This is a genomic window from Paludibacterium sp., assembly GCF_019232825.1.
Lineage (GTDB): Bacteria > Pseudomonadota > Gammaproteobacteria > Burkholderiales > Chromobacteriaceae > Paludibacterium.
Genome location: NZ_JAFAND010000139.1, coordinates 1 through 55,933 on the forward strand (window position 1 = coordinate 1; position 55,933 = coordinate 55,933).

Consider the following 55,933-nt stretch of genomic DNA (forward strand, 5'->3'; position numbering starts at 1 on the left):
CAACTCAAGCGGCTATCGAAAATCAGCCGGCGCACGTCGGGGTTGGGGTGGGCTTGCCGCGGTTCGCATAAGACCGAAATCAGCGTCAGTAACTGCTGCTGACGCAGACGGCGGTTTGTCGGGGTGGAAGGAAGTGCATTAACATCGTGAATAGCCATGACTTACTCCTGTATAGTGAGTTGCGGTTAGCGGGCTCGGCGGTGGTCTGAACACCCCGGGCCCGCGCCTTTGGCAATGATCCGCCCAAAGCCCCACCAGATTAGTTTGCCCGCCGGGAAACGGCAATTGGGCAGCTTGTCCGTAAATTCTGAAAGTTAAAACGGCGCGAGGACGTGCGTTGCTTCGCGAACGCACGCTACATTCGACTCCCGACTCCCGACTCCCGACTCCCGACTCCCCACACCCTCGCTAAAAGGCCAGCAGATGCGCGGCGCCTGGCAATGATAAATTCATTTTAAATATCGAAATGAATTTACTTTGCATAAAGAGGGGCGCATGAACGCAGCCGTCTCCCCGGCGCGCGCCGAGCCCATCGTGGCGTTGCATGATGCGGGGCGTTTTTTCCAGCTGGGTGAAACCCGCATCGAGGCATTGCGGCACGTGACGCTGTCGGTGCTGCCCGGCGATTTTTTGGCGATCTGGGGTCCGTCCGGCTCCGGCAAGTCGACGCTACTCAACCTGCTCGGGCTGATCGACGCGCCCAGCTACGGCCGGGTGCTGTTTCGCGGCCGCCCGGTCGACCGCTTGGACGACAACGCGCTATCCGACTACCGCAGCAGTGAAATTGGCTTCGTGTTTCAAAACTTCAATCTGATCCCCGTGCTCACGGCGCTGGAGAACGTGATGCTGCCGCTCTACAACCAGGGCGTGGGCAAGGCCGAGGCGCGCGGCCGCGCAGAGCAATGGTTGCGCAAGGTGGGGCTGGACGGCTTCGTCGACCATCCGCCGGAAAAACTCAGCGGCGGCCAGCGTCAGCGCGTGGCCATCGCGCGGGCGATGGTGACCGAGCCATCGCTGATCATCGCCGACGAGCCGACCGCCAATCTCGACTCGCAGACCAGTTGCGAGGTGATCGATCTGATGCACACGCTCAATCAGAAAACCCGCGTGACCTTTGTGCTCTCCACCCACGATCCGCGCCTGCTGGCGCGCGTCAGCCGCCATCTGGAATTGCGCGATGGCCAGATTCATCAGGACACCGTCGGCGCGGGGCTGCCGTCATGAACCCCATCGTGCTGGCTTGGCGCAACTTGTTGCGCAATCGCCGCCGCAGCCTGGTGACGCTGTTGTCGATCGCCTTCGGCATCGCCGCGCTGGCGCTGTTCGCCGGTTATACCCAGACCATCTACGTCGGCTTGGCCAACCTGTCGATCCACGGCGAAATGATCGGCCATCTGACGGTCGAAAAGCGCGGCTGGCGCACCGCGGGCAAGTTGGACCCGGGGCGGTATCTGCTGAGTCCGGCGGAGATTGCGCGGGTCGACGCCATCGTGAAAAAGCGTCTGCCGCAGGGGCATGTGCTGCCGCGCATGGCGCTCGACGGCATGATCGCCAATGGCCGCAACGGCACCATCTTCATCGCCGAAGGCATCGACCCGCGCGATCTGCGCCTGGTGCTGGGGCCGCTCTCCGGCGTGTACCGCAATTTGTCGGTCGACAAGCCCGACGGCGTGGCGGTGGGCGAGGCGCTGGCCGGGGTGCTGGGCCTGCAGCGCGGCAGCGATGCGTCGCTGCTGGTCAGCACCATTCATGGCCAGGCCAACGCCGCCGATGTCGAGGTGAACGACGTGATCAATACCGGCAATACCGCTACCAACGACAAGTTCCTGCTGGTGCCGCTGGCGTTGAGCCGCATGCTGAAGGATATCGGCCAACAAGCTGAGTGGCTGACGGTGTTGGTCAATACGCCGGCAACGGCCGGTGGCCGGCTTGACCGCGGCTTGCTGGCCATGCTGACCACGCCGCCCCCGGACGCGCGCCGCACCGCGGCCATGCGCGATCGGTTGGCGGCGGATTTCAAGGCCGCCGGCTTGGATCTGGAAGTGCGCACCTGGCAAGACATGTCGTTGTACTACAAGCAGGTCAAGAACATTTACGACCTGATCTTCACGCTGTTGTTGGCCATCGTGCTGGCAATCGTGGTGCTCTCCATCGCCAATTCGATGAGCATGAGCGTGCTGGAGCGCACGCGCGAGATCGGTACGCTGCGGGCAATGGGCTACCGGCGCGGCCGGGTGGTGCGGCTGTTCGTCATCGAGGCCTGCCTGGCGGTGTGGCTGGGCTGCCTGCTCGGGCTCTTGCTGTTTTGGCTGGCGAGCCAAGCGGTCAACGCCGCCGGCATCCAGTACGTGCCGCCGGGCAACAGCGTGCATGTGCCGCTGTTCATCGATTTCGACCCGCTGCGGACGGTGCTCGCCATGCTGCTGTTGGGCACGCTGAGTGTGGCGGCGGCATGGCTGCCGGCGCGCAAGGCGGCGCGGCAGATGATCACGGTGTCGCTGGCGCATAGCTGAGCATTCATGGGAAAGGCGGTGAGGGCGTGAGAGGGGTGACGATGCTGTTGGCCGGCCTGTTGCTGGCGGGCGCGGGGAGCGTGTTGGCGGCGCCGGACGCGCAGACGCTGTTGCGGCGTTCCGATCTGGCGCGCGGCGGCGATCTGCCCGGCTTGGCCTGGGAGGTGCGGCTCGTCAACACCGGCAGCGGCAGCGACGGCGAGCCGCCGATGCGGGTGGCGGTCAGCGCCACGCGCGTTGCGAGCCTGGCCGAGGTGATCGAGCCGCAAAGCAACCGCGGTTCGAAAATGCTGCAAGTGGACCGCAATATGTGGCTGATGAAACCCGGCCTGAAAAAGCCGGTGGCGATCTCACCGCGGTTGCGGCTGACCGGCGAGGCGGCGATCGGCGATATCGCCGCCACCAATTACGCCAAAGACTATCGCGCCACCTTGCTGCGCGAAGAGGCGGTCGACGGCGAGCCTTGCTACGTGCTGGACCTGAAGAGCGCCAACAAGCAGAGCACCTACGACAAGATCGTCTATTGGGTGTCGGCTGCGCGCTTGGTGGGCGTGCGCGCCCAGTTTTTCAGCCTGTCGGGCAAGCTGCTCAAATCGGCGACCTTCCAGTACGACAACACCGTCCAGGCGGGCGACCAGCGCATCGCCTTCGTCAGCGCCATGCAGATCGACGATGCCTTGACCGACGCCCGCACCACGCTGAAATACAGCAAGCTGCGCGTCAAGGCGTTTGCCGATGCCGAATTCCAGCCGGACAACCTTTAAGCGCCTTGCCGGGACGCTGACGCTGTGGCTGGCGCTGACGGCTACGGCGCGCGCCGACGACGATGACGGCTGGACGCACGATGCCGTGCTGGAATCCTGGCTGTATGCCGGCGTTTACCGGCTGACCCAGCCGTTGCCGCTGCCGCGCTGGCAGGATAACGCCGAAGGCCGGCTGGATCTGTCCGCGCGCCATGACGGGCTGCGCCTCATGCTGGCGCCGCGATTCACCGGGCAGCGCGCTTGCCCGCCCGCGGGCGCGGACTGTCAGAACACCGATCGGCTCCGCCTCAACCAAGGTTTCGCCAGCTGGGCCAGCGGCAGCGATCAATGGGTGGTGGGGCGGGAGCTGCTGAGTTGGGGGCCGGCCCAGTTCCGTTCGCCCAGCAATCCGTTCTATTTCGACAGCGGCCGGACCGACCCGCTGGCGGATACGCCCGGCATCGACCTGGCGCGCTGGACGGTCAGCGACGGCGGCTGGCGCTGGAGTTCGGTTTACGTCGGCGATACCCGCACCGTCGCCGCGCCGCGTCAGCGCGATACCTGGCTTTTCAAGGCGGACCGTCAGACCGACGACGGGCTCTACAGTCTGATCGCCAGCCAGGCGAGCGCGCAGCATCAAGGGCCGTTTTGGGGCGGATTCGCCCAGTGGAGCCTGAACGACGCCTGGCTATTCTACGGCGAGGCGTCGCTGCAACGCGGCGGCGCCGATGACGTGGGGCGCTGGCTGACCGGCGCGAGCTATACCGCCGAGGGCGGGCATATTCTGTCGGCGGAGTACCTGTTCAACGGCGCCGGCCTCAGCACGACGGGCGATATCTCGCCGTTGCTGCAGGCCGCGCCGCCCTCGCTGCTCAACCGCCATTACCTGTGGGCGAGCGTACAGAGCAATCCGCAGGCGCTGGCGCGTTATTGGCGGCTGGAATGGCGCCGTAACCTGGACGACCGCAGCACCGGGTGGGTGCTGTACGGCGAGAAACGGCTGCAAGCGCGGCTGTCGGGCTTCGCCATGCTGACGCTGGGCGAGGGCGGCGCGGGCAGCGAGTTCGGCGGCTTGTACCGCTCGGGCGTGACGCTGGGCCTGAAGCTCTACCTCTTGTGATCCGTGGGGCGCACGGCCGCGCGCTCACCGCCAAAGCGCGCCGCCAGAAAGTCCAGCATGGCGGCGAGTTTGGCCTGATGCTGGCGGCCGGCGGGGAAGAGCGCGGTGAGCGGCAGGGTGTCGTTGGCGCGCCAGGGCTGCAGGATCTCGATCAAGCGGCCGTCGTCGAGCGCCGGCTGCAGTAGAAAAGCGGATTGGCGGACGATGCCGCCGCCGGCCAATGCCAGGCTCAGCAGCGACTCGGCGCTGTCGACGGCCACGCGCGCGCTGACGCCGATCCATTGCGGCTGGCCGTCGATCATGAACGGCCATTGATCGGCGTTTTCGCTCTCGGCCACGGACAGGCATTGATGGCGCGCCAGGTCGGCCGGGTGGGCGGGCGTGCCGTGCCGGCGCAAATAGGCGGGGGCGGCGCAGACCTTGCGCGGCATGATGGCGAGCGGCCGCGCCACTAGCCGGTCGGCCGCGCCGAGCGGTCCGAGCCGCAGCGCCAGGTCGTAACCCGCGCCGGCGACGTCGACCAGCCGGTCGGTCACCGACACGTCCAACCGCACTTCGGGATATTGCGCCAAGAAATCCGGCAGAACGGGCAAGAGCAGCTGATTGCCGAACGCCGTGCCCACGGTGATGCGCAAGGTGCCGTGCGGCGCGTTGCGTCCGGCGCGCAGATCGGCCTCGGCCTCGGCCAAGTCGTCGATGATGCGCCGCGCGTGGGCGATGAAGCGTTCGCCGTCCGCCGTGGCGACGACGCGCCGGGTGCTGCGTTCGAATAACCGTGTGCCGAGCCGTTTTTCCAGCCGGTCGACGGTCTTGGACAGCGCCGACGGCGTGAGTCCCAGCGTGTCGGCGGCGCGGGTAAAGCTGCCGCTCTGTCGCAGTTGCAGCACGGCAAGCAATTCGGCGGTTTGGGTGGTGACCATATTGCTGATTTTATTTCATGAATCGATTTCCGTTAACATGGATTAATGCGCTCTGCAGATTTAATACACTGAGCGCTTTCCCAAGGAGATCGACGATGCTGACGCTGCTGCAGACCTTATGGCGCTATAAAGCCTGGGCCAACGACAATCTATTCGCCGCGCTGGCGGCGAACGAGGCGCGGCTCGCGCCCGCCGATTTCGTCACGGCGGTGCGTCTTCTCAATCACGTCTGGCTGGTGGAGCAAATTTTTCAGGCCAACTTGCTGGGGCACAGCCACGATTATCGCGCGCTCAACACGCCGGACACGCCGCGGCTCGACGATCTCTTGCAGGCGCAGCGCGCCAGCGAACACTGGTTTGCCGATTATCTGGCCGGCCTCGCGCCGGCGGCGTTGGATGAACGGCTGGACTTCGTCTTTACCGACGGCAAGCCGGGCGCGATGACGCGCGGCGAGATGCTGGCGCATCTGGCGACCCACAGCAGCAACCACCGCGGCATGGTCGGGCGCATTTTGGCTGCAGCCGGCGTGACGCCGCCCAAGGACACGTTGACTGTGTTTCTGCATCGCGCGCAACCGGATCGCGCGCAACCGGAGACGACATGATGGACGCTTTATTTGCCAATCCGCCGGCGCCGCCTTATTACGCGGTGATTTTCACCAGCCTGCGCCAGTCGGGTGACGAGGGCTACGAGGCGATGTCGCAGCGCATGAGCGCGCTCGCCGAGGCGTCGCCGGGATTTCTCGGCGTGGAGAGCGTGCGCGATGCGCAGGGCTGTGGCATCACGGTGTCGTATTGGGCGCGGCTGGAGGATATTCAGCGCTGGAAGGCCGACGCCGAGCATCTGCTCGCGCAGCGGCAAGGACGCGAAAAATGGTACGCGGCCTATCGCACGCGCATATGCCGGGTCGAGCGGGCCTACGGGTTCGATGCCGAGTGATCGTCATAAAAAAAAGCCGCTCCCTGCCGGGGCGGCCTTTTTGCGTCAAGTGCCATCAACCCGCCTTGGCGCTGGCCTGGGCGGCGTGTTTGGCTTGCAGTTTCTGCGCTTGGCGGTCGCCGTGGCGCGCTTCGGCCGCGGTTTGCGCCGCGGTTTCGGTCGCTTCCTTCAGCGCCGATTGTCCGGCGCTGCTGATGGTGACCTTGTCGACCACCGGTTGATTGGTGGTGGCCGCGGCGGTGCTTTGGCTGGCGGCTTGCGTCGTTTCGCCGGCCTTCTCGGTCTGGCCGGCCTGTGCGGTCTGGACGGTTTGCTGCAGCACGGAGGTGCTGTTCACCTGCGGCGTGATGGGGCTAATGGACATGGAAATCTCCTTGAGTGAGTGCAATCGGCTGCTGTCAAACAGAGCGTATAAGCCCGCTCAACGACGTTTATCGGCAAAACCGCAGAAAACTTTAGAAAAATTGTTTGTATCGTAAGCCTTTGAACTCACTATAGATTTCTTATCTGAAGCCAAGGTTAAGACGAGCGTGAATTGAGCGCGTCGGCATGGCGGGTGGCGAAAATATGATTTTTCTCATCTTTTTGTCACTTTGTTACAGACGGCAACCGGGTATTCGTTATGATATTGTCCTTCCGCATTCTCTTGCCGGCGTGATGAAGCCATGTCAGAACAACAAAACACACAACCGCGGACGTCTCCGTGGCATGCGCTGCGCGCACGCTGCGTTTATTGGTCGCAACTCTTAGGCCTGGGCGGCCAAGGGCTGCGGCTGGTGCTCATGCTGGTGTTCGCCGGCTGGGTGCTCAGCGGCATCTACCGCGTCGAGCCCGATCAACAAGGCGTGGTGATCCGTTTCGGCCGCTGGGTGGAGACCACCACGCCCGGTCTGCATTACCACTGGCCCTGGCCGGTCGAGTCGGTGACCGTGCCGAGCGTTACTCAGATCAACCAGATCCAGTTGGCCAACTGGTACGAGGGGATGCCCAACGACAACGCCGATCCGCGTCAGAAGCAAATGCTGACCGGCGACGAGAACATCGTCGAGACCGATTGCACGGTGTATTGGCGCATCAAGGACGCCGGGCAGTTTCTGTTCCGGGTCAAGGATCCTGAAACCGCCTTGCGCGTGGCCGCCGAGAGCGCGCTACGCGACGTGATTTCCCGTACGCCCATCCAGGCCGCCATGGCCAACCGCCGCCAGCAGGTCGCCGACGCCACGCTCGCCCTGCTGCAGCAATGGCTGGACCAGGAGCAGGCCGGTATCTGGGTGACCCAGGTGCAATTGCAGCGCGTCGATCCGCCCTCGGCGGTGATCGACGCGTTCAACGACGTGCAGCGCGCCCGCGCCGATCAAGAGCGCGCCCGCAACGAGGCGCAAGCCTATAGCAACGACGTGCTGCCCAAGGCGCGCGGCGAAGCCGACCGGATCTTGCAGGAAGCCAACGCTTACAAGAGCCAGGTGGTCAACCTGGCCCAGGGCGAGGCGCAGCGTTTCGACGCGGTCTATCAAAGCTATCTGAAGGCGCGCGACGTGACCGCGTGGCGCCTCTATCTGGAAAGTGTGGACGAAGTGCTGAAGAAGGCCGGCAAAGTGGTGATCGACGCCAGCGGCAAGAATGGCACCGGCGTGGTGCCCTACCTGCAGTTGCAGGACAAGGAAAAAGGCAAGGCAGCCGCGAAGGAGGGCCACTGATGCGACAGCATGTACGAGGCGTTGGCTTGCTTGTCGCCGTGGCCGCCATCTGGTTGGCGGCATCCGCCGTCTATACGCTGCCCGAGGGACAGAAGGCGCTGGTCATCCGCATGGGCGCGCCGATCGACGTCGACGAACAGCCGGGCTTGAAGCTGAAATGGCCGCTGATCGACAGCGTGCAGTATTTCGACGCGCGGCTGCAAACGTTGGCGCCGGCGCCGGAAGAATTGATCCTGGGCGACGAGAAGCGGCTGGAGGTGGAAACCTACACCCGTTATCGCATCGTCGATCCGCTGCGGTTTTATCAAACCGTCCATACCGAGGAGCAGGCGCGGGCGCAACTGACCCAGCTGGTGAGCACCACGCTGCGGCGTGAATTGGGCAAGGCCATGATCCGTTCGCTGCTGTCGGACGACCGCGCGCGCATCTTGGAGCAAGTGGCGAGCGAAGTGGCCGTGCGTGCGCGGCCGCTGGGCATCGACGTACGCGAGGTGCGGCTGCACCGCGCCGATCTGCCGCTGGAGACCAGCCAGGCGATCTACGACCGCATGGTGTCCGAGCGGCAGCAAGAAGCGAAGGAGCTGCGCGCGCAGGGCGCGGAATGGGCGCAGCAGATCCAGGCCAAGGCCGACAGCGAAAAAACCGTGATCCTGTCCGAGGCGCAGCGGCAAAGCGCCATCATCCACGGCGAAGCCGACGCCGAGGCCAACGCGATTTTGGGCAAGGCGTTCGGACGCGATCCGAAGTTCTACAAATTCTATCGCTCGATGCAGACCTACAAGCAAAGCTTGGCGGACACCAACGCCACGGTCATCCTGGCGCCGGACAGCGCCTTCATGCACGACTTCAAGGACGGCCCGCCGGGAGTGAAGCCTTGATGGCCGCAAGCCCGGCCCTGGCGCGCCTGCGGCGCGCGGCGACGGTGTTCGGCCCCGGGCTCGTGGTGATGCTGGCCGACACCGACGCCGGCAGCGTGATCACCGCGGCGCAAAGTGGCGCCCAGTGGGGGTATCGCCTGCTGTTGCTGCAGTTTCTGATCATTCCGCTGCTCTATGTGGTGCAGGAACTGACCGTGCGCTTGGCACTGTGCACGGGCAAGGGCTACGGCGAGCTGGTGCGCCAGCGTTTCGGCCGTTGGATGGCGCTGGTTGCCATGGCCACGTTGATCATCAGCTGTTTCGGCGCGCTGGTGACCGAAATCAGCGGCCTCACCGGCGCGGGACAGCTGTTCGGCATTGCCCCGTGGAAAACCATTGTGGCCGTCTGCGCGCTGATTCTGTTCATGGTGTGCACCGGCAGCTATCAGTCGGTCGAGCGCGGCGCGCTGGCGATCGGCGCGTTTGAGCTCGCCTTCCTGGTGGTTGCCTGGCATGCCCATCCCGATTGGTCGCAAGTGCGGCGCCAATTGACGGAGATGCCGTTCGGCAATCGCGATTATCTGTACCTGCTGGCCGCCAACCTGGGGACCAGCATCATGCCGTGGACGGTGTTCTACCAACAGTCGGCGCTGATCGACAAAGGCCTGGGGCAGGATCAGCTCAAGGCGGCGCGCCTGGATACGTTGATCGGCGCCGCGCTATGCCAGGTGGTGACCGCGTCCGTGCTCATCGCCGCCGCCGCCGCGTTCGGCAGCCGCGGCGGCGGCATGCTGCTCGACAGCGTGCCGCAGATCGCGGAAGCCTTTACCGCCGTGCTGGGCCGGCAGACTGGGGTGGTGCTGTTCGCCATGGCGTTGTCGGGCGGCGCGCTGGTCGCCACCATCGTCGTCTGTCTCGCCACCGCCTGGGCGGTGGGCGAAGTGACCGGCAAGCGCCATTCGCTGGCGCTGCATCCGTTCGAGGCGCCTTGGTTCTATGGCGCGTTTGCGTTGATGCTGATCGTCGGCGGGCTCCTGGTCGGCTCGGGCGTCAATCTGGTGCGACTGATGCTGGCCACCGGCGTGGTCAATGCCCTGCTGTTGCCGGTGGTGCTGGGGTTCCTGTTTTGGCTTGCGTGGCGCGAGCTGCCGGCGGCGCATCGGCTGCGCGGCGCCGGCGCCGTGACGGTCGGATTGCTGTTCGCCGCCACCGCCTGCCTGGGGTTGTATACCGGTATTCAGGGCGCGCTGGGATGAGGGCCGTCCGCTTGATGCAAGGAGTCCGCGCGCATGCCGCCTGACAGCGTCGCCAGCCATTTCGGCTTGACTGTGCAAATCGTTCTGCTCGACCTGCTGCTTAGCGGAGACAACGCGCTGATCATCGCGCTGGCGTGTCGCGCATTGCCCGACCGCCTGCGCCGGCGCGCGGTGGTGCTCGGCACCGGGCTCGCCGTGGGGCTGCGGTTTGTCTTGACCGCGCTCGCGGGGTTTCTGCTGCAAGTGCCGCTGTTGAAGATGGCCGGCGGCCTGCTGTTGCTGGTGATCGCCGTCAAGCTGCTGCTGGGCGACGAGGCCTCGCCGGAGGAGGGCGGACCGTCGGCGCGCGCCGCCGCCCAAGCCCTGGGCGGCGCGGTGATGATGATCGTCGGCGCCGACCTGATGCTGAGCCTGGATAATGTGATCGCGCTGGCCGCCGTGGCGCAGGGACAATGGGGGTATTTGCTGGCCGGGCTAGCGCTGAGCGTTCCGTTATTGATGTACGGCAGTCTGTTCATCGGCCGCCAGCTGCGCCATTACCCGATTCTGGTGCCGGCCGGCAGCGTGTTGTTGGGGTGGCTCGCCGGGCAGTTGATCGTCTCCGATCCGATTGTTGCCGACTGGGTCGCCGCGCAAGTGCCGGCTTTGTCGGTGGTGGCGCCGCTGTTGTGTGCGATCTACGCGCCGCTGCAGGCGCGCATCGTGTGTCGCCAGCGCGTGTTGCTGACCGCGCCGCCCGCGCTCGGTTGGTTCGACGGCATGGGCCTGCGCCTGGCCGGCGCCGCCCGGTTGACCGAAACGTCGGCCGAGGCGCTGCCCTTGGGCGAGGCGCCGCCCGCGCCGGCTGCCGAGCCGATCGTGACGGCGGCGCCGATGGTCGTGCCCGCCGTCGTTCATGAGGCGCCGGTCGAGCGCCGTGCGCCGCGGAGCGCCAAACCGCGCCAGGACAATCGTCTGCCGCGTCATTGGCGGTGGCTGATCGGCGTCGTGGCGGTGGTCGGTCTCGTGGCGGTGGGCTGGATCGTGCTGCATCTGCTCAGTCAAGGCGTGCTGCCCGCGCCGGAACATCCGCCGCAATGACGGCGGCGAGCGCACCCTACGAGATGACGTAGGGTGCGCTCGTTAGCGCCGGGTTAGAACTTGGCGCCGCTGGCGCGCAGATAGGTCTTGAGTTCGTCGAACGAGACGCTGCCGCGATGGTGCGTGTCGATGGCGTCGAAGTGGTTGACCATATAGCCGAATCCGGCCCGTTGCGCTTGGGCTTTGCTGACGCGGCCGCTGTGGTCGCTGTCCGCCTCGTTGAATTTCTTCTGCAGTTTTCCCAATGCTTGCGCCTGCAGCGTGGCGCCGGTCGTCATCGGCGCCACGCCCTTGGCGCGCGCCCGCGCTTTGACCCGCGGCGGCACATAAGGATCGCCCAGTTCGGCCAGGCCCGCGCGCGAGGCGGGCATCGGCGCGGCGTGCGCGCTTTGCATCCAGGCCATGCCTACCAACGTGGCGATCAGTAGGGCGATCAGCAAGGTGTACGGTGTGTAAGGTTTCATAGTGGTTCCCGTGGGGTGAGCGTCACATCGTGCGTTCATAAAATTTGACCAGGTCATGCTTCATCGGTTTGCGCGACGGGTCGTAGAGATAAATCATGTGCCCGCCCGGGTAGTGGGTGATCTGGACGTTGGCGACGGTACCGAGCCGTCCCAGATCCTGCTCGGTGACGTAAAACGGCGTGGCCAGGTCGTGGTAGCCGTTGAGCGACAGCACCTTGAGCTTGGGGTTCAGGAACAGCGCCGAGGCCAGATCGGGAATCGTGTCCGGCATGGGCAGGCCGTCGTGGGTCCATACCCAGTCGTTGATGGTGTCGTTGTTGACCACGTTATAGGCCGACACCGCGGTGTACTTCAGGGTGTGGGGCAGATAGTCGTTCATGCGGTCGGCGAACGGCTGCGAAATCAGCGTATCGGACGGATCGCCGTCGGCGGCGAGCGGGCTGCCATTGGCGGCAATGACGCGGGCGTCGTAGCGGCCGAGCAGGTAACCGGGGACCAGATTGGAACGGAAGGTGGTTTCGTCCAGATTGAACGTGGTCTGCCACTGTGCCGCCGGATAGCCGGTATTCATGTAGAGCTGCGTCAGCAAGCTGGCCGGCGGCGGCGTCTGCGACGTTTGATAGGCCCTGAGCGCCGGTTCGAACTGGCCCGCCACCAGCGCGCGCGCATGGTCGAGGAATGGCGGCAGCGTCGCCGGCGGCGGCGTGACCATCTTGAAGAACGCCCCGGTGGCCGCGTACGACGGGATGAAGCCGCCGAACGAGCCGTTGTTCATATCGCCGTTCGCGTTGTAGTTGAGGATGGACGACTGCAGCATGACGCCGGTCAGCGGAATGCCGCCCATCTCCAGCAAGTTGGCCAGCACGTCGGTGCGCGGCGTGCCATAGGATTCGCCGAACAGATACTTGGGCGAGGTGGCGCGCCGGTTGACCTGCACATAACGGGTGATGAAGTCGCGGAACACGCCCGCGTCGGCATCCACGCCCCAGAAGGTCTGGTTGGTGTTGGGGCTGATCGCTTCGGAGAAACCGGTGCCCACCGCGTCGATGAACACCAGGTCGCTGGTGTCGAGCAGGCTTTGCTTGTTGTTGACGAACGGGAACGGCTGCTTCTCGGTCGTGGCCGGGTCGCCGGTGACGATGCGCTTGGGGGCGAAGGAGCCCAGGTGCAGCCAGATGGACGACGACCCCGGACCGCCATTGTAGAAGAACGTCACCGGGCGTTTTTCGGGCTGGTAGCCATCGGCGGTGTAGGCGACGTAGAACACGGTCGCTTCCGGCTGGCCGGTCTGCGGATTGGCGGCGGTCAAGTGGCCGGTGGTGGCGGTGTAGGCGATGGGAAAGCCGTGTATCCATACCTTGCCATGGGTGATGGCCGCGCCTTCGCTGACTTGCGCGGCGGGAAGGCTGTCGCCGGCGCCAAAGCCGTAGACGGTATTGTCCTGATAGGGTTGGTCGGCCTTGGCATGCGCCATCGGCGCGGCCGGCTGCGCCAGGGCGGGGGAAAGGCAAAGCGCCAGCGCGAGTAGGCGCGCCCCGCCTGTCAGGCTGCGCAAAAGTGTTCGTTTCATCGGCATGCTGCCCTCGTCAATGAGTAGATCGGCGCTGGCGTCTGCCAGCGGCAAACGGCGCTTGAAAATGCCTTGTGCGTTGTTTGCGTGACAAATATATGCACTTGTTCTTGTTTGGCCGGCCTGGCCCAAAGGCGGAAGAACGCACGGCCGCTGAGCGCCAGCGACAGGCGCGATGGCCGGTAAATCAATCCGCCGCGCCAGAGCGTCGGCGTCGCAGGACGGGGGGCTGGACTGGCCATACTGCCGGGGTATCGCCATGGCGGATGTGGGAACTTTGCGGATTGCCGCGGCCTTCATTATCGGAATTGACTCTGATTTGGGGCTTAGCTATGACAAAGTAAAACAACGCACAATTTGCGCGCCGAACGCTCGTTCGCGACGCGCCGGCTGGGGATGCCATGACGACAATCAAGCGACGCATGCAGATGTTTGCCGGCATCATCCTGCTGGCGCTGGGCGGCAGTCTTTGGGTGATGCTGTGGGGGCTCGGCATGCTGTCCCAGCTGGCGGACACGGTGTATCACAAGCAGGTGGTCATCCAAGGCGTGACGGAGATCAAGGGCAGCGCGCTGTCGACCATCGAGCTCGATCCGACCAGCAGCGACACCAAAAAAATCTTCTCCGACGCCGAGCAGAATATCGATCGCTGGTCCGCCCGTGTGCAGGATTTGCTCGATACGCCTGAGCGTTCGCAGGTCTTTACCCATCTGACGGCGCAATGGAAGGATTACGATGCCCACTCGCAGGCATTGATTGCGTTGGCGGCGCACGACGCCAAAAGCGCCAACGAGCAAGTGACGGTGCTGTACCATTCCGGCTTCGTGCCGTTTCAGGCGCAGCTTGAGCAATTCATCTCCCAAGTGGCCCAAGACACCGAAACGGTGCGTTCGGCGGCGCTCGCGGCACAGCAGCGGGTGTATCTGTTCATGGGCTTGGCGCTGTTGGCGGCCACGGCGGTGATCATCGCCGGGCTATCGATGCTGGCAAAACAGCTGTTGCAGTCGTTGGGCGCGATGCGCCACACCATGCGCGAAGTGAGCCTGCGGCGGGATTTCACTTTGCGCGCGCCGTTGTCCGGCCAGGATGAAATCGGCCAGACCGCCGCGGCCTTCAACGAGTTACTGGATCATTTGCAAAAAGACCTGCGTGATTGCACCGCCAGCGCGCTGTCGGTGGTCGAGTATTCAGGCCAGGTGAATGTGGCGGCGGACAATATCCTGCACGCCGTCTCCGAACAGCGCAGCAGTTCGAAGGATGTGGCCGGACGGGTGGAGGAGGTCGCGAACAGCACCAGCTTGATCGCCGACCAGACGTTGCAAGTGCAGGCGCAATCCTATGAGAACAGCGCGCTGGCGCAGTCGGGGTCGACGACGATTTCACATACCATCGAGGATATTCGCCAGATTTCCAATGTGGTGGCCAATACCTCCGACGCCATCGTCAACTTGAGCACGCAAAGCGCGCGCATCACCGGCGTGGTGCAGGTGATCCGCGAAGTGGCGGACCAAACCAACCTGCTGGCGCTCAACGCCGCCATCGAAGCCGCCCGCGCGGGCGAGGCGGGGCGCGGTTTCGCGGTGGTGGCCGACGAGGTGCGCAAGCTCGCCGAGCGCACGGCGGCCTCGACACGCGAAATCGGCGAAAACCTCGACGCGATGGAAGCGGCCTCGCAACAGGCGGTCAAGCAGATGCACGAAGCGGAGCAACGGGTGGCCGGCGGCGTGGAGCGCGCCGATCAAGCCGACCAGTCGATCAAGGCGATCGGCCAGGCCTCCAGCAGCGCGGCGGATTCGGTTTCCAGCATCGCGTCGGCGCTCGATCACCAGCGCAGCGCCACACAAGGCATTGCCACGCAAATTGCCAATATCGCCGATATGGCCGGCCGGGTGAGCGATAGCGCCGCCCTGACGGCGCAGACGGTACAGGACCTGCAACGGGTATCGGCGGAGCAGTTGACGATCCTGAAGCAGTTCCGTCTTGGTTAGCGGCGTTGGCGCAATGCCGCGCGTTGCGCGGCGATTGCTCCCTACGACTCTTTGTCCATGCAGCAAGAAAATGCCCCGCCTGTGCGCGGGGTGTTTTCTTGTCCGGCGTCAAAGATTGCCTGCATGGATGAGTGGCTTGGCGCGCGGCGGTGTGCTGAAATGGTGCATACACATTTACCATGGCTCATGGTAAACCGCCCATGACGATATCTAGCTGCGGGAAACGACCAACATGACGGCCACACCTCTGCTGTACCTGCAATCCGGCGGCCCGACCGCCGTGCTTAACGCTTCGGCACAGGGCGCGATCGAGGCCGCCCGACGCCTGGACCTGCCGCTGTACGCCGCGCGTGACGGGCTGGCGGGCCTGGTCAAAGGCGAGCTGGTCGATACCACGCGCGCCACCGATGCCGAGGTCGCCCGTTTGTCCACCTTGCCCGGGGCCAGTTTCGGCGTCAGCCGGCACATGCTGCCGACGTGGGAAGAGGCGCCGCAAGAGTGGCTGGCGGTGCGCGACGTGCTGGCGCGCCACAATATTCATCACCTATTGATCAACGGCGGCAACGGCAGCATCGGCTGCGCCGCGCGCCTGACCGAGTTCGAGCAGCATACCGGCTATCCGCTGCGGGTGATCGGCATCCCCAAGACCATCGACAACGACTTGATGGGAACCGATTTCAGCCCGGGCTTTCCGTCGGCCGCCCGTTTTCTCGCCACGCAAATGCGCGAGGTGGCGGTGGACATGGCCAGCATGGCGCAGCGCCGTATTTTCATCATGGAAACCATGGGGCGGCACACCGGCTGGCTGGCGGCGGGCACCGCCGCCGCCGCGCAATACGTCGGCGACGCGCCGCAGGTGGTGCTGGTGCCGGAAATGGCTTTCGATGCCGATCTCTTCCTGAAGAAGGTCAGCCAGAGCCTGGATGAACGCGGTCACTGCGCCATCGCCGTGGCGGAAGGACTGGAAGGGCCCGACGGCAAGCCGCTGGCGGAGTCCCACCACGATGCAGTCTACGGGCATGAGCAGTTGGGCGGCGTCGGCACCTGGCTTGCCGGACTGATCAAACGCGAGCTGGATATGAAGAGCCACGTGGCGCAGGTTGACTGTCCGCAGCGCGCGGCGCGCCACTTGGCCTCCGCGGTGGATCTGCGCATGGCGCATCAGGCGGGCAGCACCGCGGTGGAATGGATCGTCAACACCCACCAGGGGGTCATGACCGCTTTTTCGCGCCGGCCGACCGTCACGCCGTCGTGGGAAGTGGTGCCGGTGCCCTTGGCGGATATCGGCGATCGCGAACGGCGCATGCCGCCGGAGTTCGTCGATGCCGACAATTTGTGGGTGACGCCGGCGTTCATGGATTATATGCGGCCGTTGCTGAGCGGTCCGGCGGTGGTGCCTTGGGATGAACACGGTCTGCCGGATTGCCGGCCGATCGAGTGGGCCAATCTGTAACGTCTTTCCCTCTGCATGACGTGGCCAGCGCCTTTGAGGACGCGGGCCGCGTCATTTAGTATTTCACCGGACAGCGATTGTTCTCGCGGTAGTCCACTACCTTGATCTTGCCTGAAATGATGTCGGTGCGCGCCTGATTGATACGGCGCTCCAGGGCTGGGTCGAATACCGCGCGATTATGTTTGTCGATGGCGAGTCCAAGGACGTTTTCTTCTAGACCGACGGTGGTGATGCCGGCATGCCACGGCGCGCCACGCAGTGCGGCAGTCCATTCGCTATAGACGATGTTACCGGCCATTTTCATTGCCGAGGTCAAGACCGTTCCCGGGAATAGGCCATTCATATTGCTATCCACGCCGATAGCCAATTTCTTCGAATCCTTCGCTTGCCTCAAAATGCCGAGGGTGGTCAGGTGTGCCGCGCCAAAAACCACGTCCGCGCCACGATCAAATTGCGTGCGCGTAATTTCTGCACCGCGCGCGGGGTCTAAGAATCCTGCCGATGTATTCGCTACCATATTTTGAATTATTTTTATCTTGCTGTTTATATGGCGAGCGCCTTGCGCATAACCGCATCCGAAAGCCATTATCGGCGGAACGGCGGTACCGCCAATATAGCCAATGGTGTTGGTTTTACTCTTAAGCGCCGCTGCCATTCCTGCTAGAAACGCGACTTCCTGTTCACGGAACATGATGCTTTTTAAGTTGGGCGCGCTGCCATTGGCGGCCGCGTCAACCAGCACGAATTTGGCTTGAGGAAACTCTTTTGCCGCTTGTGCGATGGTCGGCGCATAGGTATACGCCACCGCGACAATGAAGTTGGCCCCTCTGCGTGCCACGGCGCGCAATGCTTGCAATGGCTGTGCGTCATTGGCGGATCTGGCCTCAAGATAGGCGATGCCGTGTTCCTTCTTGAACTGGTCCGCCATCATGAAGACCTGCTCATTGAAGGCTTGATCGTGCTTCTCGCCTTGATACACGACCGCGGGTAAAAAATCCGCCGCGTAAGACGATGTTGCCATCGCGGCTATTCCATATATGGCTAAGTACAATCGCTTTGTTTTCATTGTGGCACCACCCTTAAATAATAAATAACGGCATTGGCCTACGCTGTGTATTTAATGAAATTCATATTTTTAATATTGAATGCATTGAAAACCGCATGGCCTTGACGAGGTAAATACTCAAAATTATCGTGCTGATTATTAATTAACATAGTGCTGAGATATTTTGAAATGGAGGTGGTATGTCAACCGCAGGTAATTTTTTTGGATATGTTGTTGTAATTGGTGATGCAAACCTAGATATATCAGCCACCGCCTCGGTCTCTATGAAAATGCCAGGACCTCATATTTGCCAGGAAGTTGTATTTAAACCGGGAGGGAGCTTGCGCAATATTGCCGAAAATCTCGCTCTGTTAGGTTGCAAGACTTTTTTGCTGAGCGCGTTGGGTGACGATGCGGATGGCGAAGGCTTGGCGGCGGCCACGCGGAAGGCGGGCGTTGATTTGAGCGCGACCCGGATCTGCGCTGGGCATGCCACGGGCCGCGCCGTGATCGTGAACGATTGTGACGGTGAAAACTATTGTGTCGTGGGTAATGTGGCGATCATGGATCAGATCACGCCACAGTGGCTGACGGGGCACGCCTCGCTATTAAGCGGCGCCGCGGCGATTGTCACCAGTCCGGCAATTCGCAAGGAGACGCTCGCGTGGCTGGTGTCCAAGTATGACCAGTGTCCGATCCTCATGGACACGATCGGTCTTCATTTCATCAAGAACCTTACTCCTTGGCTCGGGCATATCCATACACTCAAGCTGGACCGGCATGTCGCTGGCCAGTTGTCCGGCATCGCGGTTGCCTCCCGCGAAACGGCGCCGGAAGTGGCGCGGTGGTTCCATCGCGTCGGGGTAAAACAGCTGGTGTTGAGCCTAGGTGGCTTTGGTTTTTACTACAGCAATGAGGAAGTGGCCGGATGGATGGATGCGCCTTCGGTCAAGGTGGTGAATGTCACCGGTGCGGGCGATGCGCTGCTGGCGGGGTTTGCCTATGGCTGGGTACAGGGAATGCCTTTTGCCGATACGGCCCGGTTTGCCCGCGCATGCGCTGCGCTGACGCTGATGACGCCGATGAACGTTCACCCGGCGTTATCCCCGCAGGCGGTCGAGGAACTGCGGGTGTAGCGGCATGACGCGGCCCGCGCCCCTGAGGACGCTGGCCGCGATGGTTTTCACTGCAGTGTCTTCGTCCTTGTCAATCCCAGCTGGGCGCGAAATCGGGCGACGCCAGCCGTTCGCCACGGTCTAGCCCGGCGATGGCAATCATGTCGGCTTCGTCCAAGTGTAACGATGGCGCCGCCAGGTTGGCGAGCAGGTGGTCGCGCTTGGTGGAGGATGGAATGACGAGGTGTCCCTGCTGCAGCAGCCAAGCCAGTGCGATTTGCGCCGGGTTGGCCTGATAGCGTGCCGCGATGGCCTGCAACGTTGCGTCCTGCATCACCTTTCCGTAGGCAAGCGGCATGTAGGCCGTCAGCTTGATGCCCTGTTCGCGCATGAAACCGGCGAGCGCGCGGTTTTGCAAAAACGGATGCAACTCGACCTGATTGGTGGCGATTTCCTCCCTACCGGCCACGGCAATCGCCTCGCGCAAATGGCGGATGGTGAAGTTGGACACGCCGATCTGTCGCGTCAGCCCCTGCTTTTTCGCCTCCAGCAGCAGTGGCAGATAATCGGCCACCGCCGGACCATTCGCGGGGGCCGGCCAATGGATCAGGGTCAGGTCGACCTGGTCGGTTCTCAGCTTGCGTAAGCTGTCCTTCAAGCTAATGATCAATTTGTCCGCCGACAGATTGTCGAGCCAGATTTTCGTGGTGAGAAACAGCGCGTCGCGCGCGATAGCGCTATCGGCGATCGCCTGGCCGACTTCGGCTTCGTTGCCGTAGATCTGTGCGGTGTCGATGTGACGATAGCCGAGATCGAGGCCGTGGCGTACGGCATCGATCACTTGTTGTCCTTGCAGGCGGAAGGTTCCGAGACCGAAAGCGGGAAGGGTCATGATGAGCACTCCTGTTGGGTTGTGGAGAGGAAGGATCGAGGGTCGCGTTGGTGTTTATCCAGGCGGCCGGCCAGCGTGGTCAGGGCGAGGGCGCCAAGCACGACCAAACCGCCGATCCAGGGCGTATGCATGAGGCCGTAGCGGTCGACGACCCCACCGCCGATCCAGGCGCCGGCGGCGATGCCGAGGTTGAAGGCGGCGATGTTGAGGCCGGAGGCGACATCGATGGCGCGAGGCGTATAACGCTCGGCTTGCTGTACTACGTAGAGCTGCAGGCCGGGCACGTTGCCGAAAGCGAAAACGCCCAAGGCCAGCACGGTCGCGAGTGCAAGACTTGGCGAGGACGCGGTGAGGGTGAGCGCGAACAGCACCACGGCCAGTCCGAGAAAGACGATCTTCAGCGCGCCGATCGGGCCGAGGCGGTCGGCAAGGCGGCCGCCCCAGACGTTGCCGGCCGCGACCGCGACGCCGTAGGCCAGTAGCACCAAGCTGACGGCGTCGGCGCCGAAACCGCTGATCTGGCGCAAGATGGGGGCCAGGAATGTAAAGGCGATGAAGGTGCCGCCGTAGCCGATCGCGGTCATGGCGTAAACCAGCAGCAGGCGGGGCTGACGCAAGACTTGCAGTTGCTGGCCGAGCTTAGCCGGCTGCGGCTGGGCGATATTGCTGGGCACCAGAAGCCAGCTGGCGGCGAAGGCGATGAGGCCGAGCGCCGAGACCGCCAGGAAGGTCTCGCGCCAGCCGATATGTTGGCCGATGAAGGTGCCGAGCGGCACGCCGGTGACCAACGCCACGGTCAAGCCCGAGAACATGGCGGCAATGGCGCTGGCGGCCTTGTCGCGCGGCACCAGGCTGGTGGCGATGGTGGCGCCGACGGAGAAGAACACGCCGTGGGCCAGGCCCGTCAGCACGCGCGCCAGCACCAGCGTGTCATAACCCGGCGCGCGCCAGGCGAGCAGATTGCCGGCGGTAAACAGCAGCATCAGGCCCAACAGCAGTGTCTTACGCGGCAGACGGCCGGTGAGCGCCGTCAATACCGGCGCCCCGAACGCGACGCCGAGCGCATATAAGCTGACGAGCAGGCCGGCGGACGGCAGACTGACATGGAGGTCGGCCGCCAAGGTCGGAATCAGGCCAACGATGACGAATTCGGTGGTGCCGATGGCGAAGGCGCTGATGGTGAGCGCCCATAAAGCGAGTGGCATGAGAGGACTCCTGCGATAGGTAAGCGATGCAGTGTCTCGGTTTTATTGTTGCCAAAAAAGCCGTATGTGAGCAGAAGATATTTGATTAAAATACAAATATGAACATCACGCTCGATGAACTGCAAGCTTTCACTGTCGTGGTCGATACCGGCTCGCTGACCGCCGCCGCCGATCAATTGGGTCAAACCGTCTCCGGCGTCAGCCGCGCCTTGGCGCGGCTGGAGGGCAAGCTGAGCACCACGCTGCTGCAGCGGACGACGCGGCGCATGGAGTTGACCGAGGAAGGGCGCTTTTTCCTGATGCAGGCGCGCCGCATCCTGGAATCGGTGGACGACGTGGAAGAGCAGATGGCGATTCGGCGCGAGCGCCCGGCCGGCCGGTTGCGCGTCAATGCCGCTTCGCCGTTCATGCTGCACGTGCTGGTGCCGCTGATCGGCGGCTTCTGCGCCGCCTACCCGGACATTGAACTCGAGCTGCATACCAGCGACCGTCTGATCGATTTGCTGGAGGAGCGAACCGATGTGGCCATCCGTATCGGCGCGCTGACGGACTCCACGCTGCACGCCCGGCCATTGGCGCGCAATCGGCTGCGGGTTTTGGCCAGCCCCGCCTATCTGCGGCGTCATGGTACGCCGGCCAGCACCGCCGATCTGAGTGTGCACCGGCTGCTGGGCTTTACTCAGCCCGCATCGCTCAATCTCTGGCCGCTGCGCCACGCTGGGGGCGAGCAATACCCTATTCGGGCGGCATTGTCCGCATCGAGCGGCGAAACGCTGCGCCATCTGGCATTGGCCGGGGAAGGCATTGTTTGTCTATCGGATTTTTTGACGCGCGCCGACCGGGAACGCGGCGAATTGGTGGAGGTGCTGACGGATCAGACGGTGACGGTTTGGCAGCCGGTTCATGCCGTTTACTATCGCAATACCGCGCTGGCGCCGCGGATTGCCTGTTTTCTCGACTACGTCGGCGAACGGCTCGCAGCCGGATCGACCGCATAGTGGGCGAGAAACAGGTCAACCGCCGAATCGACCACTTGCCGTTGCATGGCTGCGTCCAGCGGCGGCTGGCCCAGGGTGATCTGCGGCCAGAAAGCGAAGGCCTTGATCAGCGACTGCAGCTGACAGGCGGCAAAGGCGGGGTCGCCGGCTTTGAGCCGGCCGTCCGCTTGGGCGGCGCGGATCCAGGCGGTGATGTTTTCCTCCCGTTCCCCCATGCGCGTCACCATCTCGCGCGCCCTATCCGGCGCGTGCACGGTTTCGGCAATGGCCACCCGAGCCAGGTCCATGAAGGGCGCGTCGTTCAACATCGCCATCTTGGCCTGCATCAGCAGGCGCAACTGAGACGGTAGCGGCGCGTCGCTGCGGTATTGAGCCTCTTGGCTATTTTGGCTGTTGTGCCATAGCTGCAACAGAATTTCGGTGAAGAGCGCGTCCTTGCTGGCGAAGTGGTTGTATACCGTGCGCTTGGAGACTTCGGCGCGGGCGGCGATCCTGTCCATGCTGGTGGCGTCGAAGCCGTTTTGGCGGAATTCGGCGGTGGCGGCTTGGAGGATGGCGGCGCGCTTGCGGTCCGTCAGGCGTTGCGTGGGCGTCATGGCGTGTCGTGGCTGAGTGAATGATTTATTTTACACGCACAAGTTTACTTTTCTCAAAGCAGAAACTACACTGTGCAGTGTAAGTTTATCGATGAGCCGTGCCATGACAAACACCGCCTCTCCCTCCGCCCGCATCCAATCCGACGAATCGCGGGCCGCGCAGTCTCGCCGTCTCTCCGGCCCGCCGGACGGCGGCTGGTGGAAGATGCTCGGCATCATGTGGCGATTCCTGTTCAACAAACCCGCCGATACCGTCCCGGGCGGGCCGATTCCGCTGGCCAAGCTGACCCGGGCGCAGCTCGATGACGCCGCGGACGGCACGTTGTGGCGGCTGGGACATTCGACGGTGCTGATGAAGCTCCAAGGCGCGTTCTGGCTCACCGATCCCGTGTTCGCCGAGCGCGCTTCGCCATTCTCCTGGCTTGGGCCGAAGCGTTTTCACCCGGCGCCGATCGCTTTGGACGATTTGCCGCCGCTCAAGGCGGTGATTCTGTCGCATGACCATTACGATCATTTGGACCGGGCAGCGGTGACCCGTCTGGCTGGCAAGACCGGCCGATTTCTGACGCCGCTCGGCGTGGGCGAACGGCTGGTTCGTTGGGGCATCGACGCGGCCACGGTGCAGGAGCTCGACTGGTGGCAGCAAGCGACTATCGATGGCGTGCGCTTCGCCGCCACGCCGGCGCAGCATTTCTCCGGTCGAGGGCTACGCGACGGCAACCGGACGCTTTGGGCGTCGTGGGTGATCATGACGGATACCCTGCGCGTGTTCTTCAGCGGCGATTCCGGCTATTTCAGCGGCTTCAAGACCATCGGCGACCGCTTCGGCCCGTTCGATCTGACGTTGATGGAAACCGGCGCCTACGACGTCAATTGGCCGGCAGTGCATATGCAGCCGGCAGAAACGCTGCAGGCGCATCTCGATTTGCGCGGCCAGGTACTGCTGCCGATCCACAATGGCACCTTCGACCTGGCGCTGCATGCGTGGGATGCCCCGTTCGAGCAAATCAGCGCTTTAGCCGCCGCGCGCGCCGTGCCGTTGTCGACGCCGCTCATGGGCGAAGCGGTACTGATCCGGCAAGCCGCCGAGCACGTCAGCCGCTGGTGGCGCGAGGTCGAGCGCGTCGCTCGGGCGGCATCTTTTGCTGACAAGCGCTTCAGCCGCCGCTGCCAAGAGGATGTTGTTTAACCCACAAACCCCGGGCCGATTGGCTGTCCAACTCCAGGTGTGCACCTTGACCCCCTGGAGTCGCCATGAAGCCGATCAATTTGTTCGATCCCGCCCCCGGCACCTTCGATACGGAGGCCGGCATTCACATTGCCGCCCTCACCGTTTGCGACGGCCTGACGTTCTACCTTGGCGAAATCGCGCCGGGGGGCAGCGTCAATGCCCATCGCCACGGGCAGGGCGACGAAGTCTATCTGATCCTGAGCGGCAACGGCTGCTTGTATAGCCAAACGTCCGGCGAACCCGCGCACTGCACGTTGCTGGAGTCCGGCGATCTGGTGCGTATTCCTTCTGGCGTCGCTCATCAATTGTCCAATCAGGACGAAGCGCCGTTGCGGCTGCTCTTCGTCTGTCCGGATAGCCATTTGGGCTGCGACCGGGCGTTACACGCCGACCTGCAAGGAGCCGCCACATCATGAGTTTCGTTTTGTCGCCTCAACTACAGCATCTGTTCGACACCCAGCCTGGATGCTGGGGATGCAAGGACGAGCAGTCCAACTTTCTTTATGCCAACCAAACCTGCGCCACGCTGGTGGGCGTGCCGCGCAAAGAGAGCATGGTGGGTCTCTCCGATTTGGATCTGCCCTGCGAGGTGGCCGAGAGTGCGCATCTATTCCGGGCCCAGGATCGGGAAGTGATGCGCCGCAACGTACAACTGCGCATGCTGGATATCCACTGCTTCGCCGACAAACAATGGCGCGCGTTCATTTTCTCCAAGACGCCGCTGCGCGATGCGGCGCAGAACATCATCGGGACGATTTTCCACGGACAAGTGATGGATTCGCACGAGTTGCTGGAGCTGGGGATACTCTTGAATAAAATCACCTGCAATCTTCACGACAGCCACTGGCTCACCACGCCCACGAGCTATACCATCGGCCATCATGGCGGCGGGCCTCGCCTCAGCCCTCGCCAAGAGGAGGTGCTGTTTCTGTTCCTGCGCGGGCGTAGCGCGCGCCAGACCGCTCTGGCGCTCGGCATTGCCACCCGCACGGTCGAATGGCATCTGTGCATGCTGAAAGAAAAATTTTCGGCGCAGAGCAAAAGCGAGCTGTTCGATCGTGCCATCGAACAGGGCCACTTGCATAACTTGCCGCCTGGGTTATGCAAACGGCCGTTGTCGATCATCCTGCGCGAGACGGCGTAAGCCGCCCCGGGTTATTCCACCGTGACGCTCTTGGCCAGGTTGCGCGGTTTATCGATGTCGGTGCCGCGCGCCACGGCGGTGTGGTAGGCCAGCAGTTGCATTGCCAGCGTGTGCAGGATCGGCGACAGCGCGCCGTAGTGCTCGGTCAGATGAATGGCATTGATGTTGTCGGCCGGTTCGATGGCGCTGTCGCGATCGCAAAACACATACAGCTGGCCGCCGCGCGCGCCGACTTCGTGCAGATTGGACTTCAGTTTTTCCAGCAATTTGTCGTTGGGCGCAATGGCGACCACCGGCATGTCTTCGCTGACCAGCGCCAACGGGCCATGCTTCAACTCGCCGGCCGGGTAGGCCTCGGCATGAATGTACGAAATCTCCTTGAGCTTGAGCGCGCCTTCCAGCGCCACCGGATAGTGCAGGCCGCGACCGAGGAACAGCGCATGCTCCTTGCCGGCGAAACGTTCCGCCCAGGCGATGATCTGCGGTTCCAGCGCCAGCACGGCGCCCATGGCTTTGGGGAGGTGGCGCAAGGCCTTGAGCTGGGCAAGCTCGGCTGCGTCGTCCAACCGGCCGCGCCCTTGCGCCAGCGTCAGCGCGAGCAGATAAAGCGCCACCAGTTGGGTGGTGAAACCCTTGGTGGAGGCTACGCCGATTTCCGTGCCGGCACGGGTCAGAAAGTGTAGCGGGCACTCCCGCGTGAGCGCGCTGGTGGCGACGTTGCAGATCGCCAAGGCGCGCGTCATCCCCTGTTCCCGCGCGAAGCGCAGCGCGGCCAGCGTGTCGGCGGTCTCGCCGCTCTGCGAGATGGCGACGACAAGGGTATCGGGATGAGGGATGCTATCGCGGTAACGGTATTCACTGGCGATCTCGACTTCCACCGGTACGCGCGCCAGGCTTTCAATCCAATATTTGGCGGTCAAGCCGGCATAGTAGCTGGAGCCGCAAGCCAAAATCAGCACACGCCCGGTTTGGCGCAACGCCTGATAGGCGCCGTCGCCGAACAGCTCCGGCATGATGGCCAGCACATCGGCCAAAGTGTCGGCCACGGCGCGCGGCTGCTCGAAAATCTCTTTTTGCATGTAGTGGCGGTAGGGGCCGAGCTCCACCGTATTGTCGTGGCCGCTCAAGGTGCGCGGCGCTCGCTCGGCGGGGCGGCCGTCACCATCGCAGATCCAGTGGCGTTGCAACTGAATGTCGGCGACGTCGCCGTCTTCCAGATAGACGAAGCGCGATGTGATGCCGGCCAGCGCCATGGCATCCGATGCCAGGAAGTGTTCGCCGTCCCCGAGGCCGATCACCAGTGGCGAGCCTTGGCGCGCGCCGACCACGCGGTGCGGCTCGTCACGGCAGATGACGGCAATGGCGAAGCTGCCCGACAGCCGCGCCACCGCTTGTTGCACGGCGGCAAACAGATCGCCTTGGTACAGGTAGTCGATCAGATGCGCGATCACTTCGCTATCGGTCTGGCTGGCGAAGTGGTAGCCGTGCGTCTGTAATTCTTGCCGCAGCAGATCGTGATTCTCGATGATGCCGTTGTGGGATACGGCGATGCGCGCCGCGCCTTCGGCCGGGGAAAAGTGCGGGTGCGCGTTGCACGTTTCTGGGCGGCCATGGGTGGCCCAGCGGGTATGGGCGATGCCGGTGTAGCCTTCGAGCGCATCGGCCTCGGCCGCTTGCGCCAGGTCGGCGACGCGCGCCACACTGCGTGCCCGCCTAAGGCCGCCGTCTTGATATAGCGCCACGCCACAGGAATCGTAACCGCGATATTCCAGCCGTTTCAGGCCCTCAAGCAGGATAGGAAGGATGTTGCGCTGCGCGACCGCGCCGACGATGCCACACATATTCAGCTCCGTATCAAATGTTGCTGCCATGCTAGAGCCAGCGAAGCAAAACTTGCTTTCATAATTTGCACATAAATGAAATAATTCATGACGACATTTACATAGTGGAATTTAATTTCATTTATATGGCAAATATGAAAATATGAATCATCTCGATGATCTGGACCGGCGCATCCTGCAACAATTGCAGCAGGACGCCGATCTGAGCAACCAGCAATTGGCCCAGCTGGTGCATGCGTCGCCGCCGACGTGTCTGCGCCGGGTTCGTCGATTGAAGAAGGCGGGGGTGATCCTGCGCACGGTCTCGCTGGCGGCGCCGGTGGCCCAAGACATCGGCTTGACGGCGATCGTGGAGATTACCCTGGAGCGGCAATCGGCCGACGCCTTGGCGGCATTCGAAGTCTGGGTGGCGCCGGAGCCGGCGGTGGTGCAGTGCTACCGCGTCTCGCCCGGACCGGATTTGGTATTGATGCTGGCATTGACCGATATGGCGGCCTATCACCAATTGGCGCATCGCTTACTGACGGCGCAGGCCAATGTGCGCAACGTGCGCGCCTTCTTCGTCACCCATTGCGCCAAGTTCGAGCCCCGCCAGCCTGCGCCCTAGTTCCTCGTTCTCCGCGATCAGCGTCACCAGCTTAAGTTGCGGATGTTTGGCGACCTGTAGCGTGTATTGCCTGAAACGCTGCTCGCTTCCGTCTGGCCGGCGGAAGCGGCGCAGCCCGCCCTCGCGCTCCAGCACTTCCTGTGCGGCCCATAGACGACGAAATGCCTCGCTGCCTTGATTGAGCTGCTCCACCAGCATCCAGTGCACCGGATCGTGCCGCAACGCGGCGCTGTCGGCGCGGAATTCCGCCGTCAACCGGCGCGCGCGCTCAGGCCAATCGACGATCCACTGGGGCGCGCGCGTATCGAGAAAGACAAAGCGAAGCAGGTTGTGTCCCTGCGGCGCGGGTTGGTCGAGCCAGCCGGCGAAAAGCTGCCGCGCTTCGCCATTGCTCTCCACCACATCCCAATGCCGGTCCAACAGGTAGGCGGGGCATTGCATGGCGGCCAACAATGGCGCGAGCGCGTGCGCATCGGTCTCCGCCTCGGCGGGGGCGGGATCGGCGCGTGCGGCGAGTTGGAACAGGTAGTGGCGTTCGGCGCGCGACAACCTCAGTCCGTCGGCAATGGCCACGAGCGTGGGGGCGGACAATGCCCGCGCCCGCCCCTGCTCGATCCAGGTGTACCAGGTGGGGCTGATGCCGCATAACAGCGCGGCCTCTTCGCGGCGCAGCCCGGGGGTGCGCCGCCGCTGTCCGGGCGGCAGACCGACGTCGCTTGGCTGGAGTCGCTCGCGGATGGCGCGCAGAAAAGCGCCGAGCGGGTGGTCGGTTTCCGTGGTGGGCATGGCCTTATCCTATTTACTATTGTTGCTGATAATAGGATAGGCGACTAACTTGTAACTGTCATAGGGTTGGCTAAGCTGAAGGCCTTGCCAAAGGAGGATCACCATGGAAGCGCATGTTCAAACCGTTCAGCGGCAGTTCGATCCGCAAGCGCAGGCCTATCTGTCGAGTCAGGTTCACGCCCAAGGGCCGGATCTCGCCTGGGTGCGCGGGCAGTTTCTGCCGACGTTGCCCGCCGCGTCGCAGGCGTTGGATCTCGGTTGCGGCGCGGGTCATTTGGCGTTTGCCCTGGCCGAGCGTTGCGCCCGGGTGACGGCCTTCGATCCCTCTCCTTCGATGTTGGCGACGGTGCGGCAGGAAGCCGCCGCGCGCGGTTTCGCACACATTGACACGGTCGAGGGGCTGGCACAGCAATTGCCGTTCGCCACGGGGCAGTTCGATGTGGTGGCGAGCCGCTATAGCGCGCATCACTGGGAAGCCTTGCCGGCCGCCTTGGCTGAAATTCGCCGCGTGTTGAAGCCGGGTGGGGCGTTGCTGATGATCGACGTCGAAGGGGATGACTCTCCCCTTGTCGATACGCATCTGCAGGCGATGGAACTGCTGCGCGACCGTTCGCATATCCGCAACCGCGCGCCGTCCGAATGGCAGCGCTTGCTGACCGAGGCCGGGTTTGTGATGGAAGCGCACCTGCAGTGGCCGACGCGCTTGGCATTCGATAGTTGGATTGCGCGCATGCGCACGCCGCAGACTCTTGCGCAAGCGATTCGCGCGCTGCAGGAAGGCGCGCCCGCCGAAGTGCGAGCGGCATTGCGCCTAGAGACGGACGGCAGCTTCGGCGTGACCACCGGCGCGATGGTGGCCCGGCCGCGCTAGCGGCCGTAGATGGGCGTCAGGCGCGCTTGGCCCAGCAGGTGCGACTTGAGTGCAGCCTGCAGCGCGGGGCCATCGGCATCCGCGGCGAGTCCGAGTTTGGCGACATCCAGCGCCCATAGGGTGAACTGGTAATGATGCGGGGGGTCGCCGACCGGCGGACACGCGCCGCCGTAGCGGTTTTCTCCGAAGCTGGTGCGCGCCTGTTGTGTGCCGACGGGTAATGCGCCGCCCGGGCTTCCCGCACCGGCGGCCAATCCACGGCTGCCGGCCGGCAGATCGTAGACGGCCCAGTGCCACCACCCAAGTCCCGCGCGCGCATCCGGGTCGAACACGGTCAGCGCGAAACTGCGCGTGCCGGCCGGCGCGTCGCGCCACGCCAGTGCCGGCGAGCGGTTGTCGCCTTGGCAACTGTGGCGGTTATAAACGTGTTTGAGGCTGAGCGGCTGGCCATCGGCGATGTCCGGGCTCGTCAAGGAGAACGCGGCGGCGTGATAGGACAAGGGCAAGGCAACGAGCCACGCGAGACGACGGGCGCGCGTCATGGCAATCTCCCAACGGAGGGTAAGCTTACAGTCTAGCAAGGTGGTGAGCGTTACACGCCAGGAAAAATGAATGCCTTGACGATCAATGAGGTGACCCCGGCCACGATGAGCCCCATCATCCAGCGCAAGAGGCCGATTTGATGGCTGAGCGCGATGATTTCGCCGTGCAACCGCAGCGCGCTTTTTTCGATCTTGGCTTCCAAGCGCTCTTCTACCCGCCCCATTTCGTCCTTGGTGCGTGCCTCCAAGGCGGTGAGGTCGGCTTTGGTGGCGCGTTGCTCGATTTGCACTTCTAACCGCGCGAATTCTTGTTTGGCGGCTGTTTCGCTCTGCTCGATGCGTGCTTCCAATCGTGCAAAATCTTGTTTGGCGGCGGTTTCGCTCTGCTCGATGCGTGCTTCCAATCGTGCAAAATCTTGTTTGGCGGCGGTTTCGCTCTGCTCGATACGTGCTTCTAATCGTACGAACTCTTGTTTGGTAGCGGTTTCACACTGCTCGATGCGTGCGCCCAGCTGTGCAAAATCTTGTTTGGTGGCAACTTCGATCAGGTCGATGCGATGCCCTAACGCATCGACGTCCTGCTTGGTCGCCAAGCGGTCTCCCTGTCCGGCGAACACTTCCGCCAGGGCGCTGGCTTCGGCTTCCGCGTGCGCGCAGGGGACGCCGGCCGCCTTGAGCCGGTTGGCGAATTGCAGCGTATCGAACGTGACCGTTGTCATCGCGGGCCCTTCGTCGTCGGAGGAGAAAGCAGGAGAATACGCAGCGCGGATGGACGCGCGCAAGGTTGCGCGGCAGGACAAAAGAACGAACCCGCCAGACGGCGGGTTCGGCTGTCGTGTCAGAGGCCCAAGCTCAGGGCCAATTCGAGGCTGTCGCGGTAGTGCTGCGCCGCCTCCTCCTCTTTGCCGATCTGCTGGAACAATCGCACGAGCTCGGCATGGGCAATCAGGGTCGGTTGAATCGACAGGCTGGCTTCCAGGTAGCTTTGCGCTTTGCCCCACAGCTGCTGGCACAACGCCAAGCGGCCCAGCGCCAGGAGCAACATGTAGTCGCGCGGCCGGCCCTTGAGCCATTCCTCGCCCGTCTTCAACAGCGCAAGACGCCGGGTTTCGCTCAGCGCGTCGGCCAGTTGGGCCAACTCGCGCGTCAATTCCGGCGTGGCGCTGTCTTCATCGGCCAGCGCCTCGGCGAGCAGCGTCGCGGCTTGGTCGGCCTCACCGGCGTCGGCCAGACGGTCGACCACGCGCGATACCAAGCCGGGCAGCTTGCGCTCGGTCTCCGGTACTTTGCGCAGCCAGTCGAGGATTTCCGCGCCGTTGATCAGGGTGTCGAGCTGCTGGCTGTAGGCGGCCTGGCGGTAACGGCGCGCTTGCTCCGGTTCGAGCGCTTCGGCCTTGAGCAGTTTTTCCGTCAACGCCAAGACGGCGTCCGGCTGTTTCAGCTGCAGGCGGATTTTCAACTCCAGCCGCAACGCGTTGGTGAGGTTGGGCGAGATCGAGCGCGCGCGTTCGACGGCCGCCAACGCCCCCAGCGGATCCTTGGCGTCGAGGCGAAGGTCGGCCTCTTGAATGTGGCGGGCAAGTTGCAGCGACTCGGGCAAGGCGTCGAGCCCCGCCAGGTATTCGTCGCGCTTGTCGTAGTCGTGTTGAGCGCTGGCGGAACGGGCGGCAATCAACAGCGCTAGCGCTTTGTTTTCCGACGCTTGCTCGTTATCGAGCGACTTGAGCGCGGCGCGCTCGGCCTTTTGAAAACGGCCCTCGAAGAAGGCGACGCCGGCGTCGCGCAGCGCGTGGCGGGCCTGGCGCAGCTGCTTTTGCCGTTGAAAGCGGCGCACTTCGGCCGGCAGGCCGACGGCTACGCTGAGAAGACGCAGAATGCCGTAGGTGGCGGCGATCAGCGCGATGGTGGCGACGATCAGCAGGTTAAAGGAAAACTCGACGCGCCAAGGCGGCAGATAGAAGATGGCGTAGCCGTCGTTGACGGTGGCCGCCAGTCCCACCAGCACCGCCAGCACGAACAGCCCGGTGATCCAGAGCACGAATTTCACGGCTTGACCTCCGGGGTGGCTTGCGCGCTATTGACCGCCTTCAAGCTGTCGGACAAATCGGGCAAGGCGTTGTTGATCGGCGCGGCCTTCAGTTCGGCCAACACCGCCAGCCACTGCTTGGTGGCCGGCGCGGAAAGGTCGAAATAGCGATTGACGTAGTCCTGCAGCGCGGTCATGTCGGCGTTGAACGGCGCGGCATTGCGCTGCAGCAGGGCGACACGCGCGTCGAGCAGATGCAGCTTGAGGTTTTCGCGCAGCTGGAAGGCCTGTTCCGGCGTCAACAGCACCGCCTCGGGTTTGTCGATGCGGCGGATGCGCACCAGTTCCCCCAGGTTTTGCGAGATGTCGCGGATCAAACGGCTCCAGAACGGGGCGCTGCGGTCATAAGCGATCGGCGCTTGCGGCTGCCGCTGCATATCGACCGCCAGGGGCAGGGTATCCACGCCCAGGCTCAGGCTGTCGATGCGGGCCGACAGGCCGACGATGTCGAGAAACGGCAAGGCCTTGAGCGTTTCCAGATCATGTGCCACCGCCTTTTTGACGCCGATCAGTTCGGGGCGGTCGAAGGCGGCCAGGCGTGCGTCGACCGCTTGGAGGGCCGAAATGGCGGAAGGCACGTTGCCGGCGAGCTGCAACTCTTGGCTCGCGAGCGCCAGCGCGTGGCTGACTTCGGACAAGAGCCAGTCGGTGCGGACCTTGCTCATGTCCTGATACATGCTGTTGATGGTGGCGAACTGGCTGTTCGCTTCGTTGAGCCGCGCTTCGAGCAGGGCGACTTTGCCATCGGCGGCGCGCTGCGCGTCGCTCAGCGTCTTGATGGCCGGATCAGCGCCGCGACGGGCCAGCTCATGGCGGACCGACGACAGTTCGAGCTGCGTCATGTAGAGCTGCCAGCCGGACAGGGCCAGGGCGCCAACGGCCAGCCAGAGCGCCCAATTCAAGGGCTTTTTCTGTTGCGGCGGCAGGATTTGTTGTTCGGACTTTTCTGCGTCCAGGTGCTGGGTTTCGCTCATGGATGACGGGAGAACCATTCTTTGAGGCCGGCGACCATGGCTGCGTCGTCTGCCTGGGTTGTCACGATCCGTGTCACACCTTGTGCCGCCAGTCGCTCGGCGATACGAGGGTGTGGCACACAATATTGCAGGCATTGTAACGCCCGGGCTCTGCCGCTGCCAGCGAGCCGAAACAAACGTTCGGCGATGTCGCCCGAGGTGACGATGCAACCGTCGAGCCGGCCCGATGCGTCGAGGCGGTCGAAAGTCTGCCAGTCGGGCGCGGCGTCGGCACGGCGGTAGATATCGGCGTAGTCGACGCGGGCACCGCGCCGAGCCAGCGCTTGGCCCAGTTCGGCGCGGCCATCGGCGCCACGAACGATCAGCACGCTTTGCCCGGTGACGTCCCGCAACGCGGGTTCGGCCAATAGCGCGGCGCTATCGCTGCCTGCATGGGGGTAGAGTACAGCACGGCGGGCGAGCTTGCCGAGTTTTTGTGCGCTGGCGGCGCCGACGCAGGCGAGCCTGGGTAGGGCGGGCAGGTTCGAGAGCGCCGGCCAGGCAAGCTGGATGGCGCTGGGGCTGACGAAGATCAGCCAGTCGCTGGCGGCGGCGCGCGGCGGGAGCGCCGCCAGCGCCGCGGCATCCGGCTGAATATCGATGACGGCGAAGCCGACGGGTTCGGCGCCTTCCGCGCGCAACAGCCGCGAGAGCTCGGCGGCTTGCGCCGCCGGGCGGGTGACCAGGATGGCGCGGCCGGCCAAGCTCATCCTTGTTCCCGCAGGATGGCGTCGATCAGGGCGCGGGCGTCTTGCTCGTCCAGCTTTTTCGCCACGGCGCGACCGAGCGTCTCGGCGTATTCGCGCGGCGCGGTAGCTTCGGCGCGCAGCACGACCGAGCCGTCGGGATGGGCCAGGAGGCCGGTGAGATGCAGCATGCCATTTTCCAGCGAGGCGAAGGCGCCAAGCGGCAATTGGCAACTGCCGCCCATTTCGCGCGCCAGCGCGCGCTCGGCGGCGACGCAGGCATGGGTATCCGCATCGTTCAAGCCGGCCAGGAGCGCGAACAGGTCGGCGCGGTCGGCGCGGATCTCGATGCCCAGCGCCCCCTGGCCCGCGGCCGGCAAGCTGTCGTCGACCTCGATCAAGGCGGCGATGCGCTCGGCCAGCCCTAAGCGTTTGAGACCGGCGGCCGCCAGGATGATGGCGTCGTAGTCGCCGTTGTCGAGCTTGGCCAGGCGGGTTTGCACGTTGCCTCGCAGCGGCTGGATGACGAGCCGCGGGAAGCGGGCGCGCAACTGGGCCTCGCGCCGCAGGCTGGAGGTGCCCACCACCGCGCCGTCGGGCAGGTCGGCCAGATGCCGGTAGCGGTTGCTGACAAAAGCGTCGCGCGGATCCTCGCGCGTGCAGATCGCGGCGAGCGCGAAGCCCTCGGGCAGCACCATCGGCACGTCTTTGATCGAATGCACGGCCAAGTCGGCGCGGCCCTCTTGCAGCGCGACTTCCAGCTCCTTGACGAACAGCCCCTTGCCGCCGATCTTGGACAGCGTCTTGTCGAGGATCTGATCGCCCTGGGTGGTCATGCCCAGAATCTCGACGGTCAGGCCGGGGTGCATGTTTTGCAGGCGGGCGCGGATATGTTCGGCCTGCCACATGGCCAGCCGGCTTTCGCGGCTGGCGATGACGATTTTGTCCATGAAGCGCGGTATGTATTTTGGGTGGCGACCCGGCGATTCTACCAGCAAGGAGGGGGATTTTGCGCTGCAAAAAATGGCGTCCCCAGCCGCGTGGAATTGAGGCAGAATGAAAAACGCCATGAATAACAAACGAACCAGGTGACAAGGGTGAATAACAAGAATCAATTCGAGAAGGACTTGCCGCTCAAGAATGACTTGGCGCGGCTTGAGCGTCTGCTGGGCGAAGTGCTGAGCGAGCAGGTCGGGCCGGCGCTGTATCAAGAAATGCGCGCGATTCCACAGCAGATGCAACAAGAGGGCAACTTGCCGGCGCGTCTGCCGGAGGATGCGGACAGCGCGCTGGTGCGCGCCTGCGGACTGTATGCGCAACTCTTCAATATTGCCGAGGATCTGCACCATACGCGCCGCCGCCGCGCCCACCGGCTGGCCGGCTCGGCGCCGCAACAGGGCAGTCTGGAGCGCGCGCTGCAGCAGTTGCACCAGGAAGGGGTCGGTTTCGAGCAGTTGTCGTCGACGCTGTCCGAGGCCGCCGTGGTGGCGGTATTGACCGCGCATCCGACCGAGGTGCAACGCCAAAGCGTGCTCGACGGCCATCGCGCGGTGCGCCGCTTTCTACATAGGCTCAATCAGCCCGGCTTATTGCCGGAGGAGAAGGCTGATCTGGATGCCAAGCTCAAGCGCGTCATCCTGGCGCTGTGGCAAACCGCGGAAATCCGGCACTTCAAGCTGACGGTGCTCGACGAAATCAAGAACGGCGTCGCTTACCATCCGATGACCTTCTTCAGCGCGCTGCCCAAGCTGTATGAACACTTGAGCCAGCTGATCGGCGAAACCTGGGGCAAAACGCCCGAGCTCAAGCCGTTTTTGCGCATCGCCAGTTGGATCGGCGGCGACCGCGACGGCAATCCGAACGTGGACGCCGCGCTGCTCACCAGCGCCGTGACCCATCAGGCCGAAGCGGCCTTCGAACATTATTTGCACGAGTTGGCCACGCTGTATCGCGAGCTGTCGCTGTCCTCGCGCCATGTCGCGGTGAGCGGCGCGGTGGCGGCGTTGTCGTCGGCGTCGCCGGACGACAAGGTCAGCCGCATGGAAGAGCCTTATCGCCGCGCGCTGGCAACGGTGCAGGCCCGGTTGGCGAACACCGCCCACCGACTGGGCGTCAAGGTGCACGGCCACTGGCACGGTCACGGCGAGTATGCCGACGCCGAGGCCTGCCTGGCCGATTTGCGCGCCATCGCCGACTCGCTGCGCAGCCATGACAGCGCCTGCCTGGCGGAGGGCCGGCTTGGCCGCCTGATCCGCACGCTGGAGGTGTTCGGCTTCTTCCTGATGCCGCTCGACCTGCGCCAGTTCGCCGGCATGCACCAGTCGGTGGTGGGCGAGCTGTTCGCCCAGGCGGGGCTGGAGGACTACGCGCAGGCAGACGAGCCGACCCGCGTGTCGCTGCTCATGCGCGAATTGTCGTCGCCGCGGCTGTTGTTTTCGCCGTATGCCGACTACAGCGAGGCGGCTCGCAAGGAGCTGGCGATTTTCCGCGAGGCCGCCCGCATCCAGCGCGAGTTCGGCGTCGAGGCCATCGGCCAGAGCATCATTTCCAACTGCGCCTCGGTCGGCGACATGCTGGCGCTGGCGCTGTTGTTGAAGGAATGCGGCTTGATCCGCCTGGTGGACGGCGCGCCGGTATCGACGCTGAATCTGGTGCCGCTGTTCGAAACCATCGCCGACTTGCGCGCCGCCGACCGGGTGATGGACGAGCTGTTCACCCTGCCCTGGTACCGGGCGCTGCTGAAGAGCCGCGGCGACTTGCAGGAAGTGATGCTCGGCTATTCCGACAGCAACAAGGACGGCGGTTATCTGACCAGCCAATGGGAGCTTTATCAGGCGGAATCGCGGCTGGTCGAGTGCTTCGAGCGCGCGGGCGTGCGGCTGCAGTTGTTCCATGGCCGCGGCGGCTCGGTCGGCCGCGGCGGCGGCCCGGCGTTCGAGGCCATCGTGGCGCAGCCGGCCGGCTCGGTGGCGGGCCGCATCCGCATTACCGAACAGGGCGAAGTGATCGCGTCGAAATACTCCGACCCGGACATCGGCCTGCGTAATCTCGAGGCATTGGTGGCGGCCACGCTGGAGGCCACGCTTGGCCAGGCGAGCAGCGATCACGTCGACCATGCCGCTTTCGACGAATTGTCGCGCGACGCCTATGCCGCTTACCGCCAGCTGGTGGAAACGCCGAGCTTTATGCAGTACTTCCTGGAAGGCACGCCGATCAACGCCATTGCTCAACTGAACATCGGCAGCCGTCCGGCCTCGCGCAAGCGTTTGGATGCGATCACCGACCTCAGGGCGATCCCCTGGGTATTCTCCTGGTCGCAATCGCGAGTGATGTTGCCGGGCTGGTATGGGTTCGGCGCGGCGGTGGCGGCGTTCGTCGAGCGCCACGGCCGCGATGGCATGCAGCGGCTGCAGAGCATGGCGCGCGGCTCGGGCTTTTTCCGCGTGATCCTATCCAATATGGAACAGGTGCTGGCCAAAGCCGATTTGCGTATTGCCCGCCGCTACGCCGACCTGGTCGAAGACCGCGCGTTGGCCGATCAGTTGTTCTCCCTGCTGGAGGCCGAATGGCAGCGCACGGTGGACGCGCTGTTCGCCATCACGGGGCAGAAAGTGCTGTTGGAGAACAACCCGACGTTGGCGCGCAGCCTGGCGACGCGTTTGCCGTATCTGGACGCGCTGAACTTGCTGCAGGTCGAATTGCTGCGCCGCCTGCGCGCGCGGCCGGACGCCGCCGATGCGCTGTATACGTTGCATCTGACCATCAACGGCATCTCGGCGGGTCTGCGCAACAGCGGCTGATCACGCTATATTCAATCTTCATACATTCATCGCAAGGAGCTTAGCCCGATGCAAGACACCCATGCCTGGTCCGGCCGGTTTTCGGAGCCGGTGTCGGAACTCGTCAAGAAATACACCGCCTCGGTCGGGTTCGATTGCCGGCTGGCCCCGTTCGACATTGAAGGGTCGTTGGCCCACGCGGCGATGCTCGCGCGCGCCGGCGTGTTGTCCGACGAAGATCTGGCGGCGATCCGACGAGGCATGGCGGAGATTTTGGACGACATCCGTGCCGGCCGTTTCGCGTGGAGCCTGGATCTGGAAGACGTGCACATGAACATCGAGCGCTGTCTGACCGATAAGATCGGCGACGCCGGCAAGCGTCTGCATACCGGACGCAGCCGCAACGATCAGGTGGCGACCGATATCCGCCTGTGGCTGCGTGCCCAGATCGACGTTCTGGGCGTGTTGGTGGGCGAGCTGCAATCGTCGTTGCTCGACTTGGCAGAACGCCACGCCGACACGGTGATGCCCGGCTTCACGCACTTGCAGGTGGCGCAGCCGGTGACCTTCGGTCATCACATGCTGGCGTATGTGGAGATGCTTGCGCGCGACGCCGAGCGTCTGGTCGATGTGCGCAAGCGCGTCAACCGCCTGCCCTTGGGGGCGGCGGCGCTGGCCGGGACCACCTATCCGATCGACCGGCACTACACCGCCGAGCTGCTCGGTTTCGACGACGTGTGCCACAACTCGCTCGACGCGGTGTCCGACCGCGATTTCGCCATCGAATTCTGCGCCGCCGCAAGTCTTGTCATGACGCATCTGTCGCGGTTGTCGGAAGAGCTGGTGCTGTGGATGAGTCCGCGCGTCGGCTTCATCGATATCGCCGATCGTTTCTGTACCGGCAGCTCGATCATGCCGCAGAAAAAAAATCCGGACGTGCCCGAGCTCGTGCGCGGCAAAAGCGGCCGTGTCAGCGGCCATCTGGTCGGCTTGCTGATGCTGATGAAGTCGCAGCCGCTGGCCTACAACAAGGACAACCAGGAAGACAAAGAGCCGCTGTTCGATACCGTCGACACGCTGATCGACACGTTGCGCATCTACGCCGACATGATGCGCGGCGTGACCGTCAAACCGGAGGCGATGCGCGGGGCGGTGCTGCAAGGATTCGCCACCGCCACCGATCTTGCCGATTATCTGGTGAAGAAAGGGCTGCCGTTCCGGGATAGCCATGAAGTGGTGGCGCGCGCGGTGCGCCACGCGGAGCAGCAAGGCGTCGATCTGGCCGACTTGCCGCTGGCGGTGCTGCAGTCGTTCAGTGCGCTGGTGGCCGAGGACGTTTATACCGTGCTGACGCCAGAAGGGAGCCTGGCCGAGCGCGACCACGTCGGCGGCACCGCGCCGAACCAAGTGCGCGCGCAGATCGCGCGCTGGCGCGGCGTGTTGGGGAAGTAGGGAGTGGGGGCGTGCTTTTACTCCCGCCGTGAAGGTTTTGCTTTCACTCCCGCTTTTAGGCCTGCACGGCCTTTCCACTGCGGGAGTAACGGCAACACCTTGAAAGCGGGAGTGGGGGGCGCTTACAGTACGACTCCCGACTCCCGACTCCCGACTCCCGACTCCCGACTCCCGACTCCCGACTCCCTACTTACTCGCATCCCACGTCACGCCAAACAAAGTCTGCCAGCCCGCCGTGCGCCGGCCGCCGGCATCGGCCTGCCAGTGACTGCCTGCGCCGGCCTGCAGCGACCAGTGCGCCGTCAGCGGGTGCGATACCACCAATAGCAGGTTGGCTTGCTCCAGTTGCCAGGCGGTGCCGTTATCGGCTTGATCCAGCGATTGGCGGCGCTGGCGGTCGGCCAGGCTTGCCCAACCCCACAGGCTGAGCGTGTGTCGCCCAATTTGCGCGAAAGGGGCGTCCAGGTCGGCCACCATCAGGTGGCCGGGGTTGCTGTTGCCGATGCGCGCGGCGTAGCCGAACGACAGACTGCCGTCGCGCGGCAGGTCAAAGCCATAGCGGGCCACCCCCAGACTCTGCGACGCATGGCCGCCCAACGACCAGATCGGTTCGAAGGCCACGCCCAGCGCGGCCCAGCCGGCCGGCGCCGGCACGAGCCAGCCGCCCTCGCCGTCCTGCCAATAGGCGGCGCCGTAACGGGTGGGATAGAGCGCCTCGACGCCGACTTGCCATTGCGAGCTGCTGCCGCTGTTGGTCTGATGCGTCGCCACGGCGTTGCTGATCGATAGGCTGGGCGCATTGTCGTCGGCCAGACAGGGAAGGGCGGCGAGCGCCAGACAAAGGGAAAGCAGGATACGCATTCATTCTCCCTGGCCGACATCGGCCGATTGCAGTTGCTGTAACAGATAGAGGCGCTGATAGATGCCGCCATGCCGCATCAGTGCGTCGTGCTGGCCCGATTCGGCGATGCGGCCGTGACGCAGCACGATGATGCGGTCGGCGTCGCGGATCGTCGACAAGCGATGCGCGATGGAGATCAGCGTGATTTTGCCGGTCAAGCGCGTCAAGGCCTGTTGCACCAATTGCTCGGTGGCGCTGTCGATGTGCGAGGTGGCTTCGTCCAGCAGCAGGATGCGCGGTTGGCCGGCCAAGGCGCGGGCAATGGCGATCAGCTGTTTTTGTCCGCTCGACAGCCGGCCGCCGCTCTCGCCCATGTCGGTGCGGTAGCCATCGGGCAGCGATTGGATCAATTCATGCACGCCGGCGGCGCGCGCCGCCTCCTCGATGCGGGCGGGATCAAGGCCGCGGCCCATGTCGATGTTGTCGTAGGCGCTGCTGGCCAGCAGGAACGGCTCTTGCGGCACGAGACCGACGCCGGTGCGGAAGGCTTCGGCGCCAATGGCGTCCAGCGGTTGGCCATCAATGAGGATCCGGCCCTGCTGCGGCTGATAGAAACGCAACAGGAGCGACAGCAGCGTCGATTTGCCGCTGCCGGTGTGGCCGACGATGCCGATGAAGCCGCCGGCCGGCACGGTCAGGTCGATGGCCGAAAGCACCGGGTGGCCGGGCTGATAGGCGAAGCCGACCCCTTCGAAGCGCACTTCGCCGGCGGTGACGTGCCCGCTGCCGAGACTTGCCGGCATGGGCGCCTCGGCCAGCAGTTGGTTGACGCGCGCGGCGGCCACCACCGCCTGTTGCAGTTGGCCGAATTGCATGGTGATCTGAATCAGCGGTTCGACCACGCGGCCAATGTAGCTGATGAAGGCATAGAGCACGCCGATCTCGTGCCCGCCCAATTCGCGCATGCCGAACCGGTAGATGACCGCCGACAACAGCAGCACATTGAGCAGATCGAGCGCCGGGCGCAACAGCCAGGCGTTGGCGTTGAGTTCGCCTAGCCGGGCTTGATAATAACGCTGGTTGATGTCGTCGAAGCGGTGCGCGAAACGGGTTTCGGCGCGGCTCGCCTGGAGCACGTGCATGCCGGCGATCGACTCGGCCATTTGCGCGTTGATGTCGCTGCGCAGCGCGCGGCTGCGCGCTACCGACGGCGCGCTCAGCCGCTGGTACAGCCAGACGATGACGAAGGTGGCGGGAAAAAGCGTCAACGTCACCAGCATCAGGCGCCAGTCGAGCCAGGCCATGGCCGCGAGCGCGCCAATCACGACGATGCTGTTGTTGAGAATGACGAACAACGCCTGCACGTACAGCGCTTTGACCGATTCGGTGTCGTTGGTCACCCGGCTGACCAGCTGACCGGTGATGGCCTGGTCGAAAAAGGCCATCGGCAGCCGAATCACATGGGCAAAGACTTGCTCGCGCAGCCGTTGCACGGCGCGCATCGCCACGCCGGCGAGCCGGACAAGCTGCAGATAGCGCAGGACGGCGGCGGATGCGCCCGCCAGGAGCGCAATGGCCAGCAGACCCGCCATGGCGGGCCAGGCCAAGTGGCGGGGCAACAGGTAGCTGTCGATGAAGACCTTGCCGAGAAAAGGCGCGGTGGCTTCCAAGAGCGCGGCGATCAACAGCCATAGGCCGCCGAGCCAAAGATGGCGGCGGTCGGGCGCGGCGGCGGCGGCCAACAGCGTGACGGCGGCACGGCGGTCGAGGCGGGACGAGGGTTCAGTCGGCATCCAGGCTGGCCTCCAGTTGTTGATAGCGCCACTGGCTGGCATACCAGCCGTCACGGGCCAGAAGCGCGTCATGGCAGCCTTGCTCGACGATGCGGCCGGCGCCGAGCACCACGATGTGGTCGGCGTCGGCCACGGCCGACAAGCGGTGGCTGACGATGAGCACGCTACGACCGCGACGCGCGTCGCGCAAATGCTGCAGGATCTGGTGCTCGGTCAGGGTGTCGACCGCCGACAGCGCGTCGTCGAGCAACAGCAGCGGCGCGTCGGCCAAGAGCGCGCGTGCGATCGCCAGCCGTTGGCGTTGTCCGCCCGACAAAGCGACGCCCTTCTCGCCCACCGGCGTGTCGTAGCCCTGCGGCAGGCGCAGGATGTCGTCGTGAACGGCGGCGAGGCGCGCCACGCGTTCGACGTCGTCGCGCCCGGCCTCGGGCCGGACCAGCGCGATGTTGGCGGCCACCGAAGCGGAGAAGAGGAACGGTTCCTGCGGCACCCAGCCGATCATGCCGCGCAGTGCGTCGAGCCGGATGTCGTCGAGGGACACGCCGTGCCATGTGATGCGGCCATGGGCGAGCGGATAGTGCCGCAGCAACAATCGCAGCAGGGTCGATTTGCCGCTGCCGGTCGGGCCGACGATGCCGATGGTCTGGCCGTGTGGAATTTCCAGCTGAATGTCGGCAAGCGCCGGTTCGTCTTGGCCTGGGTAGTGAAAGCTGACGCCGGCAAAGGCCAGCGCGCCGGGGCCCAGATCGGTTTGCCGGCCCCGGTCGGCGACGGCCGGCTCGGCATCCAGCACCGGTCGCAGCCGCTGCCAGGCGGCATCGCCGCGCTGCAGTAGCGACAGCACCCAGCCGGCGGCATACATGGGCCAGATCAGCTGCACCAGATACATGCTGAAACTGGTGAGCGCGCCGATGGTGAGTTGGCCGTGCCAGACCAGATAGCCGCCGAGCGACAGCGTGATGACGTTGGCACAAACCAGCGCCAAGCCGACCGCGGGCTCGAACGCGGCTTCCCAGCGCTGCGCCGACAAGCTGCTGGCGGAGGCCGCGGCGGCGAGCCGGGTCATCTGGCGGTCGTTGAGCGCCTCCAGCCCGAGCGCGCGCAGCGTGCGTACGCCGCTCAGCGTTTCCTGCACATGGTCGTTCATACTGCCGAAGCGGTAGAGCGCATTGCCCCAGGCCCGGTGGATCTGATTGGAGATCCGGTTGAAGGCATAGGCCATCAGCGGAAATGGCAACAGGGCGGCGGCGGCCAGACGCCAGTCGATGCCCAGTGTCATCATGCCGAGCACCAGCACCAGGGTCAGCAGGCCGTCGAAGCCGGCCAGCATGGCCTCGCCGGCAGCCATTTCGACCGAGTCGATATCGTTGGTGGCGCGGGCCATCAGGTCCCCGGTGCGCTGCTGCTGGAAAAAGCCCGCGTCTTGGCGCGTCAATTGCCGGTAGAGCCGCGTGCGCAGCTCGACGCCCAGGCGGTAGGAAGCGGTGAACAGTTGCAGACGCCAGCCGACGCGCAGCGCGTAGATGGCGATGCCCATCAGCGCGAGTTCGCCCAAGGCGATGAACAAGCGGTCGGCCGGCAGTTGGTGGGCGGCCAGCGCGTCGACGATGTGTCCCACCTGGCGGGGGATCGACACGGTGAGCACGCCGACGGCGGCCAGCATCAACGCCGCCAGGCAATAGGCGCGGCGGTGGCGTGATACAAAGGAAAGCAACAAGCGGGGCAGGGTCATGGGCCTTGTCGTGTTTTTTGGGGCCAAGCAATCATTCTATTTATTTGGTTTTTTGTTTGACAACAAGCTACCCGTGTTGATTTGCGATTTTATTGCGGCCAATCAAGCGCGGAAACGCGCTTCAGGTTGCCGTGATGCTCAATAATATGTTAATTAATTCCGACTGATTTTCGAAATCGAATCCAATATGAGCCGCTCACCCCGTCACGACAAGATTCTGCAACTGGTCCGAGAGAACGGTTTTATGCCGATCGAGGAGTTGGCGCGCATCCTGGCCGTTACGCCCCAGACCATCCGCCGCGACATCAATCAGCTGTGCGAGGAGAATCTGCTGCGGCGCTATCACGGCGGCGCGGCGCTCGGCTCCAGCGTGGAGAACGAGGACTACTTTGCGCGCAAAGGAAAGTTGCAAAGTGAAAAGGCGCATATCGCCGATATGATCGCGGCCAGCATTCCCGATCACGCCTCGCTGTTCATGAGCATCGGCACCACGATCGAAGTGGTGGCCCAGGCGCTGTCGGCGACGCACAAAGGGCTGCGCGTCATTACCAACAATATCCACGTGGCCTCGACCATGTCCGCCAATCCGGATTTCAACGTGCTGATCACTTCGGGTGTGGTGCGCGCGTCCGACGGCGGCATCACCGGGGTGGCCACGCTCGACTTCATCAACCAATTCAAGGTGGATTACGCGATTCTCGGCGTGTCCGGCATCGAGACCGACGGGTCGCTGCTGGATTTCGATTACCGCGAGGTGCGCGTGGCGCAGGCGATGATGGCCAACGCGCGTCACCGCTATTTGGCCGCCGATCACAGCAAGTTCGGCCGCAATGCGCTGGTGCGCATGGGCCACATCAGCGAGTTCCACGTCATGTTCACCGATGCCCGTCCGCCCGAGGCGCTGTCGAAACTCTTGGAGCAGCACAATGTGCGGCTGGTGATGGCCGAGAGCTGAATTGGCGGGCCGGGCCCGCGCCACATCCTGCTATAATCCCCGCTTTACTGATTGCAACAGTCTGGCGTGCGGATGAACGTTTTTTACGAAGAAAGTGGCAGTTTCAAAGTCGGCAGCATTGTATCCAAAAGCGATGCCAGCTTTCAGGTTGATACCCAGCATGGCAAGCGCGCCAAGATCAAGGCGGCCAACATCATTCTGGAGTTCTCCAGTCCGCTCGATACCTTTCTGACCGAGGCCGACGGCCTGTCCGCCGAGATCGACCTCGACTTCCTGTGGGAATGCTGTGGCAGCGACGAGTTCGCTTATGAGGACTTGGCGCGCGAGTATTGGGGGCACTCCCCCTCCGCCGTCGAGGCGGCGGCCATTGTGGAGCGGTTGTCCGGCGCGCCGATGTATTTCTACAAAAAGGGCAAGGGCCGTTTCAAGGCCGCGCCGGAAGAGGCGCTGAAAGCCGCCCTGGCGGGACTGGAGCGTAAAAAGCGCGAGCAGGAGCAGATCACGGCCTGGGCCGACGAATTGGCGGCCGGCCGGCTGCCCGAACCGATCGGACGCCAGTTGATGGCGCTGCTGTTCCGGCCGGATAAGAACGCGCTGGAGTACAAAGCGTTCGAGCAGGCCTGCAAGCAAACCGCCTTGCCGCCGCTGCGCCTGGCCGACAGGGTCGGCGGCATCCCCTCGGTGCCGGAGTATCTGCTTGCCGGTTTTTTGATGGAGTATTTCCCCAACGGGACGGGGTTCCACCTCAGTGAGCCGCCGACGCCGGTGGCCGCCGACGAATTGCCGCTGGCCGATGTGCGCGCCTTCTCCATCGACGATGCCGCCACCACCGAAATCGACGATGCGCTGTCGCTGACGCCGCTGGCCAACGGCAACGCGCGCGTCGGTATTCACATTGCCGCGCCGACGCTCGGCATTGCCGTGGGGTCGGCGTTGGAGCACACCGTCTATTCGCGTCTGTCGACCGTGTATTTCCCTGGCGACAAGATCACCATGCTGCCTGACGACGTGGTGCAGTCATTTACGTTGAGCGAAGGGCAGAATTGCCCGGCGCTCAGCCTCTACGTCGAAGTGACGCCGGACTTCGAGCCGGTGGCGTTCGAAAACCGCATCGAGCTGGTGCCGATCGCCGCCAATCTGCGCCATGCCGAGTTGGAGAAGCATTTCAATGAGGAGACGCTGGTGAACGATCCTGGCGTCGATTACCCGTTCAAGCATGAGCTGACCTGGCTGTGGCATTTTGCCAACGCGCTGGAAAAACGCCGCGGCAAGTACGACCCGCTGCGGGTGCAGCCTGTCGATTACAACTTCGCCATCGACGATGGCAAGGTGCGCATCACCCCGCGCAAACGCGGCGCGCCGATGGACAAGCTGGTGTCGGAGCTGATGATCCTGGCCAACAGCGAGTGGGGGCGCATGCTGGGCGAAGCCGGCATTCCGGGGCTGTATCGCGCGCAAACGCTGGGCAAGGTGCGCATGACCACGCGGCCGGAGCCGCACACCGGCCTGGGGGTGGCGCAGTATGCCTGGTCGACCTCGCCGCTGCGCCGCGCGGCCGACTTCGTCAATCAGCGCCAGCTGATGGCGATGATCCGTGGCGAAAAGGCGCCCTTCGAGCAGAACGACGCCATGCTGTTCGGCATTCTGCGCGACTTTGACGCCGCCTATTCGGCCTACCTGGGGTTCCAGGACCGCATGGAGTATTTCTGGTGCTTGCGCTGGTTCGGCCAGGAGGGCATCAGCGAAGTGACCGCGGTTTATCTGAAGGACGATCTCGTGCGGGTGGATGGCGTGCCGCTGCGGCTGCGCGTCGGCGGCATGCCGGACATGGCGGCCGGCACGCGCGTGCGCCTGGCCATTGCGCGCATCGACGAGCTGATGCAGGAAATCGAGTGCCGCTATCTGGGGCAGGTCGAGGGCGAGCAACGACCGGCGGACGACGACGACGAGGGTTGACCGGCCGCCGTATCGCTTCAGCGATTAAACCATCACAGGGCGCCGTTGGCGCCCTGTCGTTTTTGGATCGATACCGATCAGAACAGCTCGTCGACCGTGGTGCTGGCGTCTTTGAGGGAGTCCGCCATGGCAAGCAGCTGTTCGCCGCTCAAGCCGAGCTGGGTGAGCGCCAGCGGCGGCAGGTGGCTAAAGACGACCTCGGGATCGAGATCAAGATTGAAATCACGCACGATCTGACGCGAGAGACCGATCAGCGTGGCGAGCGGCGGCTTGCCTTCCTTGCCGTCGAGCGGGTATTGCTGACCGATGGCGGTGACGATTTCCTCCGGAAAACTCCAACGCCAGGCGAGCTCGGCGCCGACTTGCGCCGAATCGACACCCAGCAGCGCGCGTTCGATGTCGATGCGATTGGCGCTGTCGCCGATCTTGCGCTCGATTTCCGGTGTCACGCCCGGCGCCGCCAGGTGCAGCACCAATTCACCGATGCGTGCGAGCAAGCCGCAGGCAAACGCCAGTTGCGGCAGCTGATGCGCTCGCTCCGCCAATGTCTTGGCGGTATTGGCGATCTCGAAGCTGTTTTTCCAGAAGCTCTTCAGATCGAACTGGGGGATGCTCGCCGTCGTGCCGGTGATGCCCGAGGCGATCACCAACACGCGCAACGTATCGAACCCCAGAATAATCAATGCGTCATCCAACGAGCCGACCCGCCGGGAACCGCCGAAGCGGGCGGTATTGGCCAAGCGCAGGACGCGCGCGGTCAGTACTTGGTCATGCCCGACCGTGCGGGCGATTTCCTCGTTATTGACGCTATCGGCGTTGTTCAGGCTGTGGACGAGTTGCTGGACGACCTTGGGAATCATCGGCAGTTTGCCGGACGCTTTTTCGAATACCTCTGCCACCTGCATGGCGCCTCTCCAGAGAATGGGGTTTATCCATTTCAGATTAGGAAAATAAGGCCTGATTGCAAATAGGATAGCGCGAAAGAGTGATGAAAAAAGGACGGCTGAAGCGCCGTCCTTGAAGAGGGATAACGGTGTGCTGTTACTTGCTGGGGGCGATCTGGCTCGCGGCGCGGGCCAGTTCGGTGATGCGGCCCCAGTCGCGCGCGGCGAGCGCATCGCTCGGCGTCAGCCACGAGCCGCCGACCGCCAGCACGTTGGGCAGCGCCAGGTAGTCGTGCGCGCGGGCCAGATCGATGCCGCCGGTGGGGCAGAAGCGCAGGTTGGGCAACGGACCGGACAGCGATTTGAGCAACTTCGCGCCACCGACAGCCTCGGCCGGGAATAGCTTGAGTACCGAGAAACCTTCGTCTTCGGCACGCATCGCTTCCGACGGCGTGGCGATGCCTGGCAAGAAGGTCAGATTGGCGGCGCGGGCGGCGGCGGCGAGCTCGGGGGTCAGCCCCGGGCTGATGCCGAACTGGGCGCCGGCATCGACGCAAGCCTCGACTTGCGCGCGGGTGCGCAGCGTGCCCGCGCCGACGATGGCGTCGGGCACTTCATCGCGCATGCGGCGGATGGCCGCCAACGCGCCCTTGGTACGCAAAGTCACTTCCAGCACGCGGATACCGCCGGCGACCAGCGCATGCGCCATGTCAACGGCGATGGCGGGATCGTCCACCACGATGACCGGTACGACCGGCCCCTGACGCAGCAGGGTGATTGCATCCATTACATTTTCTCCCATTGTGGAAGGGCAAAGCTGATTGCGCCTTCTTCTGCCGAGGTGGCAGTGTTGCGGAAGACCGCGAACAGTTCGCGGCCCACGCCGTATTCATTGCCGTGCAGGTCGGCATCGCTTTCCGTGCGCAACGCCCATTCCTCCGCGTCCACCTGGACTTGCAACAGACCGTTGTCGGCATCGACGCGGATGATATCACCATCGCGCACCTTGGCGATCGGGCCGCCTTGCGCCGCTTCGGGGCTGACATGGATGGCCGCCGGCACTTTGCCGGACGCGCCGGACATGCGGCCGTCGGTCACCAGCGCCACCTTGAAGCCGCGCTCTTGCAGGATGCTCAACGCCGGCGTCAGCTTGTGCAGCTCCGGCATGCCGTTGGCGCGCGGACCTTGGAAGCGGATGACGGCGATGAAGTCTTTTTCCAGCTCGCCGCGCTTGAAGGCGGCCAGCATGTCGTCCTGGCTATGGAACACCACGGCAGGCGCTTCAACCAAACGGTGTTCCGGCTTGACCGCCGACACCTTGATGACTGCGCGGCCGAGTTGGCCGGAGAGGACGCGCAGGCCGCCGTTGCTGGAGAACGGGTCGCTTGCCGGGCGCACGATCTCGCGGTCGAGCGGTTCGCTCGGGGCGTCGCGCCAATCCAACTGGCCGTTGTTGAGCCACGGTTCGCGGGTGTAGGCGTAGAGCCCCTTGCCCACCACGGTCTGAACGTCGTCGTGCAGCAACCCGGCATCCAACAGCTCGCGAATGACGAAGCCCAAGCCGCCTGCGGCGTGGAATTGATTGACGTCGGCCTTGCCGTTCGGATAAACGCGCGCCAAGAGCGGCACCACCGTCGACAGGGTGTCGAAGTCGTCCCAATTGATGTCGATGCCGGCTACGCGGGCAGCCGCCACCAGATGCATGGTGTGGTTGGTCGATCCGCCGGTGGCCATCAGGCCGACCATGGCATTGACGATCGCTTTTTCGTCGACGATCTCGGCGACCGGCGTAAAGGCCTCGCCCTCGGCGGAAATGCGTACGGCCTGGCGCGCAGCGGCGCGGGTCAGCGCTTCTCTGAGCGGTGAGCCCGGGTTGATGAAGGCGGTGCCCGGCAAATGCAGGCCCATGATCTCCATCAGCATCTGGTTGGAGTTGGCGGTGCCGTAGAACGTGCAGGTGCCGGGGCCATGGTAGGACTTGGACTCGGTCTCCAGCAGGGCGTCGCGGCCTACTTTGCCTTCGGCGTACAGTTGGCGCGTCTTGGCCTTTTCATCGTTGCTGATGCCGGTGGTCATCGGGCCGGCGGGGACGAATATCGCGGGCAGATGGCCGAAGGCCAGCGCGCCCATCAATAGGCCGGGCACGATCTTGTCGCACACGCCGAGGTAGAGCGCGGCGTCGAACATCTGGTGCGACAGGGCAACGGCGGTGCTCATGGCGATCACGTCGCGGGAGAACAGCGACAGCTCCATGCCGGCCTGACCTTGGGTCACGCCGTCGCACATGGCGGGCACGCCGCCGGCAAATTGCGCAGTGGCGCCGGCCTTGAAGGCTTCGTCCTTGATCAGCGCGGGGAAGGTTTCCAGGGGCATGTGCGCCGACAGCATATCGTTGTAGGCCGAGACGATCGCCAGATTCGGGCGGGCGGCTTCCTTGATACGCAGTTTGGCGTCGCCAGGCATGGCGGCGAAAGCGTGTGCCAGGTTGGTGCAGGATAGCTGGCTACGCTCGACTTTGCCCTGGTGGGTCGCGGCGCGAATCCGGCTTAGGTACGCCTGCCGTTGTACGCGGCTGCGTTGGATGATCCGCTCAGTGACCTCGACGAGGACGGGATGTTTCGTCATGTCTGGACTCCGCAATAATGTGTAATGATGGTAATTTTACTACAATCAAAAATCAAGTTAATGCCCTGGTCGCAGGGAGGGTTTTGCAGGTCGCATTCGCTCTATCCAACTGACAAGGCGGCTTTAATTGAATCTCAGGGGCTAGAGCTTACTTGGAAAAAATGCCGATTAACTTGACGCAAATCCAATCTGCGCAGAATTTTGTGGTGGTAATATAATTACATCTTAACCACTTGGGATGGACATCGCGATGCGAAACGATGCTGATCAAACCCCTGCTTTTGATATGGTGCTGTTCGGCGGCACCGGCGATTTGGTGATGCGCAAGCTTCTGCCGTCGCTGTACCAGGCGCACGCCGCCGGCCTACTCAATAAGGACGGCCGCATTCTGGGGCTGGGGCGCAAGGAATGGGACCGTGAACAATACCTCGCTTATGTAGAGGAACACTCGCGCAAACATATTAAAGAGTGTTTTACTGAGGCGGATTGGCAACAGTTCTGCGATCGCATCGAGTATCTGCGCGTCGACGCCGGTTTCCCCGAGCATTTCCCGCCGCTGGCGGAAAAGCTGGGCGAGATGGTGCCGGGCCGCAGCGTGGTTTGCTATTTGTCCACCGCACCCGAATTCTTCACCCCGATCTGCGAAAACCTGGCGGCCGTCGGCCTGAACCATCCCAATGTGCGCGTCGTGCTGGAAAAGCCGCTGGGGCACGATCTGGCATCCTCCAACGAGATCAACGACGCCGTCGCCAAGTTCTTCGACGAACATCAGCTCTATCGCATCGACCACTACCTGGGCAAGGAATCGGTGCAGAACCTGATGGCGATCCGCTTCGGCAACGCGCTGTTCGAACCGCTGTGGCGCCGCGAGTGGGTGCACAACGTACAGATTACCATTTCCGAGGAACTGGGTGTCGAAGGCCGCGGCGGATTCTACGACCACACCGGCGCGCTGCGCGACATGGTGCAGAACCATCTGTTGCAACTGCTGTGCATTGTCGCCATGGAACCGCCGGCAAGCCTCGAAGGCAACGCCATCCGCGATGAAAAACTGAAGGTATTGAAGGCCCTGCGTTCGTTCGATGTCCAAGACGTGGCCACCAAGACCGTGCGCGGCCAATACAAGGCCGGCGCCATCAGCGGCGGCGGCGTGCCCGGGTATCTGGAAGAAGCCGGCATCCCGCCGACGTCGACCACCGAAACCTTCGTGTCGCTGAAGGCCGAAATCGACAACTGGCGCTGGGCTGGCGTGCCGTTCTTCCTGCGTACCGGCAAGCGCATGCCGGAGCGTCTGGCGGAAATCGTCATCAACTTCCGCGACGTGCCGTGTCCCCTGTTCCCGAGCCCGGTCGGCCAAACGGCCAACCGCTTGGTGATCCGCCTGCAGCCGGACGAAAGCATCCGCCTGTATTTCCTGGCCAAAGAGCCGGGCGATACGATGAATCTGCAGCCGGCCTATCTGAATCTGGATTTCAACGCCATGTTCAAGGTCCGCCGCGCCGATGCCTACGAACGCCTGTTGCTGGACGTGATCCGCGGCCGCCTGGGCCTGTTCATGCGCAGCGACGAACTGGTTGCCGCTTGGCGCTGGGTCGAGCCGATCATGCACGCCTGGGAGCATTCGACCACGCCGCCGAAGCAATATACGGCCGGCACCTGGGGCCCCGCGGCCTCCTCGGCGCTGCTGTCGCGCGACGGCATCGCCTGGCATGAAGAGAGTTGATCTAGTCGTACGAGAGAGTGTTTGAGTTGGGGAAAGCGTTAACGGCGTCCGGTCAGTCTCTGGCGGACGCCGCTTTTTCAAATACGCAGACGGAGTAAAGATATGCAGTGGTTGCCATTTGATTCACCCGGGGCGCAGGCCGATGCGCTGGCGGCGGCGGTGGCCGCCGATTTGAAGCAGGCGGTCGAACAAAATGGGCGAGCGGTGCTGGCAGTGTCCGGCGGCCGGTCGCCCATTCCGTTTTTTGAACGTCTGGCGCAGGCCGACCTGCCTTGGCGCCAAGTGACCATCACGCTGGTGGATGAGCGCATGGTGCCGGCCGATCACGCCGACAGCAACGCTCGCCTGGTGCGTGAGCATTTGCTGCGGGGCAATGCGGCCGAGGCGACCTTCGTACCGCTCGCCACCCACCCCGAGGACGAGGCGCGCTCGATCAGCGAGGCATGCCGCGCTTTCGTCTGGCCGACGGTGGCGGTGCTCGGCATGGGCGACGACGGCCACACCGCTTCGTTGTTCCCGGAGGCCGCAGAACTCGACGCGGGACTTGATTTAGGCCAACAACAGGCGATCATTGGCGTGACGCCGCCAGTGGCACCCCATCGGCGCCTGAGCATGACGCGTACGGCGCTGTTAAAATGCGACAAGTTGTATCTGTCGATACAAGGGAACGGCAAGCGCGAAGTTTTCGAACGCGCGCGCGAGAAGGAAGATCGCCGCTGGCCGATCAGCTATTTCTTGCAACAGAAAGAGACACCGCTTGATGTCTACTGGGCAGCATAGCCTTTTCCCACGTCTTCTCGCCGACGTGGGCGGTACCAACGCGCGTTTTGCGCTGGAAACCGCCCCCGGCGTGATCGAAGAAGTGGATGTTCGCGCCAGCGCGCACTTCCCGTCGCTGTTGGACGCGGCGCGCGACTACTTGCGGCAGACCGGTGCCAAGCAAGTGTCGCATGCCGCTATCGGCATCGCCACGGCGGTGACCGGCGACACGGTGCGCATGACCAACCACAGCTGGACTTTCTCCATCGAAGCGCTCAAGCGCGATTTGGGGTTGGTTTCGCTGATCGTGCTCAACGATTTCACGGCGCTGGCCTGGTCGTTGCCGCACCTGCCTGGCGCCGAGTTGGCCCAGGTCGGCGGCGGCACGCCGGTGGCGGGTTGCCCGATGGCGCTGATCGGCCCGGGGACGGGCCTTGGCGTGTCGGGGCTGGTGTTCGGGCCGCAGGGACCGATTCCGCTTTCGGGGGAGGGCGGACATATCGGTTTTGCGCCGGAGGACGATGAGGAGGTGGCGCTGTGGCGTTTTGCCCGCGCCCGCTTCGGCCATGTGTCGACGGAACGGTTCCTGTCCGGGCCGGGACTCGCGCTGATTCATGAGGCGCGGCTGGCCATACAGGGGCTCGCGCCGGACGGTTTGTCCGCCGCGGATATCACGCGGCAGGCACTGGGCGGGCAATCGCCCGAGTGCATGGCAAGCCTCGACCGCTTCTGCGCGCTGCTCGGCAGCGCGGCGGGAGCGTTGGCCCTGACGCTCGGCGCGCGTGGCGGCGTGTTCATCGGCGGCGGCATCGTGCCGCGGCTGGGGGACGTGTTCGCCCGCTCGCCGTTCAGGCATCGTTTCGAACAAGCGGGTCGGTTGTCGGGCTATTTGGCCGCCATGCCGACCTATGTGATCCATAGTCAATATCCTGGCCTGATCGGCGCTCAAGCCGCGCTGGCCACCCATTTACGGGAATCCCATCATGCTTGAGCGAATTCGCGCTCAGCTGCCGGATCTGTCTGCAGCCGAAAGAAAAGTCGCCGAGCTGGCGCTGGCCCAACCCTATACCGTCATGCAAGCCGCCGTGGCTGACATCGCCGCCAATGCCGGCGTCAGTCAGCCGACGGTGATCCGCTTCTGCCGGTCGATGGGTTGCGCCGGTTTGCCGGATTTCAAGCTGAAACTGGCGGGCAGCCTGGTCACCGGCGTGCCCTATGTGCATTCGAGCGTGCGCCCCGAGGATCCAACCTCCGAAGTCGCCGCCAAGGTGTTCGACAATACGGTCACGGCACTGATCAAGTGCCGCAACGAGGTCAACCCCGCGGCGGTGGAACAGGCGGTCGACCTGCTGTCGCACGCTCGGCGCATCGAGTTTTACGGCTTGGGCAACTCCGGCATCATCGCCGCCGACGCGCAGCACAAGTTCTTCCGCTTCGGCATTCCGACCGTGGCCTACGCCGACAGCCACATCCAGACCATGGCGGCTTCAGTGCTGTCCGCGGGGGATGTGATGGTGGCGATCTCCAACTCGGGGCGCACGGTCGAACTGTTGGGCGCGGTGGAAGTCGCGCTGAACGCCGGCGCCAGCGTGGTGGCCATTACATCGAGCCTGTCGCCCTTGGCGCGCATGGCGACGGTGACGTTGGCCGCGGATACCCGTGAAGATACCGAAACCTTCAGCCCGATGATCTCCCGGATCGTGCATCTGGTGCTGATCGACGTTCTCGCCGTCGGCGTGGCCCTGCGGCAGGGTCCGGCGTTGATCGCGCAGCTGGAGAAATCCAAACAGAGCCTGCGCGGCAAGCGATTGCGCGTGCAGGAACAAGAGGAAAAATAACGATGAGTGCCCTTACCCAATTGCCTGCCTGGCAGGCACTGGAACAGCATTATTCGCTGTCGCGCCTGAAGCATATGCGCGACCTGTTCGCCACGGACCCCGACCGTGCCGAGCGTTTCTCTCTGGAAGTCGGCGATCTGTTTCTCGACTATTCCAAAAACCGCATCTCCGAAGAAACCCTGCAATTGCTGATGGACTTGGCGCGCCAAGTCGGTTTGCCCGCACGCATCAAGGCGATGTTCAAGGGCGAAAAGATCAATACCACCGAGCACCGCTCGGTGCTGCACGTGGCGCTGCGCAACCGCACCAATTCGCCGATCCTGGTCGACGGCGCCGACGTGATGCCGCAGATCAACAACGTGCTCGAACGCATGGGGCGTTTCGCCCATGCCGTGCGCTCGGGCGAATGGCTCGGCTACACCAACCAGCCGATCACCGACATCGTCAATATCGGCATCGGCGGCTCCGATCTCGGGTCGTTGATGGTGTGCAGCGCGCTCAAGCCCTACGGTCATCCGCGCATGAACATGCACTTCGTCTCCAACGTCGATGGAGCGCAGCTGAAGGAAACGCTGAAGAAGGTCCATTCCGAGACCACGTTGTTCGTCATCGAGTCGAAAACCTTCACCACGCAGGAAACGCTGACCAACGCGCTGACCGCGCGCGAGTGGTTTGTCGCGCGCGCGCGCGACGAGTCGGCGGTCGCCAAACACTTCGTGGCGGTGTCGACCAACATGAAGGCCGTGGCGGACTTCGGCATCGATCCGGCCAACATGTTCGAATTCTGGGACTGGGTGGGCGGGCGCTACAGCCTGTGGTCGGCGATCGGCTTGCCGATCATGCTGTATCTGGGCGAAGAGAATTTCGCCGAGCTGCTCAACGGCGCGCACATCATGGACCAGCATTTCCGCAACGCGCCGCTGGAAGCCAACATGCCGGTGCTGCTGGCCATGATCGGCATCTGGTACATCAATTTCTACGGCGGCGGCAGCCATGTGATCGCGCCGTACGACCAGTACCTGCATCGTTTCCCGGCGTTCATCCAGCAGTTGGACATGGAATCCAACGGCAAGCAGGTGATGCTTGACGGCGCGCCGGTGGATTTCGAGACCGCGCCGATCATCTGGGGCGAGACCGGCATCAACGGCCAGCATGCGTTTTTCCAACTGCTGCATCAAGGCACGCACATCTCGCCGATCGATCTGATCGCCTCGCTGGAGCGCCGTGCCTCGCTGCCCGGGCACCATGAGATTTTGCTGGCCAACGTGTTTGCCCAGGCCGAAGCGTTCATGCGCGGCAAGACGGCCGAAGAGGCGCGTAACGAACTGACGGCGCAAGGGCTGACCGGCGACGCGCTGGAATGCTTGGTGCCGCATAAGGTGTTTGGCGGCAACCGGCCGACCAATACCCTGTTGATGTCGCGCCTTGACCCGCGCAATCTCGGTCTGCTGATTGCGCTCTATGAGCACAAGATCTTTGTGCAGGGCACGATTTGGAACATCAACAGCTTCGATCAATGGGGCGTGGAACTGGGCAAGCAGCTGGCCAAGACCATTCATGCCGAGCTGTCCGGCAAGAAGGTCAAGGCCACGCACGACAGCTCCACCGCGCGACTGATCGAGCGCTATCGCCAATACAACCAGAACTGATCCTTGTTGTGTCACGGCAAGGCCCCGGCGGCAATCGCGCCGGGGCCTTGTCATGTCCGCGCTCAGCGCGGGCAACGCGTGCCCTCGGGGCAAGGGCGCGAGGCGGCGGGGTGGCGATCGCCAAGCCCATACAAATCCATAATCTGCTTGCGCAGATCCCACCGCGAGACGAAGCGTTTACTCCGTCCGGCGTACTGAATCCATTTCGCCATCTGTTCGCGCTGACGTTGGATCATGTGCTGGACGCGCGCGTCGTGGGGCTGACGACGGGCGAAATCAGTCAATACCGTCTCCGCCTGGGCGTAGCCTTGCGCCAGGGTGAAATAGCGCAGGTTGCTCTCCAAGAGCGCGAGCAACGAACTGTCTGGCGCGGCCTGACGCAGCATGGCCATCTCGGCCAGCGCGCGTTCGGATTGGCGCTGGCTGGCAAGCGCCGTTTTGAGCACATCGGCAATCAGCGGCAAGGCCGGCGACGTGTCGCCCGAAGCCAGCCGTTCCTGTGCCCAGCGTGCGCCGTCTTCCAAGCGATTGCCGGCGATCAGCGCTGTCAGATAGTGGCCGAAAGCGGAGAGGATGGCCGGCTGTTGACCGGTCGGCAAAGCGTGGGTCAGCTCGCTTTGCCATAGCGCCAGATCCGCGGGCGTGTCGTCCACGACGCGCTGGTAGCGCCAGCGTGCCAGGCGATCGA

51 protein-coding genes (1 of these 51 cut by a window edge) are annotated in these 55,933 nt (G+C 63.9%); 28 read left to right on the top strand and 23 right to left on the bottom strand.

Annotation, left to right across the window (positions count from 1 at the left end):
• Positions 1 to 495: 495 nt before the first annotated feature.
• The 4 genes from JOZ06_RS18005 to JOZ06_RS18020 are packed head-to-tail and all read left to right on the top strand — an operon-like array spanning position 496 to position 4,376.
• On the top strand, positions 496 to 1,224 hold the full coding sequence (locus JOZ06_RS18005) for an ABC transporter ATP-binding protein (protein WP_293234955.1): 729 nt from the start codon (positions 496 to 498) through the stop codon (positions 1,222 to 1,224).
• Positions 1,221 to 2,513, top strand: a complete 1,293-nt coding sequence (locus JOZ06_RS18010; protein ID WP_293234957.1) for an FtsX-like permease family protein — start codon at positions 1,221 to 1,223, stop codon at positions 2,511 to 2,513. The genes JOZ06_RS18005 and JOZ06_RS18010 overlap by 4 nt, the downstream gene beginning before the upstream one ends.
• Positions 2,514 to 2,539: 26 nt before the next feature.
• Complete coding sequence (locus tag JOZ06_RS18015) at positions 2,540 to 3,277, top strand: outer membrane lipoprotein-sorting protein (RefSeq protein ID WP_293234959.1); 738 nt, start codon at positions 2,540 to 2,542, stop codon at positions 3,275 to 3,277.
• On the top strand, positions 3,249 to 4,376 hold the full coding sequence (locus tag JOZ06_RS18020) for a hypothetical protein (RefSeq protein ID WP_293234961.1): 1,128 nt from the start codon (positions 3,249 to 3,251) through the stop codon (positions 4,374 to 4,376). Before JOZ06_RS18015 ends, JOZ06_RS18020 begins: the two co-directional genes overlap by 29 nt.
• Here JOZ06_RS18020 and JOZ06_RS18025 read toward each other — a convergent pair.
• Positions 4,364 to 5,296 carry a LysR family transcriptional regulator gene (locus tag JOZ06_RS18025; RefSeq protein ID WP_293234963.1) on the bottom strand — a complete coding sequence of 311 codons (933 nt, stop codon included), beginning with the start codon at positions 5,294 to 5,296 and terminating at the stop codon, positions 4,364 to 4,366. The two genes, JOZ06_RS18020 and JOZ06_RS18025, sit on opposite strands and share 13 nt — an antisense overlap.
• Before the next feature lie 95 nt (positions 5,297 to 5,391).
• On the opposite strand from JOZ06_RS18025, the gene JOZ06_RS18030 reads away from it, so the two are divergent.
• Positions 5,392 to 5,901: a DinB family protein gene (locus JOZ06_RS18030; RefSeq protein ID WP_293234965.1), complete on the top strand. Its 510-nt coding sequence runs from the start codon at positions 5,392 to 5,394 to the stop codon at positions 5,899 to 5,901.
• Positions 5,898 to 6,236 carry an antibiotic biosynthesis monooxygenase gene (locus JOZ06_RS18035; protein WP_293234967.1) on the top strand — a complete coding sequence of 113 codons (339 nt, stop codon included), beginning with the start codon at positions 5,898 to 5,900 and terminating at the stop codon, positions 6,234 to 6,236. The genes JOZ06_RS18030 and JOZ06_RS18035 overlap by 4 nt, the downstream gene beginning before the upstream one ends.
• Before the next feature lie 55 nt (positions 6,237 to 6,291).
• Here the strand turns inward: JOZ06_RS18035 and JOZ06_RS18040 are convergent, their stop codons facing one another.
• Positions 6,292 to 6,600 (bottom strand): hypothetical protein, encoded by a 309-nt coding sequence (locus JOZ06_RS18040; protein ID WP_293234969.1) that lies wholly within the window; start codon positions 6,598 to 6,600, stop codon positions 6,292 to 6,294.
• A gap of 301 nt (positions 6,601 to 6,901) precedes the next feature.
• On the opposite strand from JOZ06_RS18040, the gene hflK reads away from it, so the two are divergent.
• From hflK to JOZ06_RS18060, 4 genes are read left to right on the top strand one after another with little or no spacing between them, the layout of a single operon-like run.
• Positions 6,902 to 7,933, top strand: a complete 1,032-nt coding sequence (hflK, locus tag JOZ06_RS18045; RefSeq protein WP_293234971.1) for an FtsH protease activity modulator HflK — start codon at positions 6,902 to 6,904, stop codon at positions 7,931 to 7,933.
• Positions 7,933 to 8,811: a protease modulator HflC gene (locus JOZ06_RS18050; protein WP_293234973.1), complete on the top strand. Its 879-nt coding sequence runs from the start codon at positions 7,933 to 7,935 to the stop codon at positions 8,809 to 8,811. The genes hflK and JOZ06_RS18050 overlap by 1 nt, the downstream gene beginning before the upstream one ends.
• Entirely contained in the window at positions 8,811 to 10,046 is a 1,236-nt protein-coding gene (locus JOZ06_RS18055; protein ID WP_293234975.1) for an Nramp family divalent metal transporter, read from the top strand. Before JOZ06_RS18050 ends, JOZ06_RS18055 begins: the two co-directional genes overlap by 1 nt.
• 33 nt (positions 10,047 to 10,079) lie before the next feature.
• Positions 10,080 to 11,126 carry a TerC family protein gene (locus JOZ06_RS18060; RefSeq protein WP_293234977.1) on the top strand — a complete coding sequence of 349 codons (1,047 nt, stop codon included), beginning with the start codon at positions 10,080 to 10,082 and terminating at the stop codon, positions 11,124 to 11,126.
• Between the two features lie 53 nt (positions 11,127 to 11,179).
• On the opposite strand, the gene JOZ06_RS18065 is transcribed toward JOZ06_RS18060, so the two are convergent.
• Positions 11,180 to 11,590 (bottom strand): EF-hand domain-containing protein, encoded by a 411-nt coding sequence (locus JOZ06_RS18065; RefSeq protein ID WP_293234979.1) that lies wholly within the window; start codon positions 11,588 to 11,590, stop codon positions 11,180 to 11,182.
• Positions 11,591 to 11,612: 22 nt separating this feature from the next.
• Positions 11,613 to 13,160, bottom strand: coding sequence for a peptidase S1 (locus JOZ06_RS18070; RefSeq protein ID WP_293234981.1), 1,548 nt, complete (start codon positions 13,158 to 13,160; stop codon positions 11,613 to 11,615).
• 401 nt (positions 13,161 to 13,561) lie between these two features.
• Here JOZ06_RS18070 and JOZ06_RS18075 point away from each other — a divergent pair, with 401 nt between their 5' ends.
• Both JOZ06_RS18075 and JOZ06_RS18080 read left to right on the top strand, forming a co-directional pair.
• Positions 13,562 to 15,148, top strand: coding sequence for a methyl-accepting chemotaxis protein (locus tag JOZ06_RS18075; RefSeq protein WP_293234983.1), 1,587 nt, complete (start codon positions 13,562 to 13,564; stop codon positions 15,146 to 15,148).
• A 232-nt stretch (positions 15,149 to 15,380) separates the two neighbouring features.
• Complete coding sequence (locus tag JOZ06_RS18080) at positions 15,381 to 16,601, top strand: 6-phosphofructokinase (protein ID WP_293234985.1); 1,221 nt, start codon at positions 15,381 to 15,383, stop codon at positions 16,599 to 16,601.
• A gap of 55 nt (positions 16,602 to 16,656) precedes the next feature.
• Here JOZ06_RS18080 and JOZ06_RS18085 read toward each other — a convergent pair whose 3' ends face one another.
• Positions 16,657 to 17,622, bottom strand: a complete 966-nt coding sequence (locus JOZ06_RS18085; RefSeq protein ID WP_293234987.1) for a BMP family ABC transporter substrate-binding protein — start codon at positions 17,620 to 17,622, stop codon at positions 16,657 to 16,659.
• A gap of 224 nt (positions 17,623 to 17,846) precedes the next feature.
• Here JOZ06_RS18085 and JOZ06_RS18090 point away from each other — a divergent pair, with 224 nt between their 5' ends.
• Positions 17,847 to 18,782 carry a PfkB family carbohydrate kinase gene (locus tag JOZ06_RS18090; protein WP_293234989.1) on the top strand — a complete coding sequence of 312 codons (936 nt, stop codon included), beginning with the start codon at positions 17,847 to 17,849 and terminating at the stop codon, positions 18,780 to 18,782.
• A 70-nt stretch (positions 18,783 to 18,852) separates the two neighbouring features.
• Here JOZ06_RS18090 and dkgB read toward each other — a convergent pair whose 3' ends face one another.
• Positions 18,853 to 19,653 (bottom strand): 2,5-didehydrogluconate reductase DkgB, encoded by an 801-nt coding sequence (gene dkgB, locus JOZ06_RS18095; RefSeq protein WP_293234991.1) that lies wholly within the window; start codon positions 19,651 to 19,653, stop codon positions 18,853 to 18,855.
• Positions 19,650 to 20,858, bottom strand: a complete 1,209-nt coding sequence (locus JOZ06_RS18100) for an MFS transporter (protein ID WP_293234993.1) — start codon at positions 20,856 to 20,858, stop codon at positions 19,650 to 19,652. Before JOZ06_RS18100 ends, dkgB begins: the two co-directional genes overlap by 4 nt.
• A gap of 98 nt (positions 20,859 to 20,956) precedes the next feature.
• Here JOZ06_RS18100 and JOZ06_RS18105 point away from each other — a divergent pair, with 98 nt between their 5' ends.
• Complete coding sequence (locus JOZ06_RS18105; protein WP_293234995.1) at positions 20,957 to 21,856, top strand: LysR family transcriptional regulator; 900 nt, start codon at positions 20,957 to 20,959, stop codon at positions 21,854 to 21,856.
• Here JOZ06_RS18105 and JOZ06_RS18110 read toward each other — a convergent pair.
• Entirely contained in the window at positions 21,817 to 22,452 is a 636-nt protein-coding gene (locus JOZ06_RS18110) for a TetR/AcrR family transcriptional regulator (protein ID WP_293234997.1), read from the bottom strand. The two genes, JOZ06_RS18105 and JOZ06_RS18110, sit on opposite strands and share 40 nt — an antisense overlap.
• Positions 22,453 to 22,555: 103 nt before the next feature.
• Between JOZ06_RS18110 and JOZ06_RS18115 the strand changes: the two genes are divergently transcribed.
• From JOZ06_RS18115 to JOZ06_RS18125, 3 genes are all read left to right on the top strand, one after another.
• Positions 22,556 to 23,641 (top strand): MBL fold metallo-hydrolase, encoded by a 1,086-nt coding sequence (locus JOZ06_RS18115; protein ID WP_293234999.1) that lies wholly within the window; start codon positions 22,556 to 22,558, stop codon positions 23,639 to 23,641.
• A 65-nt stretch (positions 23,642 to 23,706) separates the two neighbouring features.
• On the top strand, positions 23,707 to 24,099 hold the full coding sequence (locus tag JOZ06_RS18120; protein ID WP_293235001.1) for a cupin domain-containing protein: 393 nt from the start codon (positions 23,707 to 23,709) through the stop codon (positions 24,097 to 24,099).
• Positions 24,096 to 24,827, top strand: coding sequence for a helix-turn-helix transcriptional regulator (locus tag JOZ06_RS18125; RefSeq protein WP_293235003.1), 732 nt, complete (start codon positions 24,096 to 24,098; stop codon positions 24,825 to 24,827). The genes JOZ06_RS18120 and JOZ06_RS18125 overlap by 4 nt, the downstream gene beginning before the upstream one ends.
• A gap of 11 nt (positions 24,828 to 24,838) precedes the next feature.
• On the opposite strand, the gene glmS is transcribed toward JOZ06_RS18125, so the two are convergent.
• Entirely contained in the window at positions 24,839 to 26,668 is a 1,830-nt protein-coding gene (gene glmS, locus JOZ06_RS18130; RefSeq protein WP_293235150.1) for a glutamine--fructose-6-phosphate transaminase (isomerizing), read from the bottom strand.
• 142 nt (positions 26,669 to 26,810) lie between these two features.
• Here glmS and JOZ06_RS18135 point away from each other — a divergent pair, with 142 nt between their 5' ends.
• Positions 26,811 to 27,275 carry an Lrp/AsnC family transcriptional regulator gene (locus JOZ06_RS18135; RefSeq protein ID WP_293235005.1) on the top strand — a complete coding sequence of 155 codons (465 nt, stop codon included), beginning with the start codon at positions 26,811 to 26,813 and terminating at the stop codon, positions 27,273 to 27,275.
• Here the strand turns inward: JOZ06_RS18135 and JOZ06_RS18140 are convergent.
• Positions 27,186 to 28,061, bottom strand: coding sequence for a helix-turn-helix transcriptional regulator (locus JOZ06_RS18140; RefSeq protein WP_293235007.1), 876 nt, complete (start codon positions 28,059 to 28,061; stop codon positions 27,186 to 27,188). The two genes, JOZ06_RS18135 and JOZ06_RS18140, sit on opposite strands and share 90 nt — an antisense overlap.
• Positions 28,062 to 28,164: 103 nt before the next feature.
• Between JOZ06_RS18140 and JOZ06_RS18145 the strand changes: the two genes are divergently transcribed.
• A complete protein-coding gene (locus JOZ06_RS18145; protein WP_293235009.1) occupies positions 28,165 to 28,932 on the top strand; it encodes a class I SAM-dependent methyltransferase in 768 nt (255 codons plus the stop codon).
• Here JOZ06_RS18145 and JOZ06_RS18150 read toward each other — a convergent pair.
• The 6 genes from JOZ06_RS18150 to hemC all read right to left on the bottom strand — a co-directional run bounded on the left by JOZ06_RS18150 (position 28,929) and on the right by hemC (position 34,209).
• Positions 28,929 to 29,474, bottom strand: coding sequence for a YbhB/YbcL family Raf kinase inhibitor-like protein (locus JOZ06_RS18150; protein WP_293235011.1), 546 nt, complete (start codon positions 29,472 to 29,474; stop codon positions 28,929 to 28,931). The two genes, JOZ06_RS18145 and JOZ06_RS18150, sit on opposite strands and share 4 nt — an antisense overlap.
• A 50-nt stretch (positions 29,475 to 29,524) precedes the next feature.
• Positions 29,525 to 30,193 carry a hypothetical protein gene (locus JOZ06_RS18155; RefSeq protein ID WP_293235013.1) on the bottom strand — a complete coding sequence of 223 codons (669 nt, stop codon included), beginning with the start codon at positions 30,191 to 30,193 and terminating at the stop codon, positions 29,525 to 29,527.
• Positions 30,194 to 30,312: 119 nt separating this feature from the next.
• Positions 30,313 to 31,521, bottom strand: a complete 1,209-nt coding sequence (locus JOZ06_RS18160) for a heme biosynthesis HemY N-terminal domain-containing protein (RefSeq protein WP_293235015.1) — start codon at positions 31,519 to 31,521, stop codon at positions 30,313 to 30,315.
• The gene (locus tag JOZ06_RS18165) at positions 31,518 to 32,534 is read right to left on the bottom strand and encodes a uroporphyrinogen-III C-methyltransferase (RefSeq protein ID WP_293235017.1); all 1,017 of its coding nucleotides are present in this window, start codon (positions 32,532 to 32,534) and stop codon (positions 31,518 to 31,520) included. Before JOZ06_RS18165 ends, JOZ06_RS18160 begins: the two co-directional genes overlap by 4 nt.
• A complete protein-coding gene (locus JOZ06_RS18170) occupies positions 32,531 to 33,283 on the bottom strand; it encodes a uroporphyrinogen-III synthase (RefSeq protein WP_293235019.1) in 753 nt (250 codons plus the stop codon). The genes JOZ06_RS18165 and JOZ06_RS18170 overlap by 4 nt, the downstream gene beginning before the upstream one ends.
• Positions 33,280 to 34,209 (bottom strand): hydroxymethylbilane synthase, encoded by a 930-nt coding sequence (hemC, locus tag JOZ06_RS18175; RefSeq protein WP_293235021.1) that lies wholly within the window; start codon positions 34,207 to 34,209, stop codon positions 33,280 to 33,282. The genes JOZ06_RS18170 and hemC overlap by 4 nt, the downstream gene beginning before the upstream one ends.
• Positions 34,210 to 34,356: 147 nt before the next feature.
• Here hemC and ppc point away from each other — a divergent pair, with 147 nt between their 5' ends.
• Positions 34,357 to 37,059 carry a phosphoenolpyruvate carboxylase gene (gene ppc, locus JOZ06_RS18180; RefSeq protein ID WP_293235023.1) on the top strand — a complete coding sequence of 901 codons (2,703 nt, stop codon included), beginning with the start codon at positions 34,357 to 34,359 and terminating at the stop codon, positions 37,057 to 37,059.
• A 48-nt stretch (positions 37,060 to 37,107) separates the two neighbouring features.
• Complete coding sequence (gene argH / locus JOZ06_RS18185; RefSeq protein ID WP_293235025.1) at positions 37,108 to 38,490, top strand: argininosuccinate lyase; 1,383 nt, start codon at positions 37,108 to 37,110, stop codon at positions 38,488 to 38,490.
• A gap of 186 nt (positions 38,491 to 38,676) precedes the next feature.
• Here the strand turns inward: argH and JOZ06_RS18190 are convergent, their stop codons facing one another.
• The 3 genes from JOZ06_RS18190 to JOZ06_RS18200 are packed head-to-tail and all read right to left on the bottom strand — an operon-like array spanning position 38,677 to position 42,856.
• Complete coding sequence (locus JOZ06_RS18190) at positions 38,677 to 39,351, bottom strand: hypothetical protein (RefSeq protein ID WP_293235027.1); 675 nt, start codon at positions 39,349 to 39,351, stop codon at positions 38,677 to 38,679.
• Entirely contained in the window at positions 39,352 to 41,124 is a 1,773-nt protein-coding gene (locus tag JOZ06_RS18195) for an ABC transporter transmembrane domain-containing protein (protein WP_293235029.1), read from the bottom strand.
• Positions 41,114 to 42,856 (bottom strand): ABC transporter transmembrane domain-containing protein, encoded by a 1,743-nt coding sequence (locus JOZ06_RS18200; RefSeq protein ID WP_293235031.1) that lies wholly within the window; start codon positions 42,854 to 42,856, stop codon positions 41,114 to 41,116. Before JOZ06_RS18200 ends, JOZ06_RS18195 begins: the two co-directional genes overlap by 11 nt.
• Positions 42,857 to 43,043: 187 nt before the next feature.
• On the opposite strand from JOZ06_RS18200, the gene JOZ06_RS18205 reads away from it, so the two are divergent.
• The gene (locus JOZ06_RS18205) at positions 43,044 to 43,811 is read left to right on the top strand and encodes a DeoR family transcriptional regulator (RefSeq protein WP_293235033.1); all 768 of its coding nucleotides are present in this window, start codon (positions 43,044 to 43,046) and stop codon (positions 43,809 to 43,811) included.
• 72 nt (positions 43,812 to 43,883) lie between these two features.
• Entirely contained in the window at positions 43,884 to 45,767 is a 1,884-nt protein-coding gene (locus tag JOZ06_RS18210) for an RNB domain-containing ribonuclease (protein ID WP_293235035.1), read from the top strand.
• 77 nt (positions 45,768 to 45,844) lie between these two features.
• On the opposite strand, the gene JOZ06_RS18215 is transcribed toward JOZ06_RS18210, so the two are convergent.
• The 3 genes from JOZ06_RS18215 to edd form a co-directional block, all read right to left on the bottom strand.
• Positions 45,845 to 46,672, bottom strand: coding sequence for an HDOD domain-containing protein (locus JOZ06_RS18215; protein WP_293235037.1), 828 nt, complete (start codon positions 46,670 to 46,672; stop codon positions 45,845 to 45,847).
• A gap of 136 nt (positions 46,673 to 46,808) precedes the next feature.
• A complete protein-coding gene (gene eda, locus JOZ06_RS18220; protein ID WP_293235039.1) occupies positions 46,809 to 47,438 on the bottom strand; it encodes a bifunctional 4-hydroxy-2-oxoglutarate aldolase/2-dehydro-3-deoxy-phosphogluconate aldolase in 630 nt (209 codons plus the stop codon).
• A complete protein-coding gene (gene edd, locus JOZ06_RS18225; RefSeq protein ID WP_293235041.1) occupies positions 47,438 to 49,276 on the bottom strand; it encodes a phosphogluconate dehydratase in 1,839 nt (612 codons plus the stop codon). The genes eda and edd overlap by 1 nt, the downstream gene beginning before the upstream one ends.
• A gap of 250 nt (positions 49,277 to 49,526) precedes the next feature.
• Here edd and zwf point away from each other — a divergent pair, with 250 nt between their 5' ends.
• From zwf to pgi, 5 genes are all read left to right on the top strand, one after another.
• Positions 49,527 to 50,999, top strand: coding sequence for a glucose-6-phosphate dehydrogenase (gene zwf / locus JOZ06_RS18230; RefSeq protein ID WP_293235043.1), 1,473 nt, complete (start codon positions 49,527 to 49,529; stop codon positions 50,997 to 50,999).
• Positions 51,000 to 51,101: 102 nt separating this feature from the next.
• Positions 51,102 to 51,779: a 6-phosphogluconolactonase gene (pgl, locus tag JOZ06_RS18235; RefSeq protein WP_293235045.1), complete on the top strand. Its 678-nt coding sequence runs from the start codon at positions 51,102 to 51,104 to the stop codon at positions 51,777 to 51,779.
• Positions 51,757 to 52,749 carry a glucokinase gene (locus JOZ06_RS18240; RefSeq protein ID WP_293235047.1) on the top strand — a complete coding sequence of 331 codons (993 nt, stop codon included), beginning with the start codon at positions 51,757 to 51,759 and terminating at the stop codon, positions 52,747 to 52,749. Before pgl ends, JOZ06_RS18240 begins: the two co-directional genes overlap by 23 nt.
• On the top strand, positions 52,742 to 53,596 hold the full coding sequence (hexR, locus tag JOZ06_RS18245; protein WP_293235049.1) for a transcriptional regulator HexR: 855 nt from the start codon (positions 52,742 to 52,744) through the stop codon (positions 53,594 to 53,596). Before JOZ06_RS18240 ends, hexR begins: the two co-directional genes overlap by 8 nt.
• Positions 53,597 to 53,598: 2 nt before the next feature.
• Complete coding sequence (gene pgi, locus JOZ06_RS18250; protein ID WP_293235051.1) at positions 53,599 to 55,245, top strand: glucose-6-phosphate isomerase; 1,647 nt, start codon at positions 53,599 to 53,601, stop codon at positions 55,243 to 55,245.
• 62 nt (positions 55,246 to 55,307) lie between these two features.
• On the opposite strand, the gene JOZ06_RS18255 is transcribed toward pgi, so the two are convergent.
• Positions 55,308 to 55,933 carry the 3' portion of a hypothetical protein gene (locus JOZ06_RS18255; RefSeq protein ID WP_293235053.1) on the bottom strand. The gene runs 589 nt beyond the window's last position, so the window shows 626 of its 1,215 coding nt (coding positions 590-1,215); the start codon falls outside the window, past its right edge; the stop codon is at positions 55,308 to 55,310.

Bases quoted from the DNA above. Each gene is read 5' to 3' on its own strand.
- JOZ06_RS18005 (WP_293234955.1), top strand. From the start codon at position 496: ATGAACGCAGCCGTCTCCCCGGCGCGCGCCGAGCCCATCGTGGCGTTG.
- JOZ06_RS18010 (WP_293234957.1), top strand. From the start codon at position 1,221: ATGAACCCCATCGTGCTGGCTTGGCGCAACTTGTTGCGCAATCGCCGC.
- JOZ06_RS18020 (WP_293234961.1), top strand. From the start codon at position 3,249: ATGCCGAATTCCAGCCGGACAACCTTTAAGCGCCTTGCCGGGACGCTG.
- JOZ06_RS18025 (WP_293234963.1), bottom strand. From the start codon at position 5,296: ATGGTCACCACCCAAACCGCCGAATTGCTTGCCGTGCTGCAACTGCGA.
- JOZ06_RS18030 (WP_293234965.1), top strand. From the start codon at position 5,392: ATGCTGACGCTGCTGCAGACCTTATGGCGCTATAAAGCCTGGGCCAAC.
- JOZ06_RS18035 (WP_293234967.1), top strand. From the start codon at position 5,898: ATGATGGACGCTTTATTTGCCAATCCGCCGGCGCCGCCTTATTACGCG.
- JOZ06_RS18040 (WP_293234969.1), bottom strand. From the start codon at position 6,600: ATGTCCATTAGCCCCATCACGCCGCAGGTGAACAGCACCTCCGTGCTG.
- hflK (WP_293234971.1), top strand. From the start codon at position 6,902: ATGTCAGAACAACAAAACACACAACCGCGGACGTCTCCGTGGCATGCG.
- JOZ06_RS18050 (WP_293234973.1), top strand. From the start codon at position 7,933: ATGCGACAGCATGTACGAGGCGTTGGCTTGCTTGTCGCCGTGGCCGCC.
- JOZ06_RS18055 (WP_293234975.1), top strand. From the start codon at position 8,811: ATGGCCGCAAGCCCGGCCCTGGCGCGCCTGCGGCGCGCGGCGACGGTG.
- JOZ06_RS18060 (WP_293234977.1), top strand. From the start codon at position 10,080: ATGCCGCCTGACAGCGTCGCCAGCCATTTCGGCTTGACTGTGCAAATC.
- JOZ06_RS18065 (WP_293234979.1), bottom strand. From the start codon at position 11,590: ATGAAACCTTACACACCGTACACCTTGCTGATCGCCCTACTGATCGCC.
- JOZ06_RS18070 (WP_293234981.1), bottom strand. From the start codon at position 13,160: ATGAAACGAACACTTTTGCGCAGCCTGACAGGCGGGGCGCGCCTACTC.
- JOZ06_RS18075 (WP_293234983.1), top strand. From the start codon at position 13,562: ATGACGACAATCAAGCGACGCATGCAGATGTTTGCCGGCATCATCCTG.
- JOZ06_RS18080 (WP_293234985.1), top strand. From the start codon at position 15,381: ATGACGGCCACACCTCTGCTGTACCTGCAATCCGGCGGCCCGACCGCC.
- JOZ06_RS18085 (WP_293234987.1), bottom strand. From the start codon at position 17,622: ATGGCAACATCGTCTTACGCGGCGGATTTTTTACCCGCGGTCGTGTAT.
- JOZ06_RS18090 (WP_293234989.1), top strand. From the start codon at position 17,847: ATGTCAACCGCAGGTAATTTTTTTGGATATGTTGTTGTAATTGGTGAT.
- dkgB (WP_293234991.1), bottom strand. From the start codon at position 19,653: ATGACCCTTCCCGCTTTCGGTCTCGGAACCTTCCGCCTGCAAGGACAA.
- JOZ06_RS18100 (WP_293234993.1), bottom strand. From the start codon at position 20,858: ATGCCACTCGCTTTATGGGCGCTCACCATCAGCGCCTTCGCCATCGGC.
- JOZ06_RS18105 (WP_293234995.1), top strand. From the start codon at position 20,957: ATGAACATCACGCTCGATGAACTGCAAGCTTTCACTGTCGTGGTCGAT.
- JOZ06_RS18110 (WP_293234997.1), bottom strand. From the start codon at position 22,452: ATGACGCCCACGCAACGCCTGACGGACCGCAAGCGCGCCGCCATCCTC.
- JOZ06_RS18115 (WP_293234999.1), top strand. From the start codon at position 22,556: ATGACAAACACCGCCTCTCCCTCCGCCCGCATCCAATCCGACGAATCG.
- JOZ06_RS18120 (WP_293235001.1), top strand. From the start codon at position 23,707: ATGAAGCCGATCAATTTGTTCGATCCCGCCCCCGGCACCTTCGATACG.
- JOZ06_RS18125 (WP_293235003.1), top strand. From the start codon at position 24,096: ATGAGTTTCGTTTTGTCGCCTCAACTACAGCATCTGTTCGACACCCAG.
- glmS (WP_293235150.1), bottom strand. From the start codon at position 26,668: ATGTGTGGCATCGTCGGCGCGGTCGCGCAGCGCAACATCCTTCCTATC.
- JOZ06_RS18135 (WP_293235005.1), top strand. From the start codon at position 26,811: ATGAATCATCTCGATGATCTGGACCGGCGCATCCTGCAACAATTGCAG.
- JOZ06_RS18140 (WP_293235007.1), bottom strand. From the start codon at position 28,061: ATGCCCACCACGGAAACCGACCACCCGCTCGGCGCTTTTCTGCGCGCC.
- JOZ06_RS18145 (WP_293235009.1), top strand. From the start codon at position 28,165: ATGGAAGCGCATGTTCAAACCGTTCAGCGGCAGTTCGATCCGCAAGCG.
- JOZ06_RS18150 (WP_293235011.1), bottom strand. From the start codon at position 29,474: ATGACGCGCGCCCGTCGTCTCGCGTGGCTCGTTGCCTTGCCCTTGTCC.
- JOZ06_RS18155 (WP_293235013.1), bottom strand. From the start codon at position 30,193: ATGACAACGGTCACGTTCGATACGCTGCAATTCGCCAACCGGCTCAAG.
- JOZ06_RS18165 (WP_293235017.1), bottom strand. From the start codon at position 32,534: ATGAGCGAAACCCAGCACCTGGACGCAGAAAAGTCCGAACAACAAATC.
- JOZ06_RS18170 (WP_293235019.1), bottom strand. From the start codon at position 33,283: ATGAGCTTGGCCGGCCGCGCCATCCTGGTCACCCGCCCGGCGGCGCAA.
- hemC (WP_293235021.1), bottom strand. From the start codon at position 34,209: ATGGACAAAATCGTCATCGCCAGCCGCGAAAGCCGGCTGGCCATGTGG.
- argH (WP_293235025.1), top strand. From the start codon at position 37,108: ATGCAAGACACCCATGCCTGGTCCGGCCGGTTTTCGGAGCCGGTGTCG.
- JOZ06_RS18190 (WP_293235027.1), bottom strand. From the start codon at position 39,351: ATGCGTATCCTGCTTTCCCTTTGTCTGGCGCTCGCCGCCCTTCCCTGT.
- JOZ06_RS18195 (WP_293235029.1), bottom strand. From the start codon at position 41,124: ATGCCGACTGAACCCTCGTCCCGCCTCGACCGCCGTGCCGCCGTCACG.
- JOZ06_RS18200 (WP_293235031.1), bottom strand. From the start codon at position 42,856: ATGACCCTGCCCCGCTTGTTGCTTTCCTTTGTATCACGCCACCGCCGC.
- JOZ06_RS18205 (WP_293235033.1), top strand. From the start codon at position 43,044: ATGAGCCGCTCACCCCGTCACGACAAGATTCTGCAACTGGTCCGAGAG.
- JOZ06_RS18210 (WP_293235035.1), top strand. From the start codon at position 43,884: ATGAACGTTTTTTACGAAGAAAGTGGCAGTTTCAAAGTCGGCAGCATT.
- JOZ06_RS18215 (WP_293235037.1), bottom strand. From the start codon at position 46,672: ATGCAGGTGGCAGAGGTATTCGAAAAAGCGTCCGGCAAACTGCCGATG.
- eda (WP_293235039.1), bottom strand. From the start codon at position 47,438: ATGGATGCAATCACCCTGCTGCGTCAGGGGCCGGTCGTACCGGTCATC.
- edd (WP_293235041.1), bottom strand. From the start codon at position 49,276: ATGACGAAACATCCCGTCCTCGTCGAGGTCACTGAGCGGATCATCCAA.
- zwf (WP_293235043.1), top strand. From the start codon at position 49,527: ATGCGAAACGATGCTGATCAAACCCCTGCTTTTGATATGGTGCTGTTC.
- pgl (WP_293235045.1), top strand. From the start codon at position 51,102: ATGCAGTGGTTGCCATTTGATTCACCCGGGGCGCAGGCCGATGCGCTG.
- hexR (WP_293235049.1), top strand. From the start codon at position 52,742: ATGCTTGAGCGAATTCGCGCTCAGCTGCCGGATCTGTCTGCAGCCGAA.
- pgi (WP_293235051.1), top strand. From the start codon at position 53,599: ATGAGTGCCCTTACCCAATTGCCTGCCTGGCAGGCACTGGAACAGCAT.